Source organism: Streptomyces sp. NPDC056161, assembly GCF_042268025.1.
In the GTDB taxonomy this organism is placed as follows: Bacteria; Actinomycetota; Actinomycetes; order Streptomycetales; family Streptomycetaceae; genus Streptomyces.
Genome location: NZ_JBHJUV010000002.1, coordinates 57,672 through 115,342, shown reverse-complemented (window position 1 = coordinate 115,342; position 57,671 = coordinate 57,672). Strand labels below are relative to the sequence as shown.

45 protein-coding genes and 2 pseudogenes (2 of these 47 cut by a window edge) are annotated in these 57,671 nt (G+C 72.0%); 30 read left to right on the top strand and 17 right to left on the bottom strand.

What is annotated here, in order from left to right; translation table 11 throughout:
- Together ACFC09_RS02455 and ACFC09_RS02450 are read right to left on the bottom strand one after the other, a co-directional pair.
- Positions 1–240, bottom strand: the 5' portion of a protein-coding gene (locus ACFC09_RS02455) for a glycosyltransferase (protein WP_376523045.1). 1,287 nt of this gene lie to the left of the window's left edge; 240 of the gene's 1,527 nt are visible here — the first part of the coding sequence; the start codon lies at positions 238–240; its stop codon lies off the left edge, out of view.
- A gap of 15 nt (positions 241–255) precedes the next feature.
- Positions 256–1,248: a glycosyltransferase family 4 protein gene (locus ACFC09_RS02450; protein ID WP_376523042.1), complete on the bottom strand. Its 993-nt coding sequence runs from the start codon at positions 1,246–1,248 to the stop codon at positions 256–258.
- 548 nt (positions 1,249–1,796) lie between these two features.
- Between ACFC09_RS02450 and ACFC09_RS02445 the strand changes: the two genes are divergently transcribed.
- The 7 genes from ACFC09_RS02445 to ACFC09_RS02415 all read left to right on the top strand — a co-directional run bounded on the left by ACFC09_RS02445 (position 1,797) and on the right by ACFC09_RS02415 (position 11,705).
- A complete protein-coding gene (locus ACFC09_RS02445) occupies positions 1,797–2,855 on the top strand; it encodes a LacI family DNA-binding transcriptional regulator (RefSeq protein ID WP_376523040.1) in 1,059 nt (352 codons plus the stop codon).
- Between the two features lie 199 nt (positions 2,856–3,054).
- Positions 3,055–4,068, top strand: coding sequence for a glycosyltransferase family 4 protein (locus ACFC09_RS02440; RefSeq protein WP_376523614.1), 1,014 nt, complete (start codon positions 3,055–3,057; stop codon positions 4,066–4,068).
- Between the two features lie 16 nt (positions 4,069–4,084).
- Positions 4,085–5,371 (top strand): MFS transporter, encoded by a 1,287-nt coding sequence (locus ACFC09_RS02435; protein ID WP_376523037.1) that lies wholly within the window; start codon positions 4,085–4,087, stop codon positions 5,369–5,371.
- A 507-nt stretch (positions 5,372–5,878) separates the two neighbouring features.
- Positions 5,879–7,369 (top strand): hypothetical protein, encoded by a 1,491-nt coding sequence (locus ACFC09_RS02430; RefSeq protein ID WP_376523035.1) that lies wholly within the window; start codon positions 5,879–5,881, stop codon positions 7,367–7,369.
- A gap of 186 nt (positions 7,370–7,555) precedes the next feature.
- Positions 7,556–9,109 (top strand): GMC family oxidoreductase, encoded by a 1,554-nt coding sequence (locus ACFC09_RS02425; protein ID WP_376523032.1) that lies wholly within the window; start codon positions 7,556–7,558, stop codon positions 9,107–9,109.
- A 124-nt stretch (positions 9,110–9,233) separates the two neighbouring features.
- Positions 9,234–10,562: a glycosyltransferase family 4 protein gene (locus ACFC09_RS02420; RefSeq protein WP_376523029.1), complete on the top strand. Its 1,329-nt coding sequence runs from the start codon at positions 9,234–9,236 to the stop codon at positions 10,560–10,562.
- A 102-nt stretch (positions 10,563–10,664) separates the two neighbouring features.
- Complete coding sequence (locus ACFC09_RS02415; protein ID WP_376523027.1) at positions 10,665–11,705, top strand: glycosyltransferase family 4 protein; 1,041 nt, start codon at positions 10,665–10,667, stop codon at positions 11,703–11,705.
- Between the two features lie 204 nt (positions 11,706–11,909).
- On the opposite strand, the gene ACFC09_RS02410 is transcribed toward ACFC09_RS02415, so the two are convergent.
- The 3 genes from ACFC09_RS02410 to ACFC09_RS02400 form a co-directional block, all read right to left on the bottom strand.
- Positions 11,910–12,569, bottom strand: a complete 660-nt coding sequence (locus ACFC09_RS02410) for a maleylpyruvate isomerase N-terminal domain-containing protein (RefSeq protein ID WP_376523025.1) — start codon at positions 12,567–12,569, stop codon at positions 11,910–11,912.
- 146 nt (positions 12,570–12,715) lie between these two features.
- Positions 12,716–14,122, bottom strand: coding sequence for an aldehyde dehydrogenase family protein (locus ACFC09_RS02405; protein WP_376523022.1), 1,407 nt, complete (start codon positions 14,120–14,122; stop codon positions 12,716–12,718).
- A gap of 12 nt (positions 14,123–14,134) precedes the next feature.
- A complete protein-coding gene (locus tag ACFC09_RS02400; RefSeq protein WP_376523021.1) occupies positions 14,135–15,214 on the bottom strand; it encodes an NAD(P)-dependent alcohol dehydrogenase in 1,080 nt (359 codons plus the stop codon).
- A 478-nt stretch (positions 15,215–15,692) separates the two neighbouring features.
- On the opposite strand from ACFC09_RS02400, the gene ACFC09_RS02395 reads away from it, so the two are divergent.
- The 4 genes from ACFC09_RS02395 to ACFC09_RS02380 all read left to right on the top strand — a co-directional run bounded on the left by ACFC09_RS02395 (position 15,693) and on the right by ACFC09_RS02380 (position 18,692).
- Positions 15,693–15,854 carry a hypothetical protein gene (locus ACFC09_RS02395; RefSeq protein ID WP_376523018.1) on the top strand — a complete coding sequence of 54 codons (162 nt, stop codon included), beginning with the start codon at positions 15,693–15,695 and terminating at the stop codon, positions 15,852–15,854.
- Positions 15,855–16,177: 323 nt separating this feature from the next.
- Positions 16,178–17,308, top strand: coding sequence for an ABC transporter ATP-binding protein (locus tag ACFC09_RS02390; RefSeq protein WP_376523016.1), 1,131 nt, complete (start codon positions 16,178–16,180; stop codon positions 17,306–17,308).
- Positions 17,305–18,027, top strand: coding sequence for an ABC transporter permease (locus ACFC09_RS02385; RefSeq protein WP_376523012.1), 723 nt, complete (start codon positions 17,305–17,307; stop codon positions 18,025–18,027). Before ACFC09_RS02390 ends, ACFC09_RS02385 begins: the two co-directional genes overlap by 4 nt.
- Complete coding sequence (locus ACFC09_RS02380; RefSeq protein ID WP_376523009.1) at positions 18,024–18,692, top strand: ABC transporter permease; 669 nt, start codon at positions 18,024–18,026, stop codon at positions 18,690–18,692. The genes ACFC09_RS02385 and ACFC09_RS02380 overlap by 4 nt, the downstream gene beginning before the upstream one ends.
- An 18-nt stretch (positions 18,693–18,710) precedes the next feature.
- On the opposite strand, the gene ACFC09_RS02375 is transcribed toward ACFC09_RS02380, so the two are convergent.
- Genes ACFC09_RS02375 through ACFC09_RS02360 form a run of 4 tightly spaced genes read right to left on the bottom strand, consistent with a single transcriptional unit; the run spans position 18,711 to position 23,023 of the window.
- Positions 18,711–19,310, bottom strand: coding sequence for an ATP/GTP-binding protein (locus ACFC09_RS02375; protein ID WP_376523007.1), 600 nt, complete (start codon positions 19,308–19,310; stop codon positions 18,711–18,713).
- Positions 19,297–19,722, bottom strand: coding sequence for a DUF742 domain-containing protein (locus ACFC09_RS02370; protein WP_376523004.1), 426 nt, complete (start codon positions 19,720–19,722; stop codon positions 19,297–19,299). Before ACFC09_RS02370 ends, ACFC09_RS02375 begins: the two co-directional genes overlap by 14 nt.
- A 41-nt stretch (positions 19,723–19,763) precedes the next feature.
- A complete protein-coding gene (locus tag ACFC09_RS02365; RefSeq protein ID WP_376523001.1) occupies positions 19,764–20,240 on the bottom strand; it encodes a roadblock/LC7 domain-containing protein in 477 nt (158 codons plus the stop codon).
- Entirely contained in the window at positions 20,237–23,023 is a 2,787-nt protein-coding gene (locus tag ACFC09_RS02360; protein WP_376523000.1) for an ATP-binding protein, read from the bottom strand. Before ACFC09_RS02360 ends, ACFC09_RS02365 begins: the two co-directional genes overlap by 4 nt.
- Before the next feature lie 368 nt (positions 23,024–23,391).
- On the opposite strand from ACFC09_RS02360, the gene ACFC09_RS02355 reads away from it, so the two are divergent.
- The gene (locus tag ACFC09_RS02355; RefSeq protein WP_376522999.1) at positions 23,392–24,354 is read left to right on the top strand and encodes an ABC transporter substrate-binding protein; all 963 of its coding nucleotides are present in this window, start codon (positions 23,392–23,394) and stop codon (positions 24,352–24,354) included.
- 727 nt (positions 24,355–25,081) lie between these two features.
- Here ACFC09_RS02355 and ACFC09_RS02350 read toward each other — a convergent pair.
- The gene (locus ACFC09_RS02350) at positions 25,082–25,537 is read right to left on the bottom strand and encodes a tellurite resistance TerB family protein (RefSeq protein ID WP_376522996.1); all 456 of its coding nucleotides are present in this window, start codon (positions 25,535–25,537) and stop codon (positions 25,082–25,084) included.
- A 638-nt stretch (positions 25,538–26,175) separates the two neighbouring features.
- Here ACFC09_RS02350 and ACFC09_RS02345 point away from each other — a divergent pair.
- Positions 26,176–26,823: a ScbR family autoregulator-binding transcription factor gene (locus ACFC09_RS02345; protein ID WP_376522994.1), complete on the top strand. Its 648-nt coding sequence runs from the start codon at positions 26,176–26,178 to the stop codon at positions 26,821–26,823.
- Positions 26,824–26,950: 127 nt separating this feature from the next.
- Here the strand turns inward: ACFC09_RS02345 and ACFC09_RS02340 are convergent, their stop codons facing one another.
- Positions 26,951–28,219: a cytochrome P450 gene (locus ACFC09_RS02340; RefSeq protein WP_376522991.1), complete on the bottom strand. Its 1,269-nt coding sequence runs from the start codon at positions 28,217–28,219 to the stop codon at positions 26,951–26,953.
- Between the two features lie 266 nt (positions 28,220–28,485).
- Between ACFC09_RS02340 and cyc2 the strand changes: the two genes are divergently transcribed.
- The 4 genes from cyc2 to ACFC09_RS02320 all read left to right on the top strand — a co-directional run bounded on the left by cyc2 (position 28,486) and on the right by ACFC09_RS02320 (position 34,092).
- On the top strand, positions 28,486–30,645 hold the full coding sequence (gene cyc2 / locus ACFC09_RS02335; protein ID WP_376522989.1) for a germacradienol/geosmin synthase Cyc2: 2,160 nt from the start codon (positions 28,486–28,488) through the stop codon (positions 30,643–30,645).
- 329 nt (positions 30,646–30,974) lie between these two features.
- On the top strand, positions 30,975–31,538 hold the full coding sequence (locus tag ACFC09_RS02330; protein WP_376522987.1) for a PDZ domain-containing protein: 564 nt from the start codon (positions 30,975–30,977) through the stop codon (positions 31,536–31,538).
- A 348-nt stretch (positions 31,539–31,886) separates the two neighbouring features.
- Positions 31,887–33,014, top strand: a complete 1,128-nt coding sequence (locus ACFC09_RS02325) for an aminopeptidase P family protein (protein ID WP_376522984.1) — start codon at positions 31,887–31,889, stop codon at positions 33,012–33,014.
- A 73-nt stretch (positions 33,015–33,087) separates the two neighbouring features.
- On the top strand, positions 33,088–34,092 hold the full coding sequence (locus ACFC09_RS02320) for an aminoglycoside phosphotransferase family protein (protein ID WP_376522980.1): 1,005 nt from the start codon (positions 33,088–33,090) through the stop codon (positions 34,090–34,092).
- A gap of 225 nt (positions 34,093–34,317) precedes the next feature.
- Here ACFC09_RS02320 and treZ read toward each other — a convergent pair whose 3' ends face one another.
- Complete coding sequence (gene treZ, locus ACFC09_RS02315; RefSeq protein WP_376522978.1) at positions 34,318–36,063, bottom strand: malto-oligosyltrehalose trehalohydrolase; 1,746 nt, start codon at positions 36,061–36,063, stop codon at positions 34,318–34,320.
- A 182-nt stretch (positions 36,064–36,245) separates the two neighbouring features.
- On the opposite strand from treZ, the gene ACFC09_RS02310 reads away from it, so the two are divergent.
- Complete coding sequence (locus ACFC09_RS02310) at positions 36,246–36,797, top strand: FHA domain-containing protein (RefSeq protein WP_376522976.1); 552 nt, start codon at positions 36,246–36,248, stop codon at positions 36,795–36,797.
- 215 nt (positions 36,798–37,012) lie between these two features.
- Here ACFC09_RS02310 and ACFC09_RS02305 read toward each other — a convergent pair whose 3' ends face one another.
- Both ACFC09_RS02305 and ACFC09_RS02300 read right to left on the bottom strand, forming a co-directional pair.
- Complete coding sequence (locus ACFC09_RS02305) at positions 37,013–38,263, bottom strand: M14 family zinc carboxypeptidase (protein WP_376522973.1); 1,251 nt, start codon at positions 38,261–38,263, stop codon at positions 37,013–37,015.
- Between the two features lie 248 nt (positions 38,264–38,511).
- Positions 38,512–39,309 (bottom strand): annotated as a pseudogene (locus ACFC09_RS02300) (FAD-dependent oxidoreductase); the annotation flags it as partial.
- A gap of 91 nt (positions 39,310–39,400) precedes the next feature.
- Here ACFC09_RS02300 and ACFC09_RS02295 point away from each other — a divergent pair.
- A complete protein-coding gene (locus tag ACFC09_RS02295) occupies positions 39,401–40,384 on the top strand; it encodes a LysR substrate-binding domain-containing protein (RefSeq protein WP_376522970.1) in 984 nt (327 codons plus the stop codon).
- A gap of 350 nt (positions 40,385–40,734) precedes the next feature.
- Here the strand turns inward: ACFC09_RS02295 and treY are convergent, their stop codons facing one another.
- The gene (treY, locus tag ACFC09_RS02290; RefSeq protein ID WP_376522969.1) at positions 40,735–43,143 is read right to left on the bottom strand and encodes a malto-oligosyltrehalose synthase; all 2,409 of its coding nucleotides are present in this window, start codon (positions 43,141–43,143) and stop codon (positions 40,735–40,737) included.
- Between the two features lie 116 nt (positions 43,144–43,259).
- A complete protein-coding gene (glgX, locus tag ACFC09_RS02285; protein WP_376522966.1) occupies positions 43,260–45,368 on the bottom strand; it encodes a glycogen debranching protein GlgX in 2,109 nt (702 codons plus the stop codon).
- Positions 45,369–45,564: 196 nt separating this feature from the next.
- Here glgX and ACFC09_RS02280 point away from each other — a divergent pair, with 196 nt between their 5' ends.
- From ACFC09_RS02280 to ACFC09_RS02265, 4 genes are all read left to right on the top strand, one after another.
- Positions 45,565–46,380 carry a Tat pathway signal sequence domain protein gene (locus tag ACFC09_RS02280; protein ID WP_376522964.1) on the top strand — a complete coding sequence of 272 codons (816 nt, stop codon included), beginning with the start codon at positions 45,565–45,567 and terminating at the stop codon, positions 46,378–46,380.
- A 104-nt stretch (positions 46,381–46,484) separates the two neighbouring features.
- The gene (locus tag ACFC09_RS02275) at positions 46,485–47,804 is read left to right on the top strand and encodes a copper amine oxidase (protein WP_376522963.1); all 1,320 of its coding nucleotides are present in this window, start codon (positions 46,485–46,487) and stop codon (positions 47,802–47,804) included.
- Between the two features lie 72 nt (positions 47,805–47,876).
- On the top strand, positions 47,877–49,148 hold the full coding sequence (locus tag ACFC09_RS02270) for an SAV2148 family HEPN domain-containing protein (protein ID WP_376522961.1): 1,272 nt from the start codon (positions 47,877–47,879) through the stop codon (positions 49,146–49,148).
- Positions 49,149–49,261: 113 nt separating this feature from the next.
- Positions 49,262–49,984, top strand: coding sequence for a 3'-5' exonuclease (locus ACFC09_RS02265; protein WP_376522959.1), 723 nt, complete (start codon positions 49,262–49,264; stop codon positions 49,982–49,984).
- Positions 49,985–50,000: 16 nt separating this feature from the next.
- Here the strand turns inward: ACFC09_RS02265 and ACFC09_RS02260 are convergent, their stop codons facing one another.
- Positions 50,001–50,864, bottom strand: coding sequence for a phosphotransferase enzyme family protein (locus tag ACFC09_RS02260; RefSeq protein WP_376522956.1), 864 nt, complete (start codon positions 50,862–50,864; stop codon positions 50,001–50,003).
- 161 nt (positions 50,865–51,025) lie between these two features.
- Between ACFC09_RS02260 and mgt the strand changes: the two are divergent.
- The 7 genes and pseudogenes from mgt to ACFC09_RS02225 all read left to right on the top strand — a co-directional run.
- Positions 51,026–52,322, top strand: a pseudogene (gene mgt, locus ACFC09_RS02255) (macrolide-inactivating glycosyltransferase).
- Positions 52,323–52,829: 507 nt separating this feature from the next.
- Entirely contained in the window at positions 52,830–53,585 is a 756-nt protein-coding gene (locus ACFC09_RS02250; protein ID WP_376522954.1) for an SDR family NAD(P)-dependent oxidoreductase, read from the top strand.
- A 104-nt stretch (positions 53,586–53,689) separates the two neighbouring features.
- Positions 53,690–54,562: an ABC transporter substrate-binding protein gene (locus tag ACFC09_RS02245; RefSeq protein WP_376522951.1), complete on the top strand. Its 873-nt coding sequence runs from the start codon at positions 53,690–53,692 to the stop codon at positions 54,560–54,562.
- Between the two features lie 107 nt (positions 54,563–54,669).
- Positions 54,670–55,218, top strand: coding sequence for a DUF1697 domain-containing protein (locus tag ACFC09_RS02240; RefSeq protein WP_376522949.1), 549 nt, complete (start codon positions 54,670–54,672; stop codon positions 55,216–55,218).
- Between the two features lie 68 nt (positions 55,219–55,286).
- Positions 55,287–55,895 (top strand): TIGR03086 family metal-binding protein, encoded by a 609-nt coding sequence (locus tag ACFC09_RS02235; protein WP_376522948.1) that lies wholly within the window; start codon positions 55,287–55,289, stop codon positions 55,893–55,895.
- Positions 55,896–56,286: 391 nt separating this feature from the next.
- Entirely contained in the window at positions 56,287–57,270 is a 984-nt protein-coding gene (locus tag ACFC09_RS02230) for a sigma-70 family RNA polymerase sigma factor (RefSeq protein WP_376522946.1), read from the top strand.
- Between the two features lie 194 nt (positions 57,271–57,464).
- Positions 57,465–57,671 carry the beginning of a right-handed parallel beta-helix repeat-containing protein gene (locus tag ACFC09_RS02225; RefSeq protein WP_376522943.1) on the top strand. It continues 2,496 nt past the right edge of the window, so the window shows 207 of its 2,703 coding nt (coding positions 1–207); its start codon is at positions 57,465–57,467; the stop codon falls past the right edge of the window.

Genomic DNA, 57,671 nt, shown 5'->3' with positions numbered 1-57,671 from the left:
TTCCACCAGGTCCGTCCTCGGCGGCAGGCGTACGACTCCGTCGTAACCGGCCGGGGCCGCCGCTCGGTCCTCCTCGCCGAGCGGGTCGGCGGCGCCGAGGTCGTCGGCGCCGAGCAGGAGCAGTACCCGCCGCGCCGCGATCCCGGCGCGGGCGAGCCGGGAAGAGAACGGCCCGCTCGTCCGGCCTCGGGCGTCGATGACCAGTGACAGGCTCGGCATCCGGTGACCTCGGTCGCTCATGTCGGCCGCCCGTGGTCAGGCCGGCCGGGTGTGAGCCAGCGCCTGGAACGTCCGCTCGTACCGCTCGACCATGGTCGTCGCGGAGAACAACCGGTCGGCTCGCTGCCGGCACGCCGCCGGCGACAACTCCTTCAGTCGGGGCACCGCTTCCACCATCTCGCTCAGCGAGTCGACCACGAACCCGGTGACACCGTCCTCGACCACTTCGGGAACGGCCCCCTTAGAGAGGCCCAGGACGGGTGTGCCGCACGCCATGGCCTCCACCATCACCAGTCCGAACGGCTCCTCCCACTGGACGGGGAAGAGCAGGCCCGCGGCCCGCCCGAGGACGTCTGTCTTCTGGGCGTGTGAGGGATTCTCGATGACTTCCTCGTCACCCCCCAGTACCGGGACGACGTTCCGCTCCCAGTGGTCCCGTTCCTGGGGCTCCTCGCACTTGATCAGCATCTTCAGCCGCCGCCCCGCACGCCGGGCGACCTCGACGGCCTGCTCGGGCCCCTTCTCACCGGCCGCACGTCCGAGAAAGACGAGGAAGTCCTCCTTCTCGGACCGGAACGGATGGATGTCCATGTCGATGCCGTTGTGGATGGTCGCGGCCCAGGACACATCGGGGTTGACGCGCTGCTGCCGCGCACTGATCGCGATGCGGTGCAGCCGGTCGCCGACGAGGGTGTGCAGCCTGCGGTTCCCCGTGCCCCAGGGCAGATGCATGGTCGTCACGATCGGGGTCCCCGAGCTGAATGCTCCGAAATACGGGCCGAACCAGCTGTGATCGCTCATGACGTCGAACTCGCCGCTGCGCAGAAAAGCAGCCGTCTCGTGATACATCTCGTCCGCGACGAGACGTTTCCCGTCCCAGCCCGGCGCCTCGGCGAGTACGTATTCGAGGCTCGCCGACGTCTCGGAATCTCCGCTGGCGAACAGGGTGACGTCGTGGCCGCGCTCCACCAGCCCTTCCGACAGCAGCGAGACAACTCGTTCGATCCCGCCGTAACCTTTGGGGGGCACGGGCAACACGACGGGGGCCACCACCGCAATCCGTAACCGGTGCGACGCACGCATTCTTTCGCTGTCTCCCATCCATGGGGACCATCTGAATCGTGGCAGTGACCGCATACAACCGGATCAACGGTCGTCCCCGCAAGAGGGCCTGTGAGCGGGGCTGCGGAGGGTTTGTCGTGGATGCCAGGTTGGCGTGCGATGCGCGCACTTCACCGCCGGACCGACGATCTGGGCTCTCCTCACCAAGAGGGCGGTGGCGGGCAGGGACTCCCGAACGCCCTGCGCTATCACGCCGGACGTATGGGCGCGGTCGTATGCACGCGGTCGTACGGGTGTGATCGTACGGGCATGGCCGTATGGATGCCGTCGTACGGGCATGGTCGAATGGATACGGTCGTACGGGGACGGTCGTATGCGTGCGGCGCCGTCGAACTCCCGTTGCGGTCGGCCGGGTTGACGGAGATCGACGGCATTGGGATCATGAGAAATGATCTGGGTGTTCCGGCGATGAGGCAAATCCACTTGTTTTGTGTCCGGCATCGTAAGTAGGGGGAATGGTGGCGCACAAGTCCAATTCGAGTGCGCGGCGCGCCGGAAAGCCTGCCACTTTGGCATTGGTCGCACAGCATTCGGGGGTCTCACCCCAGACGGTGTCGAACGCGTTGAATTCCCCGGACCTGCTTGCACCGGAGACCCTGGCGCGGGTCCGCAGATCCATCGACAAGCTGGGCTACCGGCCGCATCAGGCCGCGCGTTCACTGCGGACCAAGTCCAGCCGACTCATCGGATTCGAAGTCCAACTGTCCGCCTACGGCGTCTTCGGGCCCGTGTCGGAGCACTTCCTCCATTCGGTGTCCGAGTCGGCGAGCGAGGCCGGATACGGCATCCTCCTCTTCACGGCGTCCGCCGGTGGCGACGACGAAACAGAGCGCTATGCGGAGCTGTTACGCGAGCGGTCCGTGGACGCCTTCATCCTGACCAACACCCACCGGGGTGACCGCCGTCCGGGCTGGCTGCGCAAGCGAGGCATTCCGTTCGTCCCCTTCGGCCGCTGGTCGGCCCGGGACACGGAGGACTGGATCGACGTGGACGGCGCGCACGGGACGGCGGCGGCCGTCGACCACCTGGTCGGCCTCGGACACCGGAAGATCGCCTTCCTCGGCTGGCCCCGGGGTTCCGGTGTGGGCGACGACCGGGCGCTGGGCTGGCGCGAGGCGATGCGGCGGCATCAACTCTCCGTGCGCGGTCTACGGGTGAGCGCGGTGGACGACGTCGAAGCAGCACGGGACGCGGTCGAAGGACTCTTCCCGGCGGGTGTCACCGCGGTGGTCGCGGCGAGCGACACACTGGCCCTCGGCTGCTACCGGGCGCTGCGGGAGAGCGGCCGGACACCCGGTCGCGACGTCGCCGTCATCGGTTTCGACGACTCCGCCGCCGCCGGGCTGCTCTCGCCCCACCTGAGCAGTCTCCGGCAGCCCCTCCGGGAGGTCGGACGCTCCTGCGTGCACCTGCTCCTGGACCGGATCCGGGAACCGCAGCGGGACCCGGAACACATCCTTCTGAAACCGGAGCTGATCGTCCGGGAAAGCGCGTCGCAGAGCGCGTCGAACTGACCGGCGAGGCCCGGGGCCGAGCCCGCACTCCGGAACGCCCCCCTTGCGCCGGGCCCGGCTTCCGCCAGATCCGACGGCCTCGTACGGCGGGCTTCGACCAGCCCGCCGTGTTCATTCCAACTCGGAGGGCAGAACCATCAGCACTTCGCTTCCCAGCACCCCGTTGAAGATCGCCGTCGTCGCACCCGTCGTCCTTGCCGTGCCTCCTTCGGGATACGGCGGAATCGAACGCGTGGCATGGTCGCTGACGGAAGGACTGGTGGGCCGCGGTCATGACGTGACGCTGTTCGCCAGCGGCGACTCACGGACGAAGGCGGCCCTCTCGGCAGTGCGGGACACCGCCACGGGGTGGGACGCGGCCGACATCCCCGCCGAGGAGATGTACCACGAAGCCGCCGCGTACCTGCGGGCCGCGGAGTTCGACGTCATCAGTGACCACAGCTGGTTCGGTCTCTACCTCGGGGCCCTCGTCTCCTCGACGACACCGGTGGTGACCACGCTGCACGGGCCCTGGGTGCCCGACGTCCGAAGGCCCCATCAGCTGATCGGGGACCGCGTCCACCGGGTCGCCATCAGTGATCACCAGCGCGGGAGCAACCCGGACGTCCGTTACGCCCGCACCATCCACAACGGCATCGACCTGGAGCACCATCCGTACCGCGCCGACAAGGAGGACTACCTCGTCTTCCTCGGACGTACGGCCGACGAGAAGGGGCCCGAACAGGCCGTCGAGGTCGCCAAGCGGGCCGGTCGGCACCTGAAGATGCTCATCAAACGTGATGAACCCGCAGAGGTCGAGCACTGGGAGCGGTTCGTCGCGCCGGTGCTGCGCGGCGACGAGGAAGTGATCGACACCCCGTCGCACGAGCAGAAGGTGGATGTCCTCGGCCGGGCGGCCGGCCTGCTCTTCCCCATCCAGTGGGACGAGCCCTTCGGCCTGGTGATGGCGGAGGCCATGGCGTGCGGAACACCGGTGATCGCCCTCGCCCGGGGATCCGCGGGCGAGGTCGTCGCGGACGGGGTCACCGGTTTCGTCGTCGAGTCGCTCGACGAGATGGTCGACGCGGTGCCGCGCCTCAAGGAGATCTCCCCCGCCGCGTGCCGGGAACGCGTCGAGCGCATGTTCTCCGCTGAAGTGATGGCGGATCAGTACGAGGATCTCTTCCGGTCGCTCGCCAGGGCGACCGGGCCGACCGGGCCGACCAGGGCATGAGGGCCGGTCACAGCACGTGCGGTCACGCCTCGCGCACACCCGGGCAGGGCGAATCCGGGCAGGACGAATCCGGGCAGGACGAGCTGTGAGGCCCGGCATCACGACCCGGGATTTTCGGCGTCTGTGGTTCTCTTTCACGCTCTCCACGGCAGGTACGGGCGTCTCCATGGTGGCCTTCTCGGTCTACCTCCTCGACGAGTTCGGCGCATGGGCCGTGGGTTCCTTCATGGCCGTGCTCGCGTTCGCCCGCCTGATCCTGCTGCCCTGGGGCGGAGTGCTGGCCGACAAGCGGTCGCGGGTCGGCGTCATCCGCACCGGGTACGGCCTGTCCGCGCTGGGCACGTCGTTGATCGTCCTGATTCCGCACCGGGGCATGGGGGTCATCCTCGTCGCCGCCTCACTCCAGGGCGCGGGGTACGCGCTGTTCTCGCCCGCGATCCGCGCGCTGCTGCCCGAACTGGTACCGCTGGACCTCTTGGAGCGGGCGAAAGGCAGGCTCACCGCGACGGACGGCCTGTTCGCCCTCGTCGGGCCGGCCATCGGCGGCGCCGCCGTGGCGTACGTCGATGCGCAGGTCGTGCTCGTCCTCGACGCCTGCTGCTACGTACTGGCCATGCTGTCCTTGCCGGCGCCGGCTCGGCCGTCGTCCGGTGCCGTGGCGCCGAAGGGTTCGAGGGCCGGCGGTCTCCGGGAGTCCGTCCGGGCGATCGTCAAGGTCCCCTGGGTCACCTATGGCATGGCGCAGGCAGCCGTTCAGATCCTCCTCGGCTTCGCGCCGGGAAGTGTGCTGATCAGAATTGTCGCGGAGGAGAGATACCACTCCGGCGGGCTGGGCATCATCCTTTCCGCCTCAGGTGGCGCTGGGCTCGTCGGGACGCTCATCGCGGCTCGATGGGTGCCGCGGATGCCGGGTTTCGTCGCCAATCTGGGCTTCGTGAGCTATGCGTCCGTGGAATTGTGCATCGGATTCTCGGTCCCGCTACCGGTATTCGTGGTCTGCGTCTTCATCGCGGGGGTCGGGATCAGTTTCCATGGCATCTGGTGGTACGCGGCGCTCAGCAGAAATTTCCCGAACGCCATGCTCGGCCGGGTCAGTTCGGCCGACGAGTCGGTCACGGGTGCCCTGGAACCGGTCGGCATGGCCCTGGCGATTCCCGCGGTGCACCTCATCGGCATCGAGTCGGTCGGGCTGCTGGGCGCCCTGGCATTCCTCGTAGCGCCGCTGGCAGTGCTTGCCGTCCGAGACTTTCCCGGCTACGGAAGACGGCCGGAAACCCCCCGTACCGAGCTGAGTCCACGTTAACCCGGCGAGAGCCGATCGACGTGCCGCCGTGGGCGGGCCCGCCTCCACCAGTTCGACTCGGCACTTACGGTTCCGGGTGCGGTTCCGCGATCCGTGCGACGAACAGCGATGCGGTGCGGATTTCACCTTATTTACGTGAAGTTCTCACACGAGGTGTCTCGTTTGAGACAGGCGCCCTGGCTCGAAATGAGTCATGATTGTGGCTCTCTTGACACTCTCCGAATCACCGCCGTAGCTTTTGAGCACTCACGACCCGGTTGTGACTTCGCCGTTCCTGTTCCAGCCGCAGCGGTACACCCGATATTACGTGTACTTGACTCGTCCGTCGTCTGTCCATGGTTGTCCGGGAAATTCTCCGTTGACTGAGTGGCGCGCGCACCGCATATCGATTCTGCTCCCACGAAAACTCTGAGACCGTCCGATCGCGTCTGTCGACGCGCCCTTGTCCGGGCCGCTCCCACGCGTCCTGCTCCGTGCCGTCGACTGTGACAGGAATGAGGGTTTCTCATGAAGTTGGCTCTGATCTCAGGGGACGGGCTGCCGGTGAGCGGTCTGCTCACGATCTTCAGGAACGTGGTGGAGGCAGAGCTTCCGAACGACACCCTGGACCTTCCGGTCGTCGCCGATCTGGGCTTCTCCTGGCGGCCGGACAAGAGGAACTTCTTCCCTCGGGGACGCGAGGACGCCGGCTATCCGTCATGGATGGACGTCAGCACCGCGGTTCCCCTCGGTACGGCCCGGGACGAACTGGAGCACGCGCTCACTTCCATCCGGGGTGCCGTCGCTCGCGCGGACAGCCTGGACGACCGGGAGAGGACCGAACTCCGGCGCCTCGTGCAGTCCATCGCCGAACCCTACGAGGACTACTTCGCCAAGTGGTTCGAGGAGCATGACGTCGACTGGGTCTGTGCGGTCAACATGACTCTCTCCGACGCCGTTCCGGTGACGCTCGCCCTGCACCGGGCGGCGGCCCGACGGTGGCCGGCCGACGCCTCCGGTGGGGTGCTCTTCTGGGATCACGACCTGTTCGGGAGCTATTCGGTCTACGAAGAGGGCGCCCGGGTCTACCCGTCGAAGCCGAACCAGTTCACGCCGCTGCCCGGATCCCACCCCTGCCACCGATGGGCGGTGGTGTCCCCGGGCCTGGCCGCGGAGGCCGCCGAATACCCCACGGGGCTCAGCGCCACGACGGTGCCCAATGTGCTTCCGGCCCTGGGCTCGGGGGAACTGGAAAAACGCCACGACGCCTTCCGTGAGCAGCACGGACTGTCCCCGGACCGGCCGCTGCTGCTCGTACCGGTGCGTGTCTTCCAGGTCAAGGGTGTCGAGATATCCGTCCGAATGTTCGCGGAGATCAAAAGGACCTGTGCGGCACGGAATCTTCCCGCTCCCTATCTGTTGGTGTTCGGCAGTCTCGACGAGGATCCGCCTTACGCCGCCCAAGTCGTCTCCCTCGCCCGGGACCTGAACGTGCGGGACGACGTCGTGTTTCTGGACGGGGTGCCGCTGTCGAGCCATCAGGACACCGCGCTCCGCTGGCACCTCGACGAGGTCGATCTGCTCCGGCTGTGCCGGGCCGGCGGCGGAGCGGTGCTCTTCACGCCGAACACCGCGGACGTCGAGAGCGTCGGTCTCGGACCGGCCCTCGCGGCCATCGCGGAAGTACCCTGCGCCGTCACCGAGTACGCGTGCTTCGAGGACATCTACGGCGTCCAGAGCGGCTGCGTCAAAATCACGGAAACCGTGGAACTGGTTGTTCCCGCGGAGCGGTTGGTGAGTCTGATGGTCCGCAATTCCGAGGGCGATCCCGCGGTGCGGGAGATTCTGCGGCGGGACAGGGAACAGGTGCTGCGCTCGTTCGACCCGCAGCCGTGGAAGGAGCTTTTGAGGGAAATCACCGGAGTCGCCGGAGTCGCCGAAGTCACCGAAATCGCCGAAATCGCCGAAGGAGAGCGCCGTATCGAAGGGCACCGCGATCTGTCGGCCAGGACGACTTGAGACGGGAGGGACCTACGGCGCAGCCGCCGGTTCCGCGGGGGAGGGCGGAGTGAGCAGCCACTTCCAGGAACCGATACCGGAGGCCGCCGTAGCGCACTGACGGCGAAAGGACGGCAGACGGCTCACTCCGTTCGGACGGACAGGCCGACGTGGACGCTCCACGATTCTTCGACGGAAGGTTACGACATGCCGCAGAAAGCGCCCCTGGGTTCGGACCGGATCCGTACCTGGGACGAATTGCCCGACCATGTGGACGTGCTCATTGTCGGAGGCGGTCTCGCGGGTCTCGAACTGGCGAAGCACCTGGAGCTTTCCGGCGCCGAGGACGTACTGGTCGCCGAGGCGGGCGCGCACGGTGATCTCGACCATGTGTACGCCGCGAACGACGCCGCTTCCGCCGACACCATCTGGACCGATGAGACCGCCGACGAATACTTCGTCCAGTTGTGGAATTCGGTCACCGAGCCCCATTTCTCCCGGGGCTCCGGGATCCGGCGCCGGCTCGGGGGACGCTCCCTGTATTGGCACGGTGTGCTGCTGCCGGTGGAGGAGTGGGCCCTGGCGGATCCCGCCTGGCCGGAGTCAGTGGTGAAGGAACTCACCGACTCCTGGCAGCACGGCCCCTCGCTCTACGCGCGCGTGCGAGCGGACCTGACGGCATGGAGCGAGCGGGCACGGTGGCGGACTCCGGTGGGCGAGAGCGTGGAGGTAGGACGCTTCCGCCTGGTCGAACCGCCCCGGGCGGTCCGCCAGGCGGATGCCGAAGGCGCGCGCTGGGAGGCGTACTCGCCCCTGTCGCACTGGCTGGAGACCGTAGGTGGAGAGAGCGCGGCAGCGGCGAGCGCCGGTTCGGTCCGTATCGCCACGGACGTGGAGATCATGGCCGTACTGGTCTCCGGGGGGACGGCCCAAGGTGTTGCCGTGCGGCACCGGGTCAGCGGCGAGCAGAAGAGGATCACGGCGCGGAAGGTGGTGCTCGCCGCGGGGACCGTGGAGAGCACCCGCCTGGCCGTCCAGGCGCTCCACCAGGCCGGCAGGCTGCCGCAGAGCCGCCTGACCGGACTGGTCGACCACATCGTGCAGGGGTTCAACGTCACCCTCCCCGCCGACAGCGTGCCGCAATGGCTGCGCCGGCGAGCCCACAGGAGTGTGTTCGCGTTCGCGCCGGGAAGCGGCCCGTCCCGCTCCAACCTGTTCATCCAGCTCGATCCCACCACGGAGGGAGACCTACGGCTTGAGGCATGGGTCACCGGGGAACAGATCCGCTCCGCTCAAGGAGTGGTCTCCTGCACCGCGGGCGACACCTGGCCCTGGCCGGTGACGATATCGACCGGGCTCGACACGAGGGACATCCTGACCGTCGAAGCGCAGCGGGACGAACTCCAGCAGTTCTGGTCGGACTGGTGTGCCGAATTCGGGCTGAAGCCCGGCCCGTTGGAGTTCGACTCCGACTTCCTCGACCCCAGCCGCACCCTGCGGTCGGTGCGCGACGCGCTGCGCAACGGAGGGTGGGACGCCGCTGAAGGCCGGCCGGTGACGTGGTCGAGCCCGCTGGGGACCGAGGAGCACGAAGGCGGGACGCTCGCGATCGGTGACGTACTCGACGAGCGGCAGGAGTTCATCGGGCTGACAGGTCTGTTCGCGGTGGGCCCGGCCACCATTCCGCGGCAGGGGGCTGCCAACCCTTCGATGACGACGCTGGCCCTGTCCAGGCGGCTCGCCGCGCTGCTCATGGAATGAGTGCCTTTTGTCCCAGGCACTGACGACTTCGAGAGCCAATACTTCTGGGGGGGGAGCGGTGAGCTTTTCAGGGCATGCGGGGCCGCGGCGGACAGAATCGAAAGACCCGCGCGGACGGCTGAGGGTGGGAGTCGTCCACGCCGCGTTCGAGGGCATGCAGATCTTCGTCGGCGGCGTCGGGACCGCGATACGCGGGCAGGTGGCGGCCCTGCCGAGGGTGCAGCGGGAACTCCGCCACCACGGAGTGGACCTCGTCCCGCACTTCATCGAGATCGCGTATCTGCCGACGCATCCGCACTATGACGAGAAGTCGTTCGCGCGCCACCGGGAACTGGTCGCGGAGACCGGAGGGACGTTCTCCGTCGTGCCCAGCGGGACCACGGGACTGGCCGCCGATTCGATCTGGGGAGACGCGGGACTCGGCGAACCGCGGAACTGGCAGATCGCGTCGGCGGCCCTGGCCGGCCGGCTGATCGACCTCGCCGCCCGACACGACCAGTTGGTCGCCTACTGCCATGAGCCCGTCTTCGCTTTCGCACCCCTCCACGCCTCGCTCCAGTGCGAGGCCGCCGGGGTCGATCTCACCGCGGTCTACGTGTCCCACGCGACGGCCTACGCGCATGAGATGCCGCTGCCGAATCCCGACCGTCTGATGGCGGAGTCGCTGCCGGTGCACTGGGCGAAGGTGACGCCGCGCGTACGGCTCGGCGCCATCAGCAGACACATGTCCGACCACCTGATCAGGGAGTACGGTGCGCGCGCGGAAACCTTCGTGCCCACCGGAAACGGCGTCGACACCACCGATCACTGGTACCGGCAGCGGTCGCGTGCCGAACTGACCGGGCTGCTCACCCGGCATGGTGTCCCGGTCGACCGGGACCTGCTCGTGACCTTCGGCCGCGGCGTGCCCTACAAGCGTCACGACATGCTGATCCGAGCCGCCGCCGAGATCCGCGGCTCGGCGCATCCGGTCGTCATGAGCGATCCTGACCTGCCTGAGCTGCGGCACCTGGCGGAGCGCCTCCAGGTCGACGCCACTCTCATCACCTCCTTCGACCGCGAACTGATGGCGGCTCTCCTGCAATGGGAGCGAACCAGAGCCCTCACCCTGTCGGCGCGGGACGAACCATGGGGGATGATCCCCATGGAGGCGAGGCTCCTCGCCAGGGAGACCGGAGCCCTTCTGATCGCGGCGGATTCCGGCGGTTTCACCGAGCAGATCGACCAGGGCGTCGACGGCTTCCTGCACGTCCCGGACGATCCTTCGGATCTCGCCCGGGTGATTGACCGAGTGCTCGGGCTGACCGAAAGCGAACAGAGATCCGTACGACGGCGCGGGGCGGAACGCGTACTGAACGAAGAGAGCTGGCCGAAAAAGATCATCGAGTCGCTGCGGGCGGTCGTCCCGGAGATCGACGCCGCGGCGGATGCCGTCCTGGACGCGCTCACGTAGGCGGCTCCGCACGGTGGCCATGGCCGTACGCGACGAGTCACCGCAGGGCACCGAGTCCTGCTCGGACAACGGATCGACCGGATACCGGATATGGGGAGTGCAGTGTCCCGACGTCTTCGCATCGCGATGATCGCCCCGCCGTGGTTCGAGCTTCCGCCCAGGGGATACGGCGGGATCGAGTACATGTGCTCGTATCTCGTGGACTCGCTCGTCGACCGGGGCCATCACGTCACCCTGGTGTCGAGCGGTGAGAACGGCACCAAGGCGCACCACGTCCGCACGTACGACACTCCGCAGTGGCGGCGGCTCGGTGAGCCGATGCCGGAAGTCCGTCATGCGGCCTCGGTCCGGCGGATTCTCGATTCCCTGGACGTCGACGTCGTCCATGACCACAGCCTGGTGGGGCCGCTGCTCGCGGCCGGCCGGGCCGTGCCCACGGTCGTGACCTTGCACGAGCCCGTGACGGGGGACTACGGGGAGTACTTCCGTCTGCTCGGCGACACAGTGCGGCTGGTGGCCATTTCCGAGGCGCAGCGCGCCAGCGCCCCGGAGTTGAACTGGTGCGCGACGGTGCACAACGGCGTCGATCCGGCCGGCTTCCGCTTCCAGCGGCGCAAGGCGGACTGGGTCCTCTTCCTCGGGCAGTGCATGCCGCACAAAGGAATGCACACGGCGATCGACGCCGCGCGCGCGGCCGGCGTGGCCATCCGGATCGCGGCCAAGTGCGGCGAACCCGCCGAGATCGAGTACTTCGAGTCGGAGATCCGGCCGCGGCTGGACAAGGACGTGGAGTGGCTGGGCGAGGTGGGCGGCGAGCGGAAGAAGGCGCTGCTGGCCGACGCGTCCTGCCTGCTGTTCCCGATCGCCTGGGACGAACCGTTCGGCATGGTGATGATCGAGGCCATGGCCTCGGGCACGCCCGTGGTGGCCCTCGACCGGGGCTCGGTGAGGGAGGTCGTCACCGACGGACTGACGGGCATCGTCCGCGACGCGGCCGCGGACCTGCCGAACGCCATTCGTCTCGCCGCACAACTGGACGCCGACCACTGCCGAAAGGCAGCCACCGACGCCTTCAGCAGTGACCTGATGGCGGAGAGGTACGAGAGGGTCTACGAGGCGGCACTTGAATCCGGGCACCGGTGACCGGCCGAACACGGGAACGGCGGCCACCCGACCGCACCACACCGCACCTCGCCCGACATCGCCCTCCGCTTCGGACCCCCGGACCGCCCGGTGGTGGCGAAGGCCGCGCAGCACGTTCTCGGGGGTGAGCGTGCGGCCGGGACGGGGCAGCGGCCCGTCACGAGCCATCCCTCGGCCGGGCCGTCCCTCCCCGTCCGCGCCCCGTCAGATCGCGTTGATCGCCGCGGGCGCTCGTTCCGCCCGGGTCAACGCCCTCAGCAACGCGGCCTGGCCGTGCCGTCGGGCGGCGAGCCGGGCCAGCAGCACCAGCACCGGGTCGAAGGCGGCGTCCGGGAGCGGCGGGACGGTCCGTCCCACGCTGACGGCGAGATCGTCCCTGTGGACGGCGATCTCCATCATCCGGGTGACCAGGAAATCGTCGAGACGCAAGGACCACCCCGTCTGCGGCATGAACACGGCCCGGTCGCCCGGACATGCCGCGAGGCTGGTCCGCTGCTTTGCCAACGAGGTGCGGGCGAGCCCCGTCAGAGACGACGCCCCCTGGGCCGCGAGGTCTTCACCCTTGGCCCGAATTCCCGCGTTGACCTCGCCGTCGAGCGGTGCGTCGAGCCAGGCGGCTCGGCCGTAATGGTCGAGCAGGTCGATCGGCGCCTCTTGCGGCGAAGACTCCTGCGGGGCGGAGTCGGCCCAGCCTTGCAGGGCGGAGCCGACACTGAGGAGCTGATAGGCGAGGTGACCGGCCAGGCCGCCGACCGTCAGCTCGGCCAGTGCGCTGGGCCGCGCCCACGACGCGGCCACTTCCGGGGCCTCCAGCAGTAGTACCGCCTGTTCCGCCGCGCCGAGGTAGGCGTCTGTGACGCTCATCAAGTCCTCCGTGATCGGAATTCCCCGACACCATCATCCCTGGGCGCGGATCGGCAGCGGCCTTCGCCCCGGTCGTGACATGACTCACGTGCGACCTGACGGCCCCCTGAACGACCGCAGCCGAATGCGGAGTTGTGCGGGGGCGCTCAGGGCTGCGCGGGGCGGGTGAGGACCTGGAGGTCGGTGAAGCCGTAGAGGCCCCAGGGGCCGTTCTCGACGCCGAGGCCGCTCCATTTGTGGCCGCCGAAGGGCAGGTCGGGGCGGACGCCGAGGCCGTGGACGTTGACCGAGACCTGGCCCGCCTCCAGTTCGGCCGCGACCTGGCCGGCGCGGTCCAGGTCGGGTGACCAGACGGACGCGGTCAGTCCGTAGGGGGAGGCGTTGGCCCGTTCCACGGCGTCGGCCAGGTCCCGGTAGGCGATCACGGGCAGCGCGGGACCGAACTGTTCCTCGTCCACGATGCGTGTCCCGTCGGTGAGGCCGGTGAGGACGGTGGGCTGGTAGAAGTAGCCGGGCCGGTCGAGGGGTGCGCCGCCGGCGGCGGCCAGCGCGCCCTGGCGCAGGGCGTCGGCCACCAGGTCGGTCACCCGGTCGAACTGGGGGCGGTTGTTGAGCGGGCCGAGCTGGGCGCCTTCGGCGGTGCCCGCGTCCACCCGGACGGACCTGGCCCGTGCGGCGAGTGCCTCGACCAGGTCGGCGTGGAGGTGTTCGGGTGCGTAGACCCGTTTGACGGCCAGGCAGACCTGGCCGTTGTTGCGGAACGCCGCCCAGAACAGGCGGTCGGCGATCTGCTCCGGGTCGGCGTCGTCGAGGACGATGGCCGGGTCGTTGCCGCCGAGTTCCAGGGTGACGCGCTTGAGGTCGTCGGCGGCAGCGGCGGCGACGCGGCGGCCGGTCGCGGTCGAGCCGGTGAAGCTGATCTTCCGGGGCACCGGATGAGTGGTCATCAGGGCGCCGAGCGGGTCGCGTCCACTGATCACGTTCAGTACGCCGGGCGGCAGCACCTCCTGGAGGAGTTCCCCGAGGGCGAGTGTGGTCAGCGGCGTGTAGGGGGAGGGCTTGACCACCACGGTGTTGCCCGCCCGCAGCGCGGGCGCGATCTTCCACATGGCCAGGGTGACGGGGAAGTTCCACGGCGTGATGGCGGCCACGACACCGAGCGGGCGCCGGACGATCTCGGCGTGGCCACGGGCGTCGTCCTGGACGATTTCACGGGGCAGTTCGAGGTCCGCGTAGTAGCGCAGCCAGACGACGGCGCCCGCGATCTCGGAGCGGGCGTCCTTGAGGGGTTTGCCCTGTTCGGCGGTGAGGAGGGGAGCGAGCCGGCCGATGGCGGCCTCCAGCGCGTCGGCGGCCCCGCGCAGCGCCTCGCGGCGGGTGCGGTCGTCGCGCCGCCAGGTCCGGAACGCCTCGGCGGCCGTGTTCATGGCGTGATCGAGCTGGTCGGGTGTGCAGTCGGGGGCCTGGGCGAAGGGTTCGCCGGTGGCGGGGTCGGTCACGTCGAACGTGCCCGCGACGGGTACCGGTTTGCCGCCGATGGTCATCTGGTGCATGGCTTTCTTCCCTCACGGATGGTGCGGCAGGAGGACGGGTTTGACGGTGGTGCCGTCGGCGGATTCGCGTTCGGCCGTGGCGATGTCGTCGAGCGGGTAGGTGCGGATCAGCCGCTCGAACGGGAAGCGGCCCTGCCGCCACAGGTCGATCAGCCGGGGCACGAACCGCTGCGGCACCGCGTCGCCCTCGATCACGAACCGGAGGCTGCGGCCCGCCAGGGCCGACGGCCGCAGGGTGAGTTCGTCGCCGCCCGCGCCGACCAGGGCGCAGCATCCGCCCGGTCGCAGGACGGCCACGGCCGTGGTCATCACGGAGGCCACCGCGGTGGTGTCGAAGGAGTGGTCGACCGGTCCGACCGCGCCGGCCAGCTCCGGGTCGGCGCCGTCCAGTACGCGGGTGGCGCCGAGTTCCGCGGCGAGTGCGCGGCGGCCGGGATGCAGGTCCACCGCGACGATGTCGGCGGCCCCCGCGACCTTGGCGGCCATCACCGCCGCGAGGCCCACGGCTCCGGTGCCGAACACGGCGACGCGGTCACCGGGCCGTACGGACAGGGAGTTGAGGACGGCGCCCGCACCGGTCTGCAGGCCGCAGCCGAGCGGGCCGAGCAGGTCGAGCGGGAGCGCGGGGTCGACCACGACCAGGTTGCGTTCGGTGGCCACGGCGTGCGTGGCGAAGGAGGACTGTCCGAACCAGCGGGCGGCGACCGGCGCCCCGGTCAGGTCGGTGGCCCCGCTGGAACCGTCCACCCGCGCACCGGACACGTTGCGGGCCATGAACTGAGCGCAGTACGCCGGTGCGCCGGTGTGGCACTGGGCGCACCAGCCGCACGAGTCGAAGCTCATGACCACGTGATCGCCCAGCCTGACCCGGGTCACCCCGGGGCCGACCGCCTCGACCACGCCGGAGCCCTCATGGCCGAAGATCATCGGCATCGGCAGGTGCGGCCTCCGGCGCACGGTGACGTCGGTGTGGCACATGCCGGCCCCGACCACCCGGACCAGCGCCTCACCGGGTCCGGGTTCGTGCAGGTCGACGTCCTCGACGGCGAAGGGCTCGGCCGGGTCGCGCAGGACCGCCGCCCGGATTCTCATGGGAGTCCGCCGTCCGTGACCGTCGCGCAGTCGGCGGCGTGGCGGTGCGCGACGAGCGGTCCGATCCACGTCGGCCGGGTCGGCAGGGTCGAAGAAGCGCCTGTGCGCCGCCGTCCGGCACGATGAACGGTGCCTCGGCCGCGGGCGGATGCGGGCGGCGGCGTCCTCCCGGGCCGGTTCGGCGCGGGGCGGTCGGCGCGGGTGCGGGCGACCGCGAAGAACGCTTCGGGGGAGGTTTCCCTGGGTGTCACGTGTCCTGGCTCCTTTCGGGAACACTGGACCGGTTCCGGCACGCCGAAACATGACACCCGCCCCGGGGGCGCCGCCGCAACCTCGCTCGCCCCCGCGTCGTGGCGGCGACCGGCAAGGCTCGGTCCGTGCGGCCCTCCGGGGCGCGGCGCGTCCGGATCCGGGCCAGGTGCTCGCGGTACTCCCGGTCCGCGAGGAAGTCGCTGCCCGCCGACGTACCCTCCGCGGCGTGCGCGGCCGCCTCGGCGGGCGGGGCGCCGGAGCGCAGGGCCACCGGCGGATCGGCGGCGGGGTCGGCGTACGGCAGGGAGCCGCCGAGGGTGCCGCGATGCCGGACCCGCGGGTCGCCGTGGGGCGGCGGCCTGACGCGATCTCCGTGGTCAATCGATGAAGGTGACCTACCTGGTAGGTTGCGTCAAGAGTAGGTTGCGTCAAGATGTCGTCCCGCGGCGGTCGTGGTCGAGAGACGGTGTGGTCGATGAAGTGCCCGGTGGCGCCGGAAGGGCCGGGCATCGCACGGGCGGGGCGTCGAACGCTCGCTTCCGGCCACGGCCCGGACCTGCGGGCACGGTCCGGTCACGACCTGGTGCCGGGCCGTCGCCCGCCAAAGTACTGAAACAGTCGCAGTCTAAACTCTCCACGCAACGGGCTGCGCACCGACGACCGTGGCCGAAAATGGCCAGTTTCTGCCAAACCCGAAGGGTATTCGGCGCTTTGATACGGATAGATTCAGTCACCAAGCGATACCCCGATGGCACCGTGGCGGTCGACCGGCTGTCGCTGGAGATACCGGACCGCTCGATCACCGTGTTCGTCGGGCCCTCCGGCTGCGGCAAGACGACCACCCTGCGGATGATCAACCGCATGGTGGACCCCTCCGAGGGACGCATCCTCCTTGACGACGTCGACATCCAGGAGCAGCCGGTCACCACACTGCGTCGGTCGATGGGGTACGTCATCCAGAACGCGGGCCTCTTCCAGCACCGCACCATCGTCGACAACATCGCGACGGTGCCCCGGCTGCTCGGCTGGAGCAAGCAGAAGGCCCGGACGCGGGCCGCGGAGCTGATGGCACGCGTGGGGCTCGACGCCTCGCTCGCCAAGCGGTACCCCTACCAGCTGTCCGGCGGCCAGCAGCAGCGCGTCGGCGTCGCCCGCGCCCTCGCCGCCGACCCGCCGGTGCTGCTGATGGACGAGCCGTTCTCGGCCGTCGACCCCGTGGTGCGCAAGGGGCTCCAGGACGAGCTGCTGCGCATCCAGGAGGAGCTGGGCAAGACGATCGTCTTCGTCACCCACGACATCGACGAGGCCATCAAGCTGGGCACGATGGTCGCCGTGATGCGCACCGGCGGCAGACTGGCCCAGTTCGCCCCGCCCGCCGAACTGCTCAGCGCGCCCGCGGACGCCTTCGTCGAGGACTTCCTCGGCGCCGACCGGGGCATCCGCAGGCTCTCGTTCTTCTCCTCCGGCGACCTGGAACTGCGTACCTCGCCGGTCGTCGCGATCGACGCCGACGCCGCGCTGATCGCCGCCCGCGCCGCCGACGACGTGCCGTACCTGCTGGTCACGGACCTCGACGGCAAGCCGCTCGGCTGGAGCGCGCCCGGTGACCTCACCCCGGGGCAGATCGACCGGGAGCGGCTGCTGGCGTACGGGCGGCCGTTCGTGCCCGGCACCGACTCGCTGCGCGCCGCCCTCGACGGCGCCGTGCTGTCGCCGACCGGCTGGGCCACGGGCGTGGACGCCGACGGACGCGTCGTCGGTGTCGTGTCGCAGCAGGTCGTCAGCGAGGCGATCCGCGCCGCGCACAGGAGCGGACGCAGTGAGGTGAGGGTCGGCGGATGAGCGGCTTCTTCGACATCCCCAGTGACCTCCAGCACAGCTACTTCGGCCTGGTCGGGCTGCATCTGCGCGAGGCGCTGCTGCCGGTCGTGGCCGGGCTGCTCATCGCGCTGCCGATCGCCCAGCTGTGCGTACGCTTCCGACGGCTCTACCCGCCGGTGCTGGGCGTGACCACCGTGCTGTACGCGATCCCGTCGCTCGCCTTCTTCGTCGTCCTCATCGACTACACGGGCCAGAGCGAGATCACCGTGATGATCCCGCTGGCCGTCTACAGCCTGGTGGTGTTCGTCCCGGCGATCGTGGACGGGGTCCGCTCGGTGCCGCAGGAGACCCTCGACGCGGCCACCGCCATGGGCCTCGGGCCGGTGCGCCGGTACTTCCAGGTCCAGTTGCCGATCGCGGTGCCCGCGATCATGGCCGGGCTGCGGGTGGCCACGGTGTCCAGCATCTCCCTGGTCAGCGTCGGCATGCTGATCGGCAACCAGGGCGGACTCGGCAACCTGCTCAACGACGGCATGATCTACCACGAACCCCGCCTGGTGTGGATGTCCGTCGTCGGCACGGCCGTGCTCGCCGTCCTCGCGGACGCGGTGCTGATCGGCGTACGTCTGCTCCTGACGCCGTGGATGCCGCGCGGCACCCGCAAGGCCCGCGCCGCCGAGGCCGCCACCAAGACCCGGCCCGACGCGACCGCGGTCGCCCTGGAGGACGCAGTCCGGTGAACGTAATCCACTTCATCAACGCCTTCTTCAGCGACGGCGCCCACTGGCACGGCTACGACGGCATCCCCACCCGGGTGTTCCAGCACATCCAGTACTCGCTGCTGGCCCTCGCCGTCGCCGCCGCCATCGGCCTGCCGCTCGGCCTGCTCACCGGACACACCGGACGCGGCGGCAACATCCTCGCGTCCATCGCCACCGCCGCCCGCGCGCTGCCCAGCTTCGGCCTGCTGGTGCTGATGTTCGTGCTGCTCGGCTTCGGCCTGCTCCCGGTGATGATCCCGCTGGTCGTGCTCGCCATCCCGCCGATCCTGGTGACGACGTACGAGGCGGTGCGCTCCGTCGACCCGTCCCCGGTGGACGCCGCCCGGGGCATGGGCATGCCGGAGTCGCGGATCCTGTTCCAGGTCGAGGTGCCCGTCGCGCTCCCGCTGATCCTCAGCGGTCTGCGCTCGGCGGCCATCCAGATCGTCTCCACCGCCACCATCGCCGCCTACGTCAGCTTCGGCGGCGTCGGCCGCTACATCATCGACGGCCTCTACCAGTACAACTACGAGAAGGTCGTGGGCGGCGCCACACTGGTGGCCGTCATGGCGCTGGCGACACTCGCGGTGTTCTGGGCGGTGGCCCGGATCACGGTGTCGCCCGGCGTGCGCAGACGCGGCTGAGGGCGGGCGCGGCCGGGGTCAGCCTCCGGTGCGGGCCAGCGCCAGCTCAAGCACGACGAGCAGCGCGTCCCGCACCGAGCCGCGCTCCCGGGCGTCGAAGACCACCAGCGGAACGCCCTCGGTGACGTCCAGCGCCCAGCGGACCTCGTCCAGGGTGTGCTCCACCCGGCCGTCGAAGGCGTTGACCGCCACGGCGAACGGGATGCCCTTGTGCTCGAAGTAGTCGACGGCCGCGTAGCAGTCGTCCAGGCGCCGGGTGTCGACGATGACCAGCCCGCCGACCGCGCCCTCCACGATGTCGTCCCACATGAACCCGAACCGGTCCTGTCCGGGCGTGCCGAACAGGTACAGCTTGAGCGTCGGGTCGATGGTGACGCAGCCGAAGTCCATCGCCACCGTGGTCGTCGTCTTGCCCGGGGTGTGCGTGAGGTCGTCGACGCCCGCCGCCACCTCGGTGATCGCGGCCTCGGTGGTCAGCGGCTCGATCTCGGAGATGGCGCCGACGGCCGTCGTCTTGCCCACGCCGAAACCACCCGCGACGACCATCTTCACCGGCAGGGGCGGTCGGACGGCCGCGTGCGCGGCAGAGCCGTGGACCAGTGGTTCAGTCGGTGTCACGGAGTACCCCTCGGGAGTCGGGGATGGCCCGCAGGCCATCGATAACCCTGCGCAGGACGGATGCGTCATGAGTGCTTTCGAAGTCGGGCACGTACACCGTCAGCCGGCCGGCGTCGCGCAGGTCCTCGGCCAGCACCCGGACCACGTTGAGGTGGAGGTGCAGCCGGGCCGCCAGCTCCGCCAGCGACTGCGGCAGCCGGCAGGCGGCGACGATGTCGTGCTGCTCGAAGGAGAGCCGGTCGAGCGCGTCCAGGCCCGCGGCGGTGGCCACCACCTGGGTCTCGACGGGCATCGTCCGGCCGGAGGCGGTGTCCGCCACCCGGCCGGCGGTGACCAGGAACGGCCGTACGGCGGGCGCCGGGCCGACCGGCTCGGGCCCCGGGTACCCCGAAGACGAGGCGCCGTCCGCCATGGGTTCCCACGCCCTCTCTGTCGGTCTTCGCGGGCGGCCGGTCAGCCGGCCGGCGCGGCGCCGACGCTGTTCTTCAGTTCGAGCACCAGCTGGGGGCTGAGCGCGGCCCCGGCCCGGTTGGCGAACAGCGTCATCTCGTAGGCGACGTTGCCCAGCTTGGCCTCCTTGTCGGTGACCACGCCGAGCACGGCGCCGCTGCCGATCGCGGAGACGATCACATGACCGCCCTCCAGATCGATGATGACCTTGTTGAGATCGCCCAGGCCGTAGTTGCCGGAGGCGCCGGCGGCCAGGCTGGTGATGCCGGAGACGATCGCGGCCAGCCGTTCGCATTGCGCGCGCTCACGCAGCTCCGACACGGCGATGAGCAGGCCGTCGGAGGAGACGGCGATCGCGTCGACCACCCCCGCGGTCTCGGTAGCGAAACGGTTCAGCAGCCAGGTGAAGTCGGCTGCGGCGGCCCGCAGGTCGGTCGGCGTGGTGCCGCCCGTCGGGGCGTCACCGGTCGGCGTGCTCACTGCTCGGCTCCTTCCGGATGGTGGTTCTGGTCGTGCGGCGGATCCGCGCGCCCGGCATCCGTGCCGGGGCGCTCAAGGCTGCCGGTGTCGCTGTCGAGCCGGGCACGCGCCACCGCCGCCTCGAACTCCTCAAGGGCCTCCCGCTCGGCCGCCGCGTCCCGGGGGCGCACCGCCTGCGGTACGGCCTGCCCGGCACCCGCGGTGGTGCCGAGGGTGGCCCCGCGGACCCGCCGGCGCAGCGGGCGGGTGGCGGTGGAGCCGTCCTGGGGACGGGCGGCGGTCGGCGGCATCTCGGTGCGGGCACGGGGGATCAGCGGGCGCTGCTCGGGGGCCGCGGCCCAGGTGCCGGGGGTCACGGCCGTATTCTCCGTGCTCGCCCCGGCGGCGCGGTCGGCGCCCCGCGGTGGTTCGCGCCGGGGCAGCCGGCGGGGGAGCGGACCGTGCGGTTCGCCGGGGCCGGCGGAGGTGTGCGCGCCGTCCCCGCCGCCCGGATGCGCGGGCGTCGGCCCGGAGGCGGCGCTGCCCTCTGCGCGCGGACGTGACGACGCGGACGATGACGACGCGGACGATGACGACGCGGACGATCCGGTGGCGGATGGATGCGGCGATCCGGCGGCGGGTGGCCGCCGTGCTCCGGTGGCGACCACGGCCGGGCGCGGACCGGCGCTCGCGGGCCCGCCCGGTACGGCGCCGGCCCCCCGGTCGCCCCGGCCACCGGGCTCGGCGGGACGGGCGGCCACCCCGTCGGAAGCCGGCGGGCGGGCCGCGCTGCCGCCCGCTGCCGCGCCGCCGCCCGCCGCCGAGGCGTCGGGCGACACCGGGCTCATGCTGAGCAGCAGCGTGCTCGGCAGCGACACCTCGGCCGTCACACCGCCGCCCGGCGTACGGGTCAGCTCGACCCCGATCTCCCAGCGCCGGGCCAGCGTGCCGACCACGAACAGGCCCAGCACCTTGGTCGGCACGAGGTCGAGGCGCTCGCGGCGGACCAGCCGCGCGTTCTCCTCGGCGAGCCGCTCCGCGCTCATGCCGAGGCCGTGGTCGGTGACGACGACGTGCGCGCCCTCCGGGCCGCGGCGCACGGTCACCTCTACGGGGCTGCCCTCCGGCGAGAAGGACACCGCGTTCTCCAGGAGTTCGGCCACCATGAGGGTGAGGTCGCCGATGATGTCCGGCTCGACCATGGCGTCCGAGGCGGTGTACAGCCGTACCCGCTGATACGCCTCGATCTGGCCGAGCGCGGCCCGCACCACGTTGGTCAGCGGCGTGGGACCCGAGTCCAGCACCGTCTCCCGGATACCGGCCAGCAGCATCAGGCTGTCGGCGTTGCGGCGCAGGCGCACCGCGATGTGGTCGATGGAGTAGAGGCGTTCCAGCACGGCCGGGTCGGTCTCGCCGCGCTCCACCGCGTCGATCAGCGCCAACTGGCGGGTGGTCAGATTGCTGACGCGGCGGCCGACGTTGCCGAACATCTCGGCGGTGTTGCGGCGGCTGAGCACCTGTCGCTCCAGCAGCGCCGCGGCGGTCGTCTGTACGTGGTTGAAGGCCCCGGCCAGGTCACCGATCTCGTCGCGGGCGGTGACGGGCATGTCCCGCAGCCGGGGCGGACCGTCGTCTTCGGTGTCGTCGTCGGCCACCCGGGCGAGTTCCCGGCCGGCGACCTCGGCGACCTCCTGCGCCGCCTCGGTCAGCGCCTGCACCGGGCGGATCACCGAGCGGCGGACCAGTACGGAGAGGGTGAACCAGAGGGCGAAGCCGATCGCGGTGCCGCCCAGCAGCACGATGGCGCGCCACTGGGCCGTACCGGAGGCGTCGTCGGCCCGCTCGGCGATCTGGCCGATCAGCGAGGTGGCGATCTTCAGCCGGGCGGCGGCCTGGTCCGGGTAGTGGGAATAGTCGGCCAGCGCGTCGTGGACCGCTCGCCGGAGTTCCTGCCGGCTGTCCGATTGCAGCCTGCCGACGTCGATCTGCAACTCGGCGAACGACTCGGCGATGGCACGCTGCGCCGAGGTGTGTTCCATCCCGGCCAGTTCCGCCGCCTGCGCCTCGGTGGCGAACCGGCCGAACCGGTCGGCCTGCTGCCGGTACTGCTCGTAGGAGCCGACCGCGTTGGTGAACTCGATCTGCGCGTTGGTGTCTCCGGTGGTGGCCGAGAACACACTGGTCTCGAAGGCGGCGTGGGCGGCGTCCGCGCGCAGCAGGGAGTCCAGCAGGTTGCCGGTGAAGGTGGCGGAGAGGGAGGTGTCGCGGTCCAGACCGAGGCCGTCGATGAGGCCCTCGGCCGCGTTGGTGTAGGCCGGGTCGATGTTGTCGGCCGGCAGATAGGCCGTCTCGACCGAGTCCCGCAGGCTGGACAGGCCCTGCACCTCACGCAGCGCCTGCGCCTCGCTCTGCGGCAGCCGGTCGCCGAAGGCGTCGAGCACCGTCCGCACCTGGCCGTCCACGGCCTGCTGGGCGGCGAGGTAGGCGGCGGTGGAGGGACTGCTGTCCCCGGACTCGTAGCGCACCGACAGCAGGATCGCCTGCTGGTGCTCGGCCTCCACCCGGTCCACCAGCCGGGCGACCTGCGCGCTGTCCCGCACCAGCCGCGCCGCGGAGCGCGCCGTGTTCGACTGCTGGACCAGGTCGGTGATCAGGTACGACAGGAGTACGGCGACCACGGCGAGCGGTACCCCGACGAGCAGGTTGAGTTTGCGCCGGAAGGACCAGCGGTCGGCGAAGCCTCTGATCCCGTTCCGCGGCGGCGGGGCGTGCCGGGCGGGCGCGTCCACCTCGTACGTGGACACCGGTCCTCCTTCGTGGGGGATGTCTCCGCGGGGCGTCCTCACCCCGGTGAACGGGGCCTCATCGCCCCGGTGCGGGGCTTCCCGCCCCGGACATGTCGCGCAACGACGCCCAAGCGGAGTCCGTGCACCGCTGTGCCCTCTGTCAACTGCGGTGAGACTACAGGCTCCTTGAAGCGCTGATCAGTTGCCCTTCATCAAGAATCCATTACAAACGGACCGCTCTCCGCGCACAGCCGAACGCAGATCGAATCCAATCGGTGATCCGGTGGCACTTGACTGGGCGAGAACCGTCTGGATTGGATCGTGTGGAGTTGTCCCATGAAGTTGTCCACCCATCAATCCCACCACTTGAGTCCGGAACAGGAATCGTGACTTCCCACACCCACACCAGCAGGATCACCCGGAAACACCGAGGTGCGGCGGCCGTCGCACTCGCCGCTGCAACGGCCCTGCTGGCGGGCTGTTCCTCCTCCGATGACACGTCCGGCGACCCGCTCAAGGGCGGTGCGAAGGCGAGCGGCGACTCGGTCGTCGTCGGCTCCAACAACTTTGCCGAGAGCATCCTGATAGCCGACGTCTACGGCGAAGCTCTGAAGGCCAAAGGAATCAAGGTCACCTACAAACCGAACATCGGCAGCCGTGAAACTACGTACGGCCTGCTCAAGAACGGTTCGATCTCGGTCCTGCCCGAGTACAACGGTGCCCTGCTCGCCTACCTCGATTCGAAGGCCACGCCGAAGAGCACCGAGGAGACCACGTCGGCCATCGAGGCCAAACTCGATCCCAAGCTGACGCTCCTGGAGCCGGCCCCGGCCCAGGACAAGGACTCGGTCACCGTCAACGCGGCCACCGCGAAGAAGTACGGCCTGACCGGCAAATCCTCCATCGCCGACCTCAAGAGCGTCGCGAAGGACCTGGTCATCGGCGGTTCGCCGGAATTCCAGACCCGGCACCAGGGCCTTGAGGGACTGAAGTCGGTGTACGGCATCGAGTTCAAGTCCTTCAAGGCGCTCGACGCGGGCGGCCCGCTCACCCAGGCGGCGCTGACGAAGGACACCGTGCAGGCCGCCGACATCTTCACCACGGACCCGACCATCACCAAGGAGAAGTTCGTCGTCCTCCAGGACACGGAGAACCTCTTCGGGTTCGCCAACGTCCAGCCGCTGGTCTACAAGAGCGCGCTCTCCAAGGACGGCGTCGACGCGCTCAACGCGGTCTCCGCCAAGCTCGACACGGCGACCCTGCTGGACCTCGACACCCAGGTGCAGTCGGACAACAAGGACCCGCTGGACGTCGCCAGGACCTGGCTGAAGTCCGTCGGCCTCGGCTGAGACCCCGCCCCGGAATCGAGTCCGGACGGCGCGACACGCGTGTTCCCGAACCCCGGGGTCGTCTCCTCCGACCCCGGGGTTCGGGCCGCCGGAGTCCGTCCTGTCCCCGGGCCCCGGGGCTACGGCCGCCGGTCTCGGGGGACCGGGGCTACGGCCGCCGGTCTCGGGGGCTGCTTCCCGGCCCCTGGGGCGGGTCGGCCGACCCCGGGGAGATCCGCGTCACACGGGACGGGCGCGGCCTGGACACGCACCGGCACCCCGGCGGCGCATGGAGCGCCGCCGGGCGCACCAGGAACGTGCGGCTGGCCGACGCGGCCACCGAGCCCGCCGTCCCCCGGAGGCACTGGCCCCGGCCGTGCTCCAGCTTGACGCCGAGGCCGCCCCCTGACCGAGGCCGCCCCCTGACCGAGGCCGCCCCCTGACCGAGGCCGCCCCCTGACCGAGGCCGCCCCCTGACCGAGGCCGCCCCCTGACCGGGGACATGGGCGACGACCGACATCCCGACCGCGAGCGAACCGGTGCCGGTGCCGGTGCGACCGTGCGCCGGCTCGGGCACCGACCGCAACAGGCGGACGCACCACCGCGGAGGCGGTGACTGCTCGACGCGCGGGTCGGCCGAGGCCGCGGACCGGTGCCGGCGGCGAAGCTCCGCCGACGGCACCGGCACCGGCGCCGATGTCGGCATCGACCCGGCGCCTGCCGCGGCCACAGCGCCGGATACGGGTCGTCAGAGGTCGAACTCGTGCGGCGGGAGGTCCAGCGTGAAGCACGCCTCCCGCACCACGGCCTGCTCGGTCTTGTCGAAGTCGCCGTCGGCGCCGCCGATGACGATGCCGATCTGGATCACGGCGCGGGCCTCGGCGGGCTTCTTCTTCGCCTTGGCGATCTCCTGGAGCACGCTGACCTTGCCGAAGTCGAAGTCGGCCGTCAGCTTGTTCAGGTTCTCCTCGAAACGGCGCCGCAGGTCGTCCGCCGGGAAGTTCTGCAGCACCTCGTTGGTGGCGATCAGCTGGGCGACCCGCTGCCGCTCGCTCGGGTCGATGGTCCCGTCGGCGGCGGCGACGAGCGCGCACATCGCCATGCTCGCGTCCCGGAACGCGCCGCTTTTCAGGTCGTTCTTCTTCGCCACCAGCTGGGTCTGCATCGTCGATGCCGACTCCTTGATGCGGTCCCACAGAGCCATGCGAACTCCTCGTATGCGCACTCGATCACGTCTACAGCACCGTAGAAACTCATGGGAGCCCGATTGAGTTCCACGCCCGGCGCCGAGTGACCGGCCGGTCCGCGGCACCGACCCGGTCAGGTGTACCCGTCGACGCCGTCGCTCATACCGGTCGACCGGTATGAATCAGGGTGCCGGTTTGCGGAACCGGCGCACGGCGGTGGGGGCGAAGTCACCCGCGGTCCGGCGGCCGTCCGGGTCGCTGCGGCGGTGATGACCGTGAGCGGCCGGCCACCACGGCTCAGGGCGGCCGTCGATGCGCGGGCGCACCGACCACCCGTCCGATTACCGGAGCGGCCGACTTCCCATTGAGAACCGACCGTCCGCCTTCTATCGTGGCGATCTCCGGTGTGGCGCACCACTGTCCGCCGGAGCCTCCGGAAGCCGGACGGGACCCGAGGGGGAGCCGTGCCTCGACATCGTCCGTTTGCGGAGGCAGGAGGGCGGTCGGGGCCGCCGGCAACCGGACCGCCGTCCGGGCCGGTCACCCGGTCCGTACGCCGACCGACCGCTGTCGCACGGTGAGTTATCGTGTGCGGGGGGTAAAAAACAAACGGCACGTCCCGTTCTTTTCCGGTCCGTCAAGGAGTGTCCAGCAGATGGCGAGGCAGTTACGCGCCGAGCAGACCCGCGCCACGATCCTCACGGCCGCGGCCGACCTGTTCGACCGTCGCGGCTACGAGTCGACCAGCCTGAGCGACATCGTCGAGCACGCCCGGGTCACCAAGGGGGCGCTGTACTTCCACTTCGCCGCCAAGGAGGACCTGGCGCACGCCATCATGGAACTCCAGTCCAGAACCGTGCGGCAGTTGGCGGCCGAGGTCGACCGCCGCGGCTGCTCCTCGCTGGAGTCCCTGATGCGGACCACGTTCGGCATCGCCCGGCTCGCCGTGGAGGGCCCCATCCCCCGGGCCGGACTCCGCCTGGCCACCGCGGACATCGCCGTGCGGGCACCGCTCAGACACCCCTTCACCGAGTGGCTGGAGCTGGCCACCCGAAGAATCCTGGGTGCCGTCAAGGAGTCGGACCTGCACCCGGACGTCGACGTGGAGGCCGTCGCCCACTCCCTGGTCAGCTTCTTCGTCGGCACCCGTGTCGCCGGCCGCTCCCTCGAACCCGTCGGACGGCTGCCCCGGCGGATCGCCGAGATGTGGTACCTGCTGATCCGCGGCCTGGTGCCGGTGCCCCGCCGGGCCCGCTACCTGACGCTCGCCACCCAACTGGAGCGGGAGATCCGAACCGCCTGAACCACACGGTCCCTCGGGCGGCGCCCCCGGAAGGCGCCGCATGCCGGAGCGGAACCGAGTGGCGCCGGGACGAAACCGCCGGGCGCCGGGACGAAACGGCCCGGCGCCGTACGGCGGTGTCCGGGCGTCAGGCCGGTTGCAGCGGCAGCGACTTGATGCCGTTGATGAAGTTCGACACCAGCCGCTCGGGAGGTCCGGCGAGGCACGGCGGTCCGGGCAGCGCCCGCAGCACCTCCTCGTACAGCAGCCGCAGCTGGAGCCGGGCGAAGTGGGCGCCCAGACAGACGTGCGGTCCGTCCCCGAAGGAGACGTGCGGATTGGGCGTACGGGCGAGGTCCAGGCGGTCGGGATCGGTGAACACCCGCCCGTCACGGTTGGCCGACGCGTGGAAGACGACCACCTTGTCGCCCGCGCGCAGCGCCCGCCCGGCCAGCTCGGTGTCCCGTACGGCGGTCCGGCGGAAGGTCAGCACGGGCGGATGCCAGCGCAGCAGCTCGTCGACGGCCGGGGCGAGCCGGACCTTCCCCTCGCGCAGCAGCCGGTACGCCCCCGGGTGCTCGGCCAGCGCCAGCAGACCGCCCGGGGCGGCGCCGCGCACGGTGTCGTTGCCCGCGACGGTGAGCAGGAAGAAGAACATCTCCAGTTCGCCCGCGGCGAGTTCGCCGTCCAGCGCGAGCGTGGTCAGCACGTCGTCGGCCGGGTGACGCCGCTTGTGGTCGGCCAACTGCCGCGCGTACCCGAACATGTCCCGCAGCTGGGCCGGGGAGCGCGGGTCGACCGGCCGGCCCGCCGAGTCCCGCGCCTGCTCGCCCGCCTCGTCCGGATCCTGGTAGCCGATGACCCGCTGCGTCCAGCGCAGCAGCAGTCCTCGGTCGCCCGGCGGGACACCCAGCAGGTCGGCCAGGTTGAGCAGCGCGTACTCGTCGGTGACGGCGCCGACCACGTCGACCGTGCCGTCCCCGTCCCGGGCCGTGGCCAGCGCGCCGGCGAGAAGGACACGGGCCCGCTCCCGGGCCAGCGCCGCGAACCGGTCCACTCGCGCCGGTGTGAAGGCCCGGCTGACCAGGCGGCGCAGCCGGCCATGGTGCGGCGGATCCTGGTTGAGCATCATGCGCCGGATGAAGGGCAGGTCGGCGGGGTCGGGATCGCGGATCTGGGTCGCTCCCGCGTACGACGAGAAGGCCGCGGAGTCCTTGAGCACGCGCACCACGTCCGCGTGCCGCGTCACCGCCCAGAACCCGGGCCCGGCCGGCCAGCCGAGCACCTCGGGCTCGTCCTGCCAGACCACCGGGTGGTGATCGCGCAGCAGCCGGTAGTCGTCGTACGGCACACCCAGGGCGTACCGACGGGGATCGAAGACATCGGGAACCGGCTGCTGGAACGACTTGGACGCCACCTCTCCACCGTGCCCCCGACTCGCCCCGTCAACAACCCCGCACCGCCCGGACGACGCGGCAGAGGCGGCCCCCGAGGGGGGCGGAGAACGGTGCGATCGGCCGGAGCGGCGCCGCGGGCGGTTGACGGTACGGCACGGCGCGACCTGCGGGGCGGCTAGGCGCTCGCCCCGCGGAAAAGGGGGTTGTTCGGCCGGGGTTCACGCGATGGTGTGATCATGTGCTGGGGTGCGGATGGGGGTTGAGGGGCCAGGGTAGGGCCCCCGCCATGACGCAGCCCTTCGTTCTCCCGCACTTCTACATGCCGTATCCCGCGCGGCTCAACCCGCATGTCGACGAGGCGCGTGCCCACTCGACCGCGTGGGCGCGCGAGATGGGCATGCTGGAGGGCTCCGGGATCTGGGACCAGGCCGACCTGGAGGCGCACGACTACGGTCTGCTGTGCGCGTACACGCATCCCGACTGCGACGGCCCCGCCCTCTCGCTGATCACCGACTGGTACGTGTGGGTGTTCTTCTTCGACGACCACTTCCTGGAGAAGTACAAGCGCAGCCAGGACCGCGCCGCGGGCAAGGCCCACCTCGACCGGTTGCCGCAGTTCATGCCGCTCGACCTGACGGCCCCCGTGCCGGAGCCGGAGAACCCCGTCGAGGCGGGCCTCGCCGACCTCTGGGCACGCACGGTGCCGGCGATGTCCGCCGACTGGCGCGCACGGTTCGCCGTCGCCACCGAGCACCTGCTCAACGAGTCGCTGTGGGAACTGTCCAACATCAACGAGGGACGGATCGCCAACCCCGTCGAGTACATCGAGATGCGCCGCAAGGTGGGGGGCGCCCCGTGGTCGGCGGGGCTCGTCGAGTACGCGACCGCCGAGGTGCCCGCCGTCGCCGCCGGCACGCGCCCGCTGCGGGTGCTCATGGAGACCTTCTCCGACGCCGTGCACCTGCGCAACGACCTGTTCTCCTACCAGCGGGAGGTGGAGGACGAGGGCGAGAACAGCAACGGGGTGCTCGTCCTGGAGACCTTCTTCGGCTGCGGCACCCAGGAGGCCGCCGACACGGTCAACGACATCCTCACCTCACGCCTGCACCAGTTCGAGCACACCGCGCTCACCGAGGTGCCCGCGCTCGCCCTGGACAAGGGCCTCACCCCCGACCAGGTGGCGGCGGTGGCGGCGTACACCAAGGGGCTCCAGGACTGGCAGTCCGGCGGTCACGAATGGCACCTCCGCTCCAGCCGGTACATGAACGAGGGCGCCGTCTCGGCCTCCCCGTGGCACGGACTGACCGGTCCGGGCACCTCGGCGGCGGACATCGGCGCCCTGCTCTCCGCCGCCGCGGCCGAGCGGTTGCGCGCCTATTCCCACCTGCCGTTCCAGAAGGTCGGCCCGTCCCTGCTGCCTGACTTCCCCATGCCCTACCAGGTGGAACTGTGCCCCCACCTGGACGCCGCCCGAGGGCGGCTCACCGGCTGGATGCACCGCATGGGCATGCTGGCGGAGGGCATCTGGGACGAGGACCGGCTCACCGCCTACGACCTCGCGCTGTGCGCCGCCGGCCTGGATCCGGACGCCACGCCCGAGGCCCTCGACCTCAGCTCCGCATGGCTCTCCTGGGGGACCTACGGCGACGACTACTACCCGCTGCTGTTCGGCCACCGCCGGGACCTGGCAGCCGCCCGGACCGCCACGGCACGGCTCTCGGCGTGCATGCCTCTGGAAGGCGAGCCGGTCCCCGCGCCCGGCAACGGCCTGGAGCGCGGTCTGATCGACCTGTGGGCCCGCACGACGGCCGGGATGACCGATGAGCAGCGGCGCTCCATGAAGGCGTCCGTCGACACGATGACCGAGAGCTGGCTGTGGGAGCTGACCAACCAACTGCAGAATCGAATCCCCGACCCGGTCGACTACCTGGAGATGCGGCGTGCCACCTTCGGCGCCGACCTCACCCTCAGCCTGTGCCGGATGGGCCAGGGCCCGTCGGTCCCGCCCGAGGTGTACCGCAGCGGGCCGGTGCGCTCGATGGAGAACGCCGCGGTCGACTACGCGTGCCTGCTCAATGACGTCTTCTCCTACCAGAAGGAGATCGAGTACGAAGGGGAGATCCACAACTCCGTCCTCGTCGTGCAGAACTTCTTCGGCGTCGACTACCCGACGGCACTGGGCGTCGTACACGACCTGATGACCCAGCGCATGGAGCAGTTCCAGCACGTGGTGGCGAACGAACTCCCGGTCCTGCGGCAGGACTTCGACCTCTCGGACGAGGCGGGCCGGGCGCTCGACGGATACGTGGCCGACCTGCGGAACTGGCTCGCCGGAATCCTGCACTGGCACCGCCGGGTCGACCGCTACAAGTCCGCGTACCTGGCCCGCCGATTCCACGGATTCCTGCCGGATCGGCCGCCCGCCCCCGCGCTGCCCGTCAGCTGAGGCAGGCCACCGCGGGGCCGCGACCACCGGCTCGCACGCGACTCGCGCCGACGCCCGCACACCCACCGGGTACGGGCGTGAGCCGTCCCCGCGCCGCTGCCGCCCCCCGCGCCATGGCACTCGTGCTGCCGCACCCGCCCGTCGCTCCGGGGCGCCGTTTCGGGCCGCCGTTTCGGGGCCGGGCGACGGCCCCGCCGCCGCCCGGCCCCGGCGGCGGTCGCCGGACCCCCGATCCCGATGGCTTCCCGCCGCCGGTCCGGGGCCAGTCTCACTCGTTCGTGGCTCGTCGTGCCCGCACCCCCCGGGTAGACACCTGCCGGAGGCGATCCATGGAACAGACAGCGTTGCGTCCCCAGCCGATGCCCGCTCAGGAACGGCCGACCGACGGCACGCCGCCGGGCCCCACCCGGCGCCCGCACGCCGCCCGTCGGCGCGGCCGGCGGATCAGGGCCGTGCTGTTCGGCCTGTTCGCCGGCGCGGTGCTGGTCCTGTCCGGCGTCGGACTCGGCACCGTCGGCGCCACCGTGATCGGCATGGGCAAACTCGCCGACGCCGAGCGGCAGCCGCCGCCGAGCCCGTCGGCCCCGGTCACGCACGCGGCGGCCCCGAACCCCGCGGCGGCACCGGCCGGCCTGACGCTCGGCGTCGAGGCCGTGGACGCCGAGAAGGCGGGGGCACTGGTCATCGGCGTCCATGTGCCCGGCCCCGGCTACACGTCGGGCCTGGTCCGCGGCGACGTACTCCTCCAGTTCGGGCCGAGCCGCGTCGACACGGCCGCCGATCTCCTACGGGCCGTCTCCCGGGCCCGACCGGGCGCACCGGTCACCCTCACCCTGCGCCACTCCAGCGGCGGCTACCAGCAGTTGACCGTCGTCCCCGGCGTCGTCACCTGAGAGCACCGGGGAACGGACGGCCGACGGCTCCGGTGTGGGGAGCGCGTGGTGAGGGGGTGCGCTTCGAGGGGGTGCGATTCGAGGGGGTTCGATTCGGGGGGCGATTCGGGGAGGTGTGCTTCGAGGGGGTGCGGAGGATGGCGTTCCGGCCGTGTCCCAGGGGCGCACCGACGTACCTCGGTGGCCGTCCCGGCCGGAGCGAGGGGCCGGTGAAGGCGTCGGTCCGGCTCCGCGACGACCCGCCCGGCCGGGCGCGAGTCCGTAACCGGCTCGCGTCGTCCCCCGCGTCCGGGCAGGATGCTTCCGTGGTTCCCCGCCCTGCCCCCGTACGCGTCCCAGGAGGCCCGGATGTCCGGTAGCGCCCCCGCTCAGTTCACCGCCGACGACTACCGGGCCCGTATGGAGCGCGCGGCGCGCTCCGCCGCCGACGCGGGGCTCGCGGGGTTGCTGGTCGCCCCGGGACCCGACCTGGTCTGGCTCACCGGCTACGCACCCACCGCCGCCACCGAGCGGCTCACCCTGCTGGTGCTGGCCCCCGGCCAGGACCCGGTGCTCGTCGTGCCCACCCTGGAGGCCCCGGACGCGGAGAAGGCGGCCGGCGCACCCGCCCTGACACTGCGCGACTGGACCGACGGCACGGACCCCTACACGGTGACCCGGCCCCTGCTCGCCCCGGACGGCCGGTTCGGCATCAGCGACAACGCCTGGGCGATGCACCTGCTCGGCCTCCAGAAGGCACTGCCCGACACCTCCTACGCCTCCCTCACCGACGCCCTGCCGATGCTCCGCGCGGTCAAGGACGCCGCCGAACTGGAGCTGCTGGCCGCCGCGGGGGCCGCCGCCGACGCGGCGTTCGAGGAGATCCGGAAGGCCGTCTTCGCCGGGCGCCGCGAGACGGACCTGGGCCGCGACCTGGCCGGCCTGCTGCGACGGTTCGGGCACTCGCAGGTCGACTTCACCATCGTCGGCTCCGGGCCGAACGGCGCCAACCCGCACCACGAGGTCGGCGACCGCGTCATCCGCCGCGGCGACATGGTCGTCCTGGACTTCGGCGGCCTGAAGGACGGCTACGGCTCCGACACCACCCGCACGGTCCACGTGGGCGAGCCCACCGACGAGGAGCGCAGGGTCCACGACGTCGTGCGCGCCGCCCAGGAGGCGGGCTTCCGCGCGGTCCGGCCCGGGGTCGCCTGCCAGGAGGTGGACCGTGCGGCCCGCGCGGTGATCGAGGACGCCGGGTACGGCGAGTACTTCATCCACCGCACCGGTCACGGCATCGGCGTCACCACGCACGAGCCGCCGTACATGATCGAGGGCGAGGAGCGGCCCCTCGTGCCCGGCATGTGCTTCTCCGTGGAGCCCGGCATCTACCTGCCCGGCCGGTTCGGGGTGCGCATCGAGGACATCGTGACCGTGACCGAGGACGGCGGTCGCCGGCTCAACGACACCACCCGGGAGATGGTCATAGTGGAGTGAGGGCGCCGCCCGCGGCCGCCCCCCGAGCAGGAGACACCCACTCGACGACACCCCGGACGACAACGGCCCGACCATGACCCAGGCACCGCCCCCTTCCACGGACACCGTCCGCCGGCTGATCCGTGCCATCGTCAAGGAGAACGCGTACGGCGCCTCCGGACCCGACGTGCGGCCCGTCGCGGAGGGCGGCGAGCACGCCACGTGGTGGGTCGGCGGCACCTACGTGCTGCGCCTCGCCCTCGACCGGGACAGCACCGTCCGCCAGCGGCGCGAGCTGCGCCTGCGCGACCTCGTACGCCCGCAGCTGCCGGTGGGCGTCCCGGTCAGCGTCGCGCACGGCGAGTGGGCGCCGGGGCTGTCCTACACCCTCGACACCAGGTTGCCCGGCGGCTCGGGGGAGGAGAACGACGTGTCCGCCGTCGGTGAGGCCGACCTGGCCGGGCTGCTCACGGGCCTGCGCGAGGTGCCCGTACGGCAGGCGGGCAGCCTGGGTGTGCCGCGGGCCGCCCCGCGCTCCCTGGAGGCGCTGCGCCGGATGGCGGTGCCCGCCGCCGAACGCCTCGGTGCCGCCGACGAGTTCGACCCCGTCCTGCTGCGGCAGCTCACCCGGACCGGCGCGGCGCAGCTCACCGCGCAAACCGGCATCGCCGTCCTGGTCCACCACGATCTCAAGGGCGAGCACCTGATGGTCAGCCCCGACGGGCGGGTGCGCGGTGTCCTCGACTGGACCGACGCGGCCGTCGGCGATCCCGCCGAGGACATCGCCGGGCTCGCGCTCGCCGTCGGCTCCGGCGCGGCCGTGCGCGCCGCCACCCTCGCCGACTACGGTCCCCGGCCCTGTCTGCGCGGCCTGTGGCTCGCCCGCTGCGACACCGTCCTGCGGCTCGCGGACCGCCTCGCGGGCCATGACGTCGGTCCGCTGCCGCTCCTGCGGAGCCAACTGCGCCGGGCCTGGGAGGCGATCCTGCTGGAGCGGGTGACCGAACTCAGGGACGACGCGCCGGACGACCCGCAGGGCGACGCGCAGGGCGACCCGCCGGACGACCCGCCGGACGGCGCGCCGGACGACACGGAGTAGCCGACCGGGGCCGCCTCATGTCCCGCTGCCGACGTACGACGGGCGGATCCCGGAGCCGAGCAGAGCCGAGCCCACCGTGGGCGGATCCGACGGTGGGCGGAAACGACGGCGGACGGATCCGGCGGTGGGCGGAAGCGGCGGCGGTCGGCTCCGGCGGCAGGCGGACGGGACAGCGAGCGGACCCGGCGGCCGGTGCGTCCGCTCGCGCCGGTCGGCCCGCGCGCGTCAGCCCTGATGCAGGACCACGCACGACTCCCCGGGAAGGTGCAGCACTCCGTCCGGGCCCGGCGTCTCGACCGGTTCCCACGCGGCGAGGACCTCGGCCCGGCCGGTGCCCAGCGCAATCGCCGCGGGCTCGGGTCCGAGGTTCACGGCGACCCGGACGTCCCCGCGGCGGAAGGCCAGCCAGCGTGCCTCCTCGTCGTGGGCCACCTTGGTGTCGGCGAGGTCGGGATCGGTGAGGTCCGGCTGCTCCCGGCGCAGCGCGACGAGCCGGCGGTACCAGGCCAGTACGCGCGCGTGGGGCTCGCGCTCCGGCTCCGACCAGTCCAGACAGGAACGGTCGCGGGTCGCCGGGTCCTGCGGGTCCGGCACGTCCTCCTCGGCCCAGCCGTGCGCCGCGAACTCCCGCCGCCTGCCCCGCCGTACGGCCTGTGCCAGCTCCGGGTCGGTGTGGTCGGTGAAGAACTGCCACGGCGTGCCCGCCGCCCACTCCTCGCCCATGAACAGCATCGGCGTGAACGGCGCGGTCAGCGTGAGCGTCGCCGCGCAGGCCAGCAGGCCCGGGGAGAGCGTGGCGGCCAGCCGGTCGCCCAGGGCCCGGTTGCCGATCTGGTCGTGGGTCTGGGCGTAGCCGAGCAGCCGGTGCCCGGCGACGCGGGCGCGGTCCAGCGGCCGGCCGTGCCGCCGGCCCCGGAAGCTCGAATACGTGCCGTCGTGGAAGAAACCCCCGGTCAGCGTCTTGGCGACGGCGGCGAGCGGAGCCCGCGCGAAATCGGCGTAGTAACCCTGGGACTCGCCGGTCAGCGCGGTGTGCAGGGCGTGGTGGAAGTCGTCGTTCCACTGCGCGTGCACCCCGAGGCCGCCTTCCGCGCGCGAGGTGATGATCCGCGGGTCGTTGAGGTCGGACTCGGCGATCAGGAATACCGGTCGGCCGAGTTCGGCGCCGAGACCGTCCACGGCCGCGGACAACTCCTCCAGGAAGTGCACCGCGCGCGTGTCCCGCAGCGCGTGCACCGCGTCCAGCCGCAGCCCGTCGATCCGGTAGTCGCGCAGCCAGGCCAGCGCGCTGCCCACCAGATACGCGCGCACCTCGTCGGAGCCGGGCGCGTCCAGGTTCACGGCCGCGCCCCAAGGGGTGTGATGGGTCTCGGTGAAGTACGGGCCGAACGCGGGCAGATGGTTGCCGGAGGGGCCCAGATGGTTGTGCACCACGTCCAGGACCACGCCGAGCCCGAGTCCGTGCGCCCGGTCGACGAACCGCTTCAGCGCCTCCGGACCGCCGTACGGTTCGTGCACCGCCCACAGCGACACGCCCTCGTAACCCCAGCCGTGCCGCCCCGGGAACGGGCACAGCGGCATCAACTCCACGTGCGTGATGCCAAGTTGCGCCAGGTGGTCCAGCCGCTCGGCCGCCGCGTCCAGCGTGCCCTCGGGGGTGTACGTGCCCACGTGCAGCTCGTACAGCACGGCGCCCGGCAGCGGGCGCCCCGCCCACCGCGCACGCCACGCGTACCGCCCGTGGTCGACGACGGCGCTCGGCCCGTCCGGTCCGTCCGGCTGGCGGCGCGACCGGGGATCGGGCAGCACCGGGCCGTCGTCCAGCGCGAACCCGTACCGTGCGCCGTCACCCGCCTCCGCCTGCCCCGACCACCAACCCGCCCGCTCCGGATCGCGTTCCAACGCGCGCGTGGCGCCCTCGCAGTGGAGCGTCACCCGGCCTGCCTGCGGTGCCCACACCTCGAACTGCACGGACGGTTCCCCTTCGTCTGCTCACCGTGATGTAGTCCGTCCATCGTGCCGTGAGCGGCATCGATCCGCTTTCGAATGCCGGCTTCCCGGCATGTCGCCGGAAGTACGCGCGCATGGCGGGCGTTTCCGCGCCGTCGGGGCCTGCTGGACACCCCCGGTCGCGCTGGCCGACAATCACCAGCGTGACGTCGTCCTTCGAGCACCACACTCATCCCGCGCGGTTGTCCGACGCCGAGCGCGAGAAGGCGCTGAAGGTGCTCCGCGACGGCGTCGCCCTGGGCCGGCTGTCGCACGACACGTTCGTGCACCGCATGGAACTCGTGCTCGCGGCCCGCCGGCCCGACGAACTCGCCGCGCTCACCGCCGACCTGCCGGGGGAGGGCAGCCTCGCGCGCACCGTCCTGCGCGCGGTGGAAGCGGTCTCCGGGTTCACCGTACGGCTGCGCAGGGCCTGGCAGGCCGAACGGCTGCCCAAGCTGCAACTGCCGCACCCGGCGGCCGTCCACCCGCTGCGCATCGGCCGCGACCCCGCCAACGGCCTGCGGCTGACCCACGAGACGGTCTCCCGTGTGCACGCCGAACTCACCCGGCAGGGCGGCATGTGGGTCCTCAGGGACCTCGGTTCGACCAACGGCACGGTCGTGAACGGGCGCCGGGTGATCGGCGCCGCCGTCGTCCGCGCGGGCGACCAGGTCGCCTTCGGCCGGGTGGCCTTCCGGCTCGCGGCGGCGTGAGGGCGAGCGGGATCCTGGCCGTACCCCTATCCGTGCCTGGTGCCTGGGTGCCTGGGTGCCTGGGTGCCTGGGTGTCTGGTGCGTGTGCCAGTGACCGTGCCCATGCCCGTGACCGTGCCGATTTCGGTTCTGGTTCCGGTTGTCCTGCCCGTGCGCCGGGAGCGCCGGGCGCCGTGCGGGGACGCCACGGCGGCCGGCGCGCTCACGCGGTCGGCTCACATGGTCGTCTCGCGTGCGTGCAGTGCCGCCGCCAGCACCGTGCGCGCCTGGTGTTCGACCTGGTGCTCCAGGGGGACCCACCGCGCGCGGAAACGTTTCGCGAAGGCTTCGCACCACCCGGCCACGAGCCGTTCGAGCGCGGGCGCGGCACGGTCGTCGGTGGCCCGGAGCACCCGCAGCAGCATCGCCGCCGCCCGCAGCGGAAGCCGCCGTCCGAACGCGTCCACGCTGCCGACGTACGCCATCGTCGTGTCGACGGGCGGCGTGTGGATCCAGTCCGCGGCCAGCCCCGGGATCAGCTCCAGCGCCCAGCCTGCGGCCCGCAGCAGCGGATCCTCGGTGCCCTCCAGCCGGGGCAGCGCCTCCGCCAGCACCTGCTCCACCTGCGCCGCGTCCCGCCGCAACCGGTGGGCCAGCCGGCGCATCGCGGCCGCCGGAGCGGGATGCGGCGCCGGATCGTCCACCAGGTCGCTCGCCCACATCGGCACCTCGACCACGGCCGTCAGACCGCCGTACCGGTGCGCGTGGTACCAGGTACTGCGCCGCGCGTCGTCCGGCATGCTCGGGTAGGCGACACCGGAATCCGGCCCCGGCATCACCCGGACCCCGGGTCCGGAGGTGGGCCATCCGGCGGCGTCCGACGCGCCGGTCTCCACCGGGATGTGCAACTCGGCCGCGGACTTGGCGAACGGCTCGGCGAGTCCCGGCACGTCCTTGGTCAACTGCACCCAGCTGCCGCCCAGATCGGTTCCGTGCAGCGTCACCTGGAGGTAGGGCCGCAGTTCGTCGATCACACCGGTCAGGGCCAGCGTCTCGGGCGGCAGCCGGTCCGGCGGCAGCACGGACGGCGACCACTCCGGCTGCTCCGGCCCGGCCGGGCGGTAGAAGCCGAGGTGGTAGTCGAGCAGGCTGCGCGGCGCCGGAGTCACATGCAGGCTCGCCCCGTCCGGGTCCGCGCACAGCAGGAAGTGCCAGGCCACTCCGGACCTCAACTCCCGTTCGTGCAGGACCCGTTCGGCCACGGCGAGGAGCGTGGACCCGCCGGTCGGCTCGTTCGCGTGGGCGCCCGCCACCACCAGGACGGCCTGCCGGGCACGTCCCACCGAGAGCAGGTGCAGAGGTCTGCCCGCGCTGGACACACCCACTTGACGCAGTCCGCACAGGCTTGGGCGCTCCCTCGCCAACACCGTCGCGGCCGCGATGAGTTCGGGAACGCTTGGGTAATGCAGCTCCGGCAGCAGACTCACCCCCGACTTGTCCGCCTGACTTCGCCACCCCCAGTGCCGCACGGCAGGGGGGAACTGTCAAGGATGACACGGGGGAGGCGCCAGGGGGCGCCCGGACCCACTCACGGCCGAACGGCACGCGGGCCGATACCGACCGGGCGCGGGAACCGGTGGTGGCCCGAGCGCGGGGAAGGGCGGGGGCCGGGCGCGGGGAACGGTGGGGGGGCGAGGTGTGGGGGACGGGGTGGTGTGGTCGGTGGGGCCGCCGGTCACCGGTGCTGGTGCAGGGCGCGCCCGGCGAGCGTCAGGAACACCTCGCCGACCGCCTCCGAGAGGGTCGGGTGCGGGTGCACATGCCGGGCCACGTCGGACGGCTGGGCGTCCCAACCGACCACGAGCTGGCCCTCGGCGATCATCTCGGACACGTGCGGACCCACCAGGTGCACGCCCAGCACCCGTCCGCCGTCCGCCTCGGCGACCACCTTCACCAGACCGCCCCGGCCGTGCACCATGCCCTTGGCGACGGCCGTCAGCGGCATCGTGCCGACCACGACGTCATGCCCACGCGCGCGTGCCTCGGCCTCGGCCAGCCCCACGGACGCGGTCTGCGGGGACGAGTACGTCACCCGGGGTACGGCCGCGTAGTCGACGGGCACCGGCGGCAGCCCCGCCAGGGTCTCCGCCACCAGCAGCCCCTCCGCGAACGACGCGTGGGCGAGCCCCAGGGACGGCGGCGGCAGCAGGTCACCCACGACGTGCACACCCGGCACGGCCGTCTCCAGCCGCTTCCAGTCCGCCGGTACCACGAAGCCGCGCTCGTCCGGCACCAGGCCCGCGGCAGCCAGGTCCAGACCGTCGGTGACCGGGGCCCGGCCGACCGCCACCAGCAGCCGGTCCGCCGCCACGGTGCGGGTCTCGCCGCGCGCGGTGCGGACACGCGCGCGTACGCCGCGCTCCAGCACCTCCGCGTCCGACAACCGTGCTCCCGCCAGCACGTCGATGCCGCGTCGCCGCAGTCCGCGGGTCAGATGGCGGCTCACGTCGGTGTCCTCCAGCGGCACGATCCGCCCTCGGCCCACCCCTTGCCATGAGTCCAAGGCAATGCTCTTGTGGATCCGATGCAGAATATTCATGGGAGGGTCGGGGGATGAACCCGCGATGAGTCTGCGGCAGATGGAGTACTTCCTCACGGTCGTCGAAGAGGCGTCCTTCACACGTGCGGCCGAGGCGCTGCACGTCACCCAGTCCGCGCTCTCGCACCAGATCAAGGCCCTGGAGCGGGCGGTGGGCGGCCCGCTCCTGGAGCGTCTGCCGCGCGGAGCGCGCCTCACCCCGATGGGCCGTGCCTTCCGGCCGCACGCCGAACTCGCCGTCCGCAGCGCCACCCAGGCCGGTCGCGCGGCCCGCGCGGCGGCCGGCGCCGAGGGCGGCGAACTCCATGTCGCCGCCCTCCACTCCATCGCCGTGGGCGCCCTGCCCGAGGTCTTCGCCCGCTGGTACGCGGCCCATCCCCGGGTGCTGCTGCACCTCCACGAGTACGCCACCGCCGGGGCGCTGGAGGACGCGGTGGAGCGCGGTGTGGCGGACCTCGCCGTCGGTCCCGTTCCGGCCGGCCGCGACGGGACCGTCGTCCCGGTCGGCGAGGAGGAGATCGTCCTCGTCGTCCCGTTCGACGACCGGCTCGCGGGCCGTACGACGGTGACGCTGCCGGAACTCGCCGACCACGCCTGGATCCGCTGCGCCATGGAACCGGTGGTGCACGGCGAGCGCTTCCTCGACTGGGCGTGCGCGAGCGCCGGGTTCAGACCGGTCACCGCCGTGTGGACCGAGCACACGTCCACGGCCGTACGCATGGCCGCGGCCGGGGTCGGGGTGTGCGCGGCGCCGTCGCACATCGTGCACGGAGCGGTCGGCGAGGACTGCGTCGTCCTCACGCCCGACCCGCCCTGGCGGCGGCCCCTGGCCGTCCACGCCCGCCTTCCGCTCACCGGCGCCGCCGCGGCCTTCACGGACCTGCTGCGCACGGCCTGGCCGCCCCCGCGGCCCGCCGCGCCCCTTCCGGTGCGGTCCCCGACACCGGGTGCGCCACGTGGCGAGGGGGCGCAGGCGGGGGCGAGCCGAGGACGTCCGGCCGACGGCTGACCGCCTGCCCCTTGACCGCCTGTCTGCCTGACTGTCTGGCCGCCTGCCCTGCTGACCGCCTGTCTGTCTGGCCGCCTGAAGACAGCGGCCGGCCGTCGGGAGACGGAGATCGGCCGTCGGGAGACGGAGATCGGCCGTGGGGAGACGCAATCGACCCGGCTCGGCAGACGGAGACCGGCCGCCGGGCGGCAGCGGGCGGCCGACGGCGCGGGCTGCGTTCGGCCCGCCGCCACCGGGTGGCCGCCCGACCGGCGCCCTCTCCTCACCCGGCCCCGCGGCCCGCTCAGCCGGTCCCCGTGGCTGCCTCAGCCGGTCCCTGTGCCCGCCTCAGCCGGTCCCCGCCGCACCGCTCACCCGGTTTCCGCGGTCCGCTCCAGCAGAACCACCGGCCTCGGCTCGAACAGGTCGGCCACGCGCGCGTGGCCGTCGAACTCCCGCCCCGGGGCCAGTAAGTCCGCCCAGCGCCCCGGGGGAAGCACGAGCCGCGTGTCCCGCCAGCCGCCCGCCTCCGCCAGCCGCAGCGACAGCCGCGTCACCGCGGTGACGACCGCGCCGGAACGCGCGAAGGCCACACAGTGCGCCGCGGCGGGACCCCGCGCGGACAGCGGCGCGTACGTCGCCGTGTCCCCGAAGACCTCGGGCCGGCGCGCGCGCAGCCGCAGCGCCGCCGCCGTCACGGCGGTCTTCTCCCCGGACCGCCCCGGCTCCAGGGCCTCCCCGGCCTCGCCGTGCGCCCCGGTCGGGAACCGCACCGGCCGCCGGTTGTCCGGGTCCACCAGCGCCCGGTACTCGTCCTCCGTGCCCTGGTACAGATCCGGCACCCCGGGCATCGTCAGATGGACCAGGGCGGTGCCCAGGACATTGGCCCGTACGTGCGCCGCGAGCGCGGCGCGGAAGGCGGCCACCCGCCCGCCCGGCGGCCCGCACGGACCGGCCGCGACGAACGCCGCCAGCGCCTCCTCGTAGACCGGATCCCGCTCCGTCCAACTCGTGTACAGGCCCGCCTCGCGCGCGTGCTTCAGCAGGGCCTGCCCGACCCGCTCCGGGTCCGCCGGGCCGAGCCCGAAGACCGTCTGCCAGGCGGCCCAGGCGAGCTGCGCGTCGGGACCGGCCGCGCCGTCGCGGCTCACCTCGGCGAGGACGTCGGCCCACCGTCCCGGGCACTCGGTCAGCACGGCCAGCGCCGCGCGGACATCGGCGCTGCGCTTGGTGTCGTGCGTGGAGACCACGGTCCCGGTGGCCGGCCAGTCGCGCTGCACGCGCGCGCAGTACGCGTGGAAGCCGGCCGGGGACACCGCCGGCCGGCTTGGGTCGCCGCCGACCTCGGTGGCCGACAGCAGCGGCACGTACCGGTAGAACGCGGTGTCCTCCACGGACTTGGCGCGCAGCGCCGACGCGGTCTGCGCGAACCGCGCCCGGAACTCCGCGCCGTCCGGCCCCGCGCCCGGCGCCCCGTCGCCGTCCGGCCCCAGCAGCAGGCCGCGCACGACATCGACGGCCTCGCCCTCCTCGGGCACCACGAAGGCGTGCCGGGCCTGGCCGGCGGCCTCCTCGGTGACCACGCGCGCCGCGTCCCCGGCCGCGTACGGCCGGTACACCCGCAGCCGGACCAGCAGCTCCCGCAGCGCGGTGCGCAGCGCCCAGGGCGCGCGGTCGCGCAGGGCGGGGTCCGGCGACGCGGCGCACAGCCGGCCCACCACCCGGGTCAGCCGCTCCGTCTCGGCGGCCAGCTCGTGCGTGAGCACCTTGTAGGCGGCCCGCCGCACCGTCGCGTCCCAGTCGCCGCCCCGGTCGGTCTGCGGCGCCGCGAACCGCCGGTAGTGACCGAGCAGTTCACCGGCCCCGGCCGGGTCCGTGAACAGCCCGTCGACGTGCCGCAGGGCGTCGTAGCCGGTGGTGCCGGCCACCGGCCAGGAGGCGGGCAGGCGCTCCCCGTCGGCCAGGATCTTCTCGACGACGGTCCAGCGTCCGCCGCTCGCCTCGTGCAGCCGCCGCAGATAGCCCCCGGGGTCGGCCAGGCCGTCGGGGTGGTCGACGCGCAGCCCGTCGACCACGCCCTCGCGCAGCAACTGGAGGATCTTGGCGTGCGTGGCGTCGAACACCTCCGGGTCCTCCACCCGTACGCCGATGAGTTCGGAGATGCTGAAGAAGCGCCGGTAGTTGAGTTCCGTACGGGCCAGCCGCCACCACACCGGGCGGTACCACTGCGCGTCGAGCAGCCGGGTCAGCGGCAGCTTCCCGGTGCCCTCGCGCAGCGGGAAGGCGTGGTCGTGGTAGCGCAGTACGTCGCCGTCGACCACCAGGTGCGCGCTCTCCGCGCCGAGCGGGCCCCCGAGGACCGGCAGCAGCAGTTGGCCGCCCTGCGCCTCCCAGTCGATGTCGAACCAGCGCGCGTACGGCGACGTGGGACCCTCCCGCAGGACCTCCCACAGGGCCCGGTTGTGGCGCGGGGCCATCGCCATGTGGTTGGGCACGATGTCCACGACGAGGCCGAGACCGTGCTCCCGCGCGGTGCGCGCCAGCGCCCGCAGGCCCTGCTCGCCGCCCAGCTCGTCCCGTACGCGCGCGTGGTCGACGACGTCGTAGCCGTGCGGGGAGCCCGGCACCGCCTCCAGGACGGGGGACAGATGCAGGTGCGACACGCCGAGCGAGGCCAGATGGGGCACGGCGGACGCGGCCGCCGCGAACGGGAACCCGGGCTGCATCTGAAGCCGGTAGGTGGCCGTGGGCACCGCCGGACCGGATCGCTCAGCTGTCATGCAGACCTACGTACCCATCCCGCCGCCTTCCGTGTCACCGGGCCGGGCAGGTGCCCACGCGCGCGTGACGCGTACGGCCACGCGCGCGGGGCGGACGGCGGCCCCGGACATCCCGGTTATGCGGGGCGTTGCAGCACCGCGAGGCTCCGGTCCGGGAGGGTCAGGCGGTCGCCGGCCGCCACCCGCGGGCCCGGGTCCGGCGGTACGCCCTCCGTGCGGGAGGTGTCCACGGCGATCCGCCACTGCCGCCCGTGGCCGACCGGTACGACGAAGTCCAGGGTTCCCGGTGAGGCGTTGAACATCAGCAGGAAGGAGTCGTCGACGACGCGTTCGCCGCGCGGGCCCGGCTCGGAGATCGCGCTGCCGTTGAGGAACACCGTCAGGGCCGAGGCCCGCGCCGTCTCCCAGTCCCGCTGGGTCATCTCCCGGCCCTCCGGAGTGAACCAGGCGATGTCGGACAGCTCGTCACGGGTGCCCTCCACCGGCCGGCCGTGGAAGAAGCGCCGCCTGCGCAGGACCGGGTGGTCCTTGCGCAGCCACACCATCGACCGGACGAAGTCCAGCAACTCGTGGCGGTCCTCCGGCCACCGCACCCAGGACAGCTCGTTGTCCTGGCAGTAGGCGTTGTTGTTGCCGCGCTGGGTGCGTGCGAACTCGTCGCCGTGGCTGAGCATCGGCACGCCCTGGGACAGCATCAGGGTGGCGGCGAAGTTCCGCATCTGGCGGGCGCGCAGCTCCAGGACCGCCGGGTCGTCGCTGGCGCCCTCCACCCCGCAGTTCCAGGACCGGTTGTGGCTCTCGCCGTCCCGGTTGTCCTCGCCGTTGGCCTCGTTGTGCTTGGCGTCGTACGACACCAGGTCGTGCAGCGTGAACCCGTCGTGGCAGGTGACGAAGTTGATCGAGGCCAGCGGGCGGCGCCCGTCGTCCTGGTAGAGGTCCGACGAGCCGGTCAGCCGGGAGGCGAACTCGGCGAGCGCGCGCGGCTCGCCCCGCCACAGGTCCCGCACGGTGTCGCGGTACTTGCCGTTCCACTCGGTCCACAGCGGCGGGAAGTTGCCCACCTGGTAGCCGCCCTCGCCCACGTCCCACGGTTCGGCGATCAGCTTCACCTGGGAGACCACCGGGTCCTGCTGGACCAGGTCGAAGAACGACGACAGCCGGTCGACCTCGTGGAACTGCCGCGCGAGCGTGGCCGCGAGGTCGAAGCGGAAGCCGTCCACATGCATGTCCAGGACCCAGTACCGCAGCGAGTCCATGATCATCTGAAGGACGTGCGGGGACCGCATGAGCAGCGAGTTCCCGGTGCCCGTGGTGTCCGTGTAGTGGCGCGGGTCGTCCGCGAGACGGTAGTAGCCCGGATTGTCGATGCCGCGGAAGGACAGCGTCGGACCCAGGTGGTTGCCCTCGGCGGTGTGGTTGTAGACCACGTCGAGGACGACCTCGATCCCGGCCTCGTGCAGCGCCCGGACCGCCGACTTGAACTCCAGGACCTGCTGGCCCCGGTCGCCCCAGGAGGCGTAGGCGTTGTGCGGGGCGAAGAAGCCGATCGTGTTGTAGCCCCAGTAGTTGCTCAGGCCCAGGTCGGCCAGCCGGTGGTCGTTCACGAACTGGTGCACCGGCATCAGCTCCAGTGCCGTCACCCCGAGCCCCGTCAGATGCTCGATCACCGCCGGATGCGCCAGCCCCGCGTAGGTGCCGCGCAGTTCCCCGGGCAGCCCGGGGTGCCGCATGGTCAGGCCCTTCACATGGGCCTCGTAGATCACCGTGTGGTGGTACTCGGTGCGCGGCCTGCGGTCGTCGCCCCAGTCGAAGTACGGGTTGATCACGACGGACGTCATGGTGTGCGGCGCCGAGTCCAGGTCGTTGCGCTTGTCCGGCGCGCCGAAGTGGTAGCCGTAGACCTCCTCGCCCCAGTCGACCGAGCCGCTGACCGCCTTGGCGTACGGGTCGAGGAGCAGCTTCGCCGCATTGCAGCGCAGTCCGCGCCCGGGATCGTACGGGCCGTGCACCCGGAACCCGTACCGCTGTCCCGGCATGACACCGGGCAGGTACGCGTGCCGCACGAAGGCGTCGCTCTCGCGCAGTTCCACCGCCGTCTCCGAGCCGTCGTCGTGCAGCAGACACAGCTCCACTCGGTCCGCGGCCTCGGTGAAGACCGCGAAGTTGGTCCCGGCGCCGTCATAGGTGGCACCGAGCGGATATGCCTCTCCAGGCCAGACCTGCATGGACACGACTCTTCCAGGTGTGCCGCGCCGCGGGGAGCGCCTCCGCCCCGAGTCCCGCCGGAAAGTGACGGAACCTCCCGCGACTTACTCCCCTCTTACCGGGCGACCAGTGCATGCGGCGCCGCATGGGACGCCGTGTGCCGAACCAGTGGGGCAGACACGTACTCCCGGGACACAGGGGGAGTAGGGGGAAAATGTGCGCGACATAGTGCACCGCCATCTGGGCAAGGTGGTGGCCGGTGCGGCCATCGCGGTGGCGGGAACCGCCGTGATGGCCGCGATCACCCTGCCGGGCACGGCGGGGGCCGACGACACGGGAGGCGGCGCGGCGGGCGGCAGTGCCGCGGGGCAGGCGGTGCCGGGAGGGGACACAGCGGCCGCACCGGGCGTGGTCGAACAGGCGCCCGAGGAAGGCGCGCGGGGCACGGGAACCGACCCGCTCACCGACGACGAGACCGACCGGGCGGCCAGGATCGCCGACAACCCGCGGTTGCGGGAGTCCAGCAAGGACGTCGAGGGCGGCCGCGGCCCGCAGCGGCTCACCGTCGACCTCGCCGAGCCGGACGCCGACGAGGTCGACGACCCGGCGGCGCCGCGCCGCGCGGACGTGAGTTTCTACGACTACCGCAACGACACCCTCGTCACCAGGACCGTCGACCTGGCCGCCGGGAAGGTCGTGCGGACCGGCGTCCAGCACGGCGTCCAGCCGCCGCTGAGCCGCGCCGAGTACACCGAGGCGGCCCGGCTCCTGATCAACGACCGGCTGGGCGCGGGCCTGCGCGCCGACTACCGGGACGCCACCGGCCGGGACCTGACCTCCCCGGACCAGTTGCTGCTCAACGGAGCGGTCTACCGGGCCGCGCCGGGCGCCCAGCCCGCGGCCCTGGACAAGTGCGGCGAGCACCGCTGCGTACGGCTGTTCCCGAAGGTCGTGAACGGGCCCTGGATCGACACCCGCTACCTGGTCGTCGATCTCAGCGCGCGCAAGGTCGCGGCGCCGCACCGCGGCTGACCCGCCGTCCGTTCCGTCACCGCGGCTCACCCCGCCCTGAACCGAACTCCGGTACCGCGCGATCCCGGTGCCGTCTGCACCTCCTGCAAGGGAGTCACTTCCTCATGCCCGTGAACACCATCAACCGTGCCCGCACCCGGGCGGCCGTCGGCCTGTCCGTGGCGGCGCTGACCGCCGGCGCCACGGCCGGCGCCGGTCCGGCCGCCGCCCAGCCGCGGGCCGCGGCGCCGGCCGCCGCCGAGTGCAGCGCCGCCTACCGCGTCGAGCAGAAACTCGCCGGCGGCACCACCTGGCGGATGTGCTGGCGCTACGACAGCAAGGCCGGGCTCGTCCTGGACGACGTCTCCTACCAGCCCAAGGGCGAGACCAAGCCGATCAAGGTGCTCAACAGCGCCCGGCTCGGCCAGATCCACGTCCCCTATGACGACGGCAGCGTCGAGTACGACGACCTGACGGGCTTCGGCTTCGCGCAGGGCCTGATGAACCTGGCCCCGGGCGAGTGCCCCGGCGGCACCATCAGGACCGTCAAGGTGCCCGGCGCCTGGGACCCGGCGCACCCGAACGTCAAGGGCCTGTGCACCACCACCCGCGCCCGCGGCCACGCCTACCGGATGCAGGGCGACAGCGCGACCAAGGTCTACCAGGCCCAGGGCCAGGATCTCCTGGTGTACACGGTCAACCAGGTCGGCTGGTACGAGTACATCTCCGAGTGGCGCTTCCAGGACGACGGCACGATCACCATGAACGTCGGCGCGACCGGCAGCCTGTCCTACGAGGACTACGACGCGGGCGACGGCCGCGGCTGGCCCATCGGCAAGGGCGCCAAAGCCTATGCCACCAGCCACAGCCACAACGTCTTCTGGCGGCTGGACTTCGGCCTCGACGGCTCGTCCCGGACGAAGGTCGAGCAGTACGACTCGGCCGTCTCCGCGCCCGCCCACGGCCAGGAGGCCCCCACCGCGAAGACCACCCGCACCACGGTCACCAAGGAACTGGCCGGGGACTACCGGGCGTACCGCTGGTGGCGGGTGGTCAGCGCCACCGGCAAGAACAAGGACGGGCACGCCCGTTCGTACGAGATCGTGCCCGGCGCCACCACCAAGTACCCCGGGCGCAGCTTCACCAAGCACGACCTGTACTTCACCGAGTACAACCAGTGCGAGCAGTTCGCCAGCAACAACACCGGCGCCTGCCCCGCCGGGGCGGGCAAGTCGGTCGACAAGTGGGTGAACGGGCAGACCCTCACGCACCCCGTGGCCTGGGTGAACGTCGGCTTCCACCACATCGCCAGGGACGAGGACCAGCAGCCCATGCCGGTCCACTGGCAGGGATTCTCCATCGCGCCCAGGGACGTCACCGCCATGAATCCGCTCACTCCCGACCAGCTCTCCTGGCAGAACGGACACTGGCAGCCGCGCAGTTGAGCAACGACCCTGTGCATCCGGCTGCACCGCCGACCGCTCCCGGAGTACCCTTCCTTGATCGTTGGGACGGGGATGCCCGGGGGAGCGGAAGGCGGTGCACGGGTGGGCTCGGGAGGGCTGGAGCTGCCCCCTGGTGACGAGGGTCACGAGGGGAACTCCACAGACGTCCCGCCCGGCGCGGTGTCCCTGGCCCGGCCGATGGACGCGGTGGGATCCATCGGCCCGGAACTGGACTGGGACACGGACGCCTGGCTGGAGGTGCGCACCCGGGCCCAGCGGGCCGGCCGGGCCTACATCTGGCTGAACCTCGTCGAGCAGCGGCTGCGCGCGGTCGTGGCCGCGGTCCTGCGGCCCGTCTACGAACCCGTCCACGGCGACGACTGGGTGGTCGCCGCGGCGGGCCCCGCCGGACAGGAGTGGGTGCAGCGCGCCGTCGCCGTACGCGAAGTCAGCCGCCGCAAGGGGTACCTGCTCGATCCGGCCGACGACAACGTGCTCAGCTTCCTCACGCTGCCGCAGCTGCGCGAACTGATGGTGCAGCACTGGCCCTGCTTCGAGCCCTACTTCGACGAGCGCCGGGACGTCGAACTCGCCCTGGACGAGTTGGAGGTCACCCGCAACGTCGTCTCGCGCAACCGCGCCCTGTCCGAGGCCGTCCTGAACCAGGCCGAGCGGGCCTCCGCCCGGCTCCTGGACATCCTGGGCGCGGGTGGTGACGTGCCGTCGGCGCGCCGGCTGCCGGTCGACGCGGTGGAGGACCTGGTCGGCGACCGGTACGCGGACGTGGTCGCCGTGCACCCCGACCGGGTGCGGCTGCTGCGCCAGTTCCCGGCCGAGGACATCTTCGGCGGGGCCCGCCGCCTGGACGCCATCGGCATCGGCCTCAACCTGCTGGTGCAGAACTTCTCCGGGCGGCGCCTGGTGCGCATGGCCGAGTCCGGCGGCCGGGTCCGCCTGCTGTTCCTGAACCCGGCCTCCAGCGCGGTGAAGCGCCGGGAGCGCGAACTCGGGATGAAGCGGGGCGAACTGAGCAGGTCGGTCGAGATGAACATCCTGCACATGCGCCGGGTCCGCTCCCGGCTGCGCGACCCGGGCGCCTTCGAGATCCAGGTGTACGACGACACGCCGCGCTTCACGGCCTACCTCGTGGACGGTGACGGCACGGACGGCATCGCCGTGGTGCAGTCCTATCTGCGCGGGGCGCGGGGGATGGAGTCGCCGGTGCTGGTGCTGCGGGGCGGCAGCCGTCTGGTCAAGCCGGACGACGTGGTCGAGGCGGGTCTCTTTCCGACCTATCGCGAGGAGTTCGAGCTGGCTTGGGCGGATTCGCGCCCCGTGTCCTGAACCGTGCCCGGCCCGCCCTTCGGCACAAGCGGAATGCGGTCCTCGGATTGTCAGTGGGGCGTGCGATGGTGGAGACCACTGGGGGAAAGCACCACCAAGAAGGGGGGCCGCCCATGGGCTGGCACCAGGAGCTGCTGATCGGCTTCGACCTGGAGACGACCGGCACGGATCCACGCGAGGCACGCATCGTCACGGGCGCCGTGATCGAGGTCAGGGCCGGCCGACCCGTGGGGCGCCGGGAGTGGCTGGCCGACCCGGGCATGGAGATCCCCGCCGACGCGGTGGCGGTGCACGGGATCAGCACGGAACGCGCGACGAGCGAGGGCCGCCCCGCCGACCAGGTGGCGGACGCCATCGCCGGTGTCCTGACCGCCCATTGGACGGCGGGCGTCCCGGTCGTCGCCTACAACGCGGCCTTCGACCTCTCCCTGCTCACCGCCGAACTGCGGCGCCACGGCCTGCCATCGCTCTCCGACCGCCTCGGCGGCGCCCAGCCGGGCCCGGTCGTCGACCCCTACACCATCGACCGCTGGGTCGACCGCTACCGCCGCGGCAAGCGCAACCTCGAAGCGGTCTGCGCGGAGTACGGCATCGTGCTGGACACCGCCCACGACGCCTCGGCCGACGCGCTGGCCGCGGCGCGGCTGGCCTGCGCGATAGCCGACCGCCACCCGAAGATCGCCGAACTCGGCCCGGCGGACCTGCACCGCCGTCAGATCGAGTGGTATGCGGCCTGGGCGGCGGACTTCCAGGACTTCCTGCGCCGCAAGGGCGACGCAGGCGCGGTGGTCGACGGCACCTGGCCGCTGCGGGAGGCGGCGGACGAACGGGTGTGAACCGGCCGGGCCCGGTTCAGAAGGAGTACCACCGCACAGTCTCGTCCCCGTCCCGCAGCGAGGCCACCCGGCGCCGGAACTCCTCCAGCGCCGCGGGACTGGCCGGGGCGTGCTGGGCGACCCATGCGCAACTGGCTGTCTCCCGGGCGCCGCGCAGCACCGAACAGCCCGCCCAGGCACGCACGTCCCAGCCGTACGTCCCGGTGAAGGCGTCGTAGTCCTCGGCGGGCAGGCCGTAGCGGTCCCGGGAGAGGGCCAGGACCACCAGATCGTGCTCGCGCAGGTCGGCGGAGAAGGTCTCCAGATCGACCAGGACCGGTCCGTCCGGGCCGATGTGCACATTGCGGGGCAGCGCGTCGCCGTGGATCGGGCCCGGCGGCAGCTCGGGCGTCAGCGCGGCGGAGGCCGCCGCGAATCCGTCGCGTCGCTCGCGCAGATAGGCCGCGTCCGCGGGGTCGATCGCGTCACCCGCGAGCCGCAGCCAGCGCTCCACACCGCCCAGCAGCTCGCGGGGCGGCAGTTCGAACGGAGGGGAGGGCAGCGCATGCACGAGCCGCAGCAACTCGGCCAGGTCCCGCGCCTCGGCCGGGCGTACGGCGGCGGGCAGCCGGTGCCACACGGTGACCGGGTGCCCCGCCACCAGCCGGGCCTCGGGCTCGGCCGCCCGCACCGCCGGGACCCCCGCCTCGGCGAGCCAGCCGGCGATCCGCAGTTCGCGCCGGGCCCGTTCCAGCAGTTCGGCGTCGCGGCCCACCTTGACCACCAGGTCACCGGCGGCGAACACCGCGTTCTCGCCCAGCGCGAGCAGCCGCGCGTCCCGGGCCGGCCCCGGCAGCACCCCCGCCGTGGCCAGTACGTCCCGCGCGCGTGCCTCGTCCATCGTCCGCCTCCGTGTCCGTGCCCACGGCGCCGTCCGACCCGCGCCGCCCGCCGGTCAGTCTCGCATCCGCACAGGTCGCCGGGCGTGCGCGGGACCTCCACGCGGGGCGCCGGAGGCAGCCCTGTGACCGGACCCGCTCGGCCGGGGACACGCCCGGCTCCGTGGGGCCACGGCACCCGGCAGGTCGTGGCGGACCCCCGAAAACCTCATTGCACGAGACGTATCGTCTCGTTTAGCGTCGGTGGCATGACCAGTCCCTCGCACATCGCCATGTTCTCCATCGCCGCCCACGGCCATGTGAACCCCAGCCTGGAGGTGATCCGGGAACTCGTCGCGCGGGGGCACCGGGTGACGTACGGGATCCCGCCGGCCTTCGCCGAGAAGGTGGCCGGGACCGGGGCCGTGCCCGTGACCTACACCTCCACGCTGCCCGGCCCGGACGCGGACCCCGAAGCCTGGGGGACCACGCTGCTGGACAACGTGGAGCCGTTCCTGGACGACGCGATCCAGACGCTCCCGCAGCTGATCGAGTCCTACGAGCACGGCGGGCACGGCGTGCCGGACCTCGTGCTGCACGACATCGCCTCCTATCCGGCCCGCCTCCTCGCCCACCGGTGGGGCGTGCCCGCCATCTCCCTCTCCCCGAACCTGGTCGCCTGGGACGGCTACGAGGAGGAGGTGGCCGAGCCGCTGTGGGCCGAACCGGGGAAGACCGAGCGCGGCCGGGCCTACTACGCACGCTTCGAGGGCTGGCTCCGGGAGAACGGGATCTCCCAGCACCCCGATCCCTTCGCCGGCCGCCCGTCGCGCTCCATCGTCCTGATCCCCAAGGCGCTCCAGCCGCATGCCGACCGGGTCGACGAGCGCGTGCACAGCTTCGTCGGCGCCTGCCAGGGCGACCGCGCCGCGGAAGGCGACTGGCGGCGCCCGGCGGATGCCGAGAAGGTCGTGCTGGTGTCGCTCGGATCGGCGTTCACCAAGCAGCCCGCGTTCTACCGGGAGTGCGTCGCGGCGTTCGGGGAGCTGCCCGGCTGGCACCTGGTGCTCCAGATCGGCCGGCACGTCGACCCCGCCGAGCTGGGCGCCGTACCCGCGAACGTCGAGCTGCGCTCCTGGGTTCCGCAACTGGCGATCCTCAAGCAGGCCGACCTGTTCGTCACGCACGCCGGGGCGGGCGGCAGCCAGGAGGGGCTGGCCACGGCCACGCCGATGATCGCCGTACCGCAGGCCGTGGACCAGTTCGGCAACGCCGACATGCTCCAGGGGCTCGGCGTGGCCCGGCGCCTGGACACGGAGAAGGCCGACGCCGCGACGCTGCGGGCGACCGCACTCGCCCTCGTCGACGACCCCGAGGTGGCCCGGCGGCTGAAGCGGATCCAGGCCGAGACGGCGGAGGAGGGCGGTACCCGGCGAGCAGCCGACCTGATCGAAGCGGAACTCCGCGCTCACCGCGGCTGATCCACCGAAGCGGCGAAGGCCCGCCGGCTCCTTGCGGATTCCGGTGCACGGAGTGCCGGGCTGGCCACCCTCGTCGAAGGACTCAAGGCCGGCGGCGTGATGTCGCGGGCAAAGGTGACCGCCTTCTCCGGTTCCGGCCCGAAACCTGGGCGGATCGGCGCGGCTCAGCTCACGAAAGGGCGGGGCGATGCGATGCTGCGCCAGTACGTGGGGCAGCGTGTGGACGTTTTGGTCCACGGACGGCTCGACGAGCTGCTCCGGGACGGGCACCGTCAGGGGCTGCTTCGCCGCCGCCTGAGCTGCTCGGTGAGATCACTCGCGGTGCGTCAAAGCGGCTGTTCAAATCGCAGATGCGGCACGAACCGGAGGGGACCCGCGGCAGATCTGCTGCGGGCGACCGCCGACACCGTGCTACGGGCCGATCCGCTCAGCCGGCTCCGGCACCGATGGCGCAGGACTCCGGGCGGTCGTTCCGACGGCCCGCGACGACGATCAGGAGGTGGGCTCGTGACCGGGGCAGACGGCCGGGTGGCATTGGTGACAGGGGCCGGCAGCGGAATCGGCGCGGCCACCGCGGGTCTCCTTGCCGCGCGAGGGATGCGCGTGGTGGTCAACTACCTGCGCAACACCGAGGCGGCCCACGAGGTCGTGTCCGGCATCGAGGCCGCGGGCGGGCAGGCCATGGCCGTGCAGGCCGACGTGCGCGAGCCCGCGGCCGTCGAGAGCATGATCGAACAGGTCCGGACGGCGTGGGGCGGCATCGACGTGCTCGTGCACAACGCGCTCATCCCGTATGCGGTCAAGTCGTTCCAGGACATGACGTGGGAGGAGCTGGGCGGCAAGATCGACGCCGAGATGCACGCGGCGTTCGCGGTCACCAAGGCCGTCCTGCCCGCCATGAGCGAACAGGGCTGGGGACGCATCGTCTACATCAGCACCGGCCTCAGCCGCCGGCCCCGGGCGGGCATGATCGCGCTGGGCGCGGCCAAGGCCGCCCTGGAGCAGTTCGCCCGTTACCTCGCCCAGGAACTGGGCCCGCAGGGCATCACGGTCAACATCGTCGCCGGCGGCCCGGTGGAGGACACCCGTATGGGGTCCGCGCTCGACGAGAAGATCAAGCAGCGGCAGGTGGCCCGCACCCCTGTGGGCCGCCTGGCACGCCCGGCCGACATCGCCCAGGCGGTCGCCTTCTACGCCGGCGAGGACAACTCCTTCATGACCGGCACCACAGCCGCGGTCGACGGCGGAATGCTGATGGACTGACAGCCCGACCCGTATCCGCCGCACCGTCACCTCAGCACCGTACGCCGCGCCGTCCCGCGCCCGTGCAGGACGGCGCAGCGAGGACAGGATCGAGGAACAGCTTCATGTACAGGATCGATCTCGCCTACGTCGGGCGGGGCCTGCAAGAGGAACTGGCCGCCTACATCGCCGACCAGCAGGACTACTACGCCGACGAGGGCGTCCACGTCGCACTGCGCGACGGCTGCGCCTGGGACGTCGAACGGCTGCGCCGCTGCGCCACCATCGGGCTGGGCCGGGCACTGCTCTCCCGCCTGACCGACGGCATCCCCTGGGTCGCCCTCAACGTCAACACCCACCACCCGCTGTTCTGGTTCCTCGCCCGCCCCGGCCCGACCTCCCTGACCGACCTGGCCGGCCGGCGACTGGCGGTACACGCCCCCCGCACCCCACCCGGGTGCTTCGCCCGGATCGTGCTGCGCAAGGCCGGTCTCGACCCCGACCGCGACGTCGACACCGTCGTCCGCCACCCCGGCGACTACGGCATGGACCTGCGCCGACTGCGCGAGGGCAGGATCGACGCCGCCTACGTCGGCAGCACCATGGCGCCCGAGGCGGTCGCCGCCGAGCAGGGCTGGCAGGTGCCCGCCTGGGTCGGCGACCACTTCCAGATCCCCACCGTGGGCGTGGCCGTCGACCCCACCTTCGTCGACCCGGACGACCCCGCGGTCCAGGCCGTCGTACGAGCCCACCGGCGCGCCCTACAGGTGATCCACGACGACCCCGACACCACCGTGCGGCACATGCGGACGTTCCTGGGCGGACAGACCGAGGACGAAGTCCGGGCCCACTACGAGACGTTCATCGCGCCGTACTTCACCACCGACGGCCAGGCCGACCTCGCGGTCGGCGACAGCGCGATCACCCAGGTCGCCGCCGAACTCGACGTCCCCGCCACCGTCACGGCAGCCGAGTTCTACCGCACCGCCACCGCCTAGAAGCCCGGCGGTGCCGCACCGCCGAAGCACGCCCCGCGACCCCCTGGCGACGGGTCCGGCCGTCGTGCTCGCCCCCACGGGCCACGGTGGCCGCCTATCGTGTGCGGATGACGACCTATGCGGCGCTGCTGCGCGCGGTCAACGTGAACGGCAGGAAAGTCCCGATGGCCGAGCTGCGGCAACTCCTGACGGGCCTCGGCTACGACGGCGTACGCACCCATCTGCAAAGCGGCCAGGCGGTGTTCGGGACCGACCACGGCGACGAGGAGTCGCTGGCCGCGGAGATCAGCGCGGTGCTGGAGCGGCGGTTCGGCTTCCCCGTGGACGTGCTCGTGCGCGATCACGGCTACCTGAAGGCCGTCGCGGACGCCTGCCCCTTCCCGGCCGCCGATCTTGAGCCCAGGCAACTCCACGTCACCTACTTCTCCGAGCCCGCCGACCCGGCCCGGTACGCCGACATCGACCTGGCGGCCCACCTCCCGGAGGAGTTCCGCCTCGGCGACCGCGCGCTGTACCTGTACGCCCCCGCCGGCCTCGGCCGCTCCAAACTGGCCGAAGTCCTGTCCCGGCCGCGCCGGACCAAGGACCTCGTCGCCACCAGCCGCAACTGGAACACCGTGGTCAAACTCGTGGAGCTGACCGCCCCGGCAGCGTGACCTTGCCCGCGCCGAGGGTGTCGCGTTTGTTCAAGAGGGGCGGCGCCGCGCTGCCTAGCGTGGGCGGCATGACGTACCACGATCTCCACCCGTACCTGCTCGAATGCGCCGCCGAGGCGTCCCGGGTCGCGCGCGGTGTGCCCGCCGCCCGGCTCGGCGACCCCACCCACTGCCCCGGCTGGGACGTCCGCGCCCTCGTCAACCACTGGGTCCTCTACACCTCGCACGGCCTGGAGCACCGCGCCCTGCGCAGGCAGCTGTCCGAGGAGCTGACGGCCCGCGACTTCACCGCCGATCCCGACTGGGCCGAGGCGTACGCGGCGCAGTTGGACCGCGCCGCGGCAGCCTGGGCGGACCCGGCGGTCTGGGAGGGCGAGATCGACCTCGGCATGGCGAAGACGCCGGCCGCCGATCTCGTCGCGCTGATCATCAAGGAGACGGCGGTGCACGGCTGGGACGTGGCGGTCGCCACCGGTCAGGAGTTCCGGGTCTCGGACGGCGCCGCCCGCCTGGTCCTGGAGGTGGTGGAGAAACACGCCGACCTCTACCGGCAGTACGACGGCTTCGCCGAACCTGTCGCGGTGCCGGACGACGCGCCCGTGTTCGAGCGGGCGCTGGCATCGAGCGGCCGGGACCCGCGGCAGGGGCCGACCGGGCAGGCATCCCCGAAGGACTGACCCAGGGCGCTCGGTCCGGCGCTCCGGCGGGCACGGGCACGGGCACGAGCACTTGGCCCGCGGCTCGATCTGACCCGCGCTCCGGCACATGGTCCGGCACGCGGTCCGGCGCGTGGCCTGGCGAGTGATCCGGCGACCGATCCGGGGGCCGGTGCTCCAGGGATCGATTGGCGGGCCGGTGACCCGGGATCGATGACCTGAAGATCGGTGATCCGGGATCGATGATCTGGGGATCGGTGATCCGGGATCGATGATCTGGGGATCGGTGATCCGGGATCGATGATCTGGGGATCGGTGATCCGGCGATCGCTTCGGCGATTGATCTTTCGTACGCGACGGCGTTTCGTGTTCCCGACGGTCCGGGGGGTCCGGACGAGGAGGGAGCGGCGCGGTGGACCAGAACACGGGGGCCGGCGGGCGGCCGGCTGAGCCCGGGGACACCGGACGGCTCGCGGCGCGTTTCGAGGCGGACCGGCCGCATCTGACGGCCGTGGCCCACCGGTTGCTCGGCTCGGCCGCCGAGGCGGACGACGCGGTGCAGGAGGCATGGCTGCGCGCCGCCCGAGCCGACGTCGGCGAGGTGGCGAACCTGACCGGCTGGTTCACCACCGTGGTGACCCGGGTGTGCCTGAACCTGCTGCGCTCGCGCCGCGCCCGGCGCGAGGAGCCCTTCGCGGCACAACAGCCCGAGCAGCAGGGCGCGGTGGCCGGCGGGGAGGGCGCCGACCCGGTACGGGAGGCGCTGCTCGCCGACGACGTCGGGGTGGCCCTGCTCGTGGTGCTCGACACCCTGGGACCGGCCGAGCGGGTCGCGTTCGTGCTGCACGACCTGTTCGCCGTGCCGTTCGACGAGATCGCCCCGCTGATCGAGAAGACCCCGGCCGCCACCCGGCAACTCGCCAGCCGCGCCCGCCGCCGGGTCCGGGGCCGCGCTCCCGGGCCCGGTGACGACCGGGGGCGGATGCGCGAGGCCGTCGAGGCGTTCCTGGCCGCCACCCGCCAGGGGGACTTCGCGGCGCTGTTCGCGCTGCTCGACCCGGACGTGGTGCTGCACGCCGACCGACTGGTCGTGCCCACCCCCGAGCCGGTCACCGTGCGCGGTGCCGAGCCGGTCGCCCGCGGCGCGATGGCCGCCGTGGCACGGGCCCGCTTCACCGGGCTCGCCCTGCTGGACGGTGCGGTCGGCCTGGTGATGGCGCCGTTCGGCCGGCCGCGGCTGGTGCTGGCCTTCACCTTCGAGGCGGGCCGCATCACGGCGATCGAGGTGATCGCGGAGCCGGAGCGGCTGGGGCGGATCGAGATCGGGGTCCTGCCGGCGGAAGAGTCGACTGTCGTACCACCGGTTCCGCCACCGGCCCCGCCGACGGAAGGATGACGCCGCACTCAGCTGAACAGTGAATACAGCTGAACAGTGAATATGTGACTGAACGGTGCTCCGATGAATGAAGCCACTCGGCGCACCGATCACCTCGCGTTCATGCCACTTCGTGCACGCTGCATTGACGACGGCTCATCAGTGCTCCTACCTTTCCGGCGTTGGGTACAGGCTGAACCCACGGGAGGGGTCACATGCCCACGCACCGAAGAGTCGCCCTCGTCACCCTCGTCTCCGCCGTCCTGCTCCTCGGAGGTCCGGGCGGTCCAGGCACACCGAGCTTCGCCGCCCAGACCCAGGAACAGCCCCAGAGCCAGACCCAGACCCAGATCAAGACCGGGACCCAGACCCGGACCCGGACCCGGACCCGGACCCAGGTCTCGCCCCTGGACGTCTACGTC

Coding starts and splice junctions, on each gene's coding strand:
- ACFC09_RS02445 (WP_376523040.1), top strand. CDS start 1,797: ATGGTGGCGCACAAGTCCAATTCGAGTGCGCGGCGCGCCGGAAAGCCT.
- ACFC09_RS02430 (WP_376523035.1), top strand. CDS start 5,879: ATGAAGTTGGCTCTGATCTCAGGGGACGGGCTGCCGGTGAGCGGTCTG.
- ACFC09_RS02425 (WP_376523032.1), top strand. CDS start 7,556: ATGCCGCAGAAAGCGCCCCTGGGTTCGGACCGGATCCGTACCTGGGAC.
- ACFC09_RS02410 (WP_376523025.1), bottom strand. CDS start 12,569: ATGAGCGTCACAGACGCCTACCTCGGCGCGGCGGAACAGGCGGTACTA.
- ACFC09_RS02405 (WP_376523022.1), bottom strand. CDS start 14,122: ATGCACCAGATGACCATCGGCGGCAAACCGGTACCCGTCGCGGGCACG.
- ACFC09_RS02400 (WP_376523021.1), bottom strand. CDS start 15,214: ATGAGAATCCGGGCGGCGGTCCTGCGCGACCCGGCCGAGCCCTTCGCC.
- ACFC09_RS02385 (WP_376523012.1), top strand. CDS start 17,305: ATGAGCGGCTTCTTCGACATCCCCAGTGACCTCCAGCACAGCTACTTC.
- ACFC09_RS02370 (WP_376523004.1), bottom strand. CDS start 19,722: ATGGCGGACGGCGCCTCGTCTTCGGGGTACCCGGGGCCCGAGCCGGTC.
- ACFC09_RS02350 (WP_376522996.1), bottom strand. CDS start 25,537: ATGGCTCTGTGGGACCGCATCAAGGAGTCGGCATCGACGATGCAGACC.
- ACFC09_RS02345 (WP_376522994.1), top strand. CDS start 26,176: ATGGCGAGGCAGTTACGCGCCGAGCAGACCCGCGCCACGATCCTCACG.
- cyc2 (WP_376522989.1), top strand. CDS start 28,486: ATGACGCAGCCCTTCGTTCTCCCGCACTTCTACATGCCGTATCCCGCG.
- ACFC09_RS02330 (WP_376522987.1), top strand. CDS start 30,975: ATGGAACAGACAGCGTTGCGTCCCCAGCCGATGCCCGCTCAGGAACGG.
- ACFC09_RS02325 (WP_376522984.1), top strand. CDS start 31,887: ATGTCCGGTAGCGCCCCCGCTCAGTTCACCGCCGACGACTACCGGGCC.
- ACFC09_RS02320 (WP_376522980.1), top strand. CDS start 33,088: ATGACCCAGGCACCGCCCCCTTCCACGGACACCGTCCGCCGGCTGATC.
- ACFC09_RS02295 (WP_376522970.1), top strand. CDS start 39,401: ATGAGTCTGCGGCAGATGGAGTACTTCCTCACGGTCGTCGAAGAGGCG.
- treY (WP_376522969.1), bottom strand. CDS start 43,143: ATGACAGCTGAGCGATCCGGTCCGGCGGTGCCCACGGCCACCTACCGG.
- glgX (WP_376522966.1), bottom strand. CDS start 45,368: ATGCAGGTCTGGCCTGGAGAGGCATATCCGCTCGGTGCCACCTATGAC.
- ACFC09_RS02275 (WP_376522963.1), top strand. CDS start 46,485: ATGCCCGTGAACACCATCAACCGTGCCCGCACCCGGGCGGCCGTCGGC.
- ACFC09_RS02270 (WP_376522961.1), top strand. CDS start 47,877: ATGCCCGGGGGAGCGGAAGGCGGTGCACGGGTGGGCTCGGGAGGGCTG.
- ACFC09_RS02265 (WP_376522959.1), top strand. CDS start 49,262: ATGGGCTGGCACCAGGAGCTGCTGATCGGCTTCGACCTGGAGACGACC.
- ACFC09_RS02260 (WP_376522956.1), bottom strand. CDS start 50,864: ATGGACGAGGCACGCGCGCGGGACGTACTGGCCACGGCGGGGGTGCTG.
- ACFC09_RS02245 (WP_376522951.1), top strand. CDS start 53,690: ATGTACAGGATCGATCTCGCCTACGTCGGGCGGGGCCTGCAAGAGGAA.
- ACFC09_RS02240 (WP_376522949.1), top strand. CDS start 54,670: ATGACGACCTATGCGGCGCTGCTGCGCGCGGTCAACGTGAACGGCAGG.
- ACFC09_RS02235 (WP_376522948.1), top strand. CDS start 55,287: ATGACGTACCACGATCTCCACCCGTACCTGCTCGAATGCGCCGCCGAG.